General features: G+C 69.8%; 59 protein-coding genes and 1 pseudogene (2 of these 60 only partly in view). 34 read left to right on the plus strand and 26 right to left on the minus strand.

From position 1 onward, the window contains the following. The 4 genes in view from ASC98_RS11940 to ASC98_RS11955 are tightly spaced (at most 24 nt apart) and all read left to right on the plus strand, a layout consistent with a single transcriptional unit that may run on beyond the window. A protein-coding gene (locus ASC98_RS11940) for an FAD-dependent oxidoreductase (protein WP_056804473.1) crosses the window boundary here: on the plus strand, positions 1–640 show its 3' portion. The gene continues 413 nt to the left of window position 1, outside the view; only the last 640 of its 1053 coding nucleotides appear in the window; its start codon lies off the left edge, out of view; it ends in the stop codon at positions 638–640. Beyond that, positions 640–855: a sulfur carrier protein ThiS gene (gene thiS / locus ASC98_RS11945; protein WP_200952992.1), complete on the plus strand. Its 216-nt coding sequence runs from the start codon at positions 640–642 to the stop codon at positions 853–855. The genes ASC98_RS11940 and thiS overlap by 1 nt, the downstream gene beginning before the upstream one ends. A 2-nt stretch (positions 856–857) precedes the next feature. Next, complete coding sequence (locus tag ASC98_RS11950) at positions 858–1643, plus strand: thiazole synthase (protein WP_235581238.1); 786 nt, start codon at positions 858–860, stop codon at positions 1641–1643. A gap of 24 nt (positions 1644–1667) precedes the next feature. Then, complete coding sequence (locus ASC98_RS11955; protein WP_056804480.1) at positions 1668–3107, plus strand: bifunctional hydroxymethylpyrimidine kinase/phosphomethylpyrimidine kinase; 1440 nt, start codon at positions 1668–1670, stop codon at positions 3105–3107. Here ASC98_RS11955 and ASC98_RS11960 read toward each other — a convergent pair. The 5 genes from ASC98_RS11960 to ASC98_RS11980 all read right to left on the minus strand — a co-directional run bounded on the left by ASC98_RS11960 (position 3084) and on the right by ASC98_RS11980 (position 6506). Further along, positions 3084–3911: a hypothetical protein gene (locus tag ASC98_RS11960; protein WP_056804483.1), complete on the minus strand. Its 828-nt coding sequence runs from the start codon at positions 3909–3911 to the stop codon at positions 3084–3086. The genes ASC98_RS11955 and ASC98_RS11960 overlap by 24 nt on opposite strands. Positions 3912–4027: 116 nt before the next feature. After that, a complete protein-coding gene (locus tag ASC98_RS11965) occupies positions 4028–4468 on the minus strand; it encodes a biopolymer transporter ExbD (RefSeq protein WP_056804485.1) in 441 nt (146 codons plus the stop codon). A 10-nt stretch (positions 4469–4478) separates the two neighbouring features. Further along, positions 4479–5153 (minus strand): MotA/TolQ/ExbB proton channel family protein, encoded by a 675-nt coding sequence (locus ASC98_RS11970; protein WP_056804488.1) that lies wholly within the window; start codon positions 5151–5153, stop codon positions 4479–4481. A gap of 19 nt (positions 5154–5172) precedes the next feature. Further along, on the minus strand, positions 5173–5988 hold the full coding sequence (gene dapB, locus ASC98_RS11975; protein WP_082541838.1) for a 4-hydroxy-tetrahydrodipicolinate reductase: 816 nt from the start codon (positions 5986–5988) through the stop codon (positions 5173–5175). Further along, positions 5985–6506 (minus strand): outer membrane protein assembly factor BamE, encoded by a 522-nt coding sequence (locus ASC98_RS11980; protein WP_056804493.1) that lies wholly within the window; start codon positions 6504–6506, stop codon positions 5985–5987. The genes dapB and ASC98_RS11980 overlap by 4 nt, the downstream gene beginning before the upstream one ends. 118 nt (positions 6507–6624) lie before the next feature. On the opposite strand from ASC98_RS11980, the gene fur reads away from it, so the two are divergent. After that, positions 6625–7050, plus strand: a complete 426-nt coding sequence (fur, locus tag ASC98_RS11985; protein ID WP_056804496.1) for a ferric iron uptake transcriptional regulator — start codon at positions 6625–6627, stop codon at positions 7048–7050. 36 nt (positions 7051–7086) lie between these two features. Here fur and hprK read toward each other — a convergent pair whose 3' ends face one another. The 3 genes from hprK to hpf all read right to left on the minus strand — a co-directional run bounded on the left by hprK (position 7087) and on the right by hpf (position 9186). Continuing rightward, entirely contained in the window at positions 7087–8043 is a 957-nt protein-coding gene (hprK, locus tag ASC98_RS11990) for an HPr(Ser) kinase/phosphatase (RefSeq protein ID WP_056804499.1), read from the minus strand. A gap of 31 nt (positions 8044–8074) precedes the next feature. Further along, positions 8075–8545, minus strand: coding sequence for a PTS sugar transporter subunit IIA (locus tag ASC98_RS11995; RefSeq protein WP_047501831.1), 471 nt, complete (start codon positions 8543–8545; stop codon positions 8075–8077). A 302-nt stretch (positions 8546–8847) separates the two neighbouring features. Next, positions 8848–9186 (minus strand): ribosome hibernation-promoting factor, HPF/YfiA family, encoded by a 339-nt coding sequence (hpf, locus tag ASC98_RS12000; protein ID WP_047501829.1) that lies wholly within the window; start codon positions 9184–9186, stop codon positions 8848–8850. Between the two features lie 263 nt (positions 9187–9449). Here hpf and corA point away from each other — a divergent pair, with 263 nt between their 5' ends. Then, positions 9450–10409 (plus strand): magnesium/cobalt transporter CorA, encoded by a 960-nt coding sequence (gene corA / locus ASC98_RS12005; protein ID WP_056804502.1) that lies wholly within the window; start codon positions 9450–9452, stop codon positions 10407–10409. 6 nt (positions 10410–10415) lie between these two features. Here corA and ASC98_RS12010 read toward each other — a convergent pair whose 3' ends face one another. From ASC98_RS12010 to ASC98_RS12025, 4 genes are all read right to left on the minus strand, one after another. Then, on the minus strand, positions 10416–11648 hold the full coding sequence (locus tag ASC98_RS12010) for a cyclopropane-fatty-acyl-phospholipid synthase family protein (protein WP_056804505.1): 1233 nt from the start codon (positions 11646–11648) through the stop codon (positions 10416–10418). Positions 11649–11671: 23 nt separating this feature from the next. Further along, a complete protein-coding gene (locus ASC98_RS12015) occupies positions 11672–12472 on the minus strand; it encodes a DUF1365 domain-containing protein (protein WP_056804510.1) in 801 nt (266 codons plus the stop codon). After that, positions 12469–13770, minus strand: coding sequence for an NAD(P)/FAD-dependent oxidoreductase (locus tag ASC98_RS12020; protein WP_056804513.1), 1302 nt, complete (start codon positions 13768–13770; stop codon positions 12469–12471). Before ASC98_RS12020 ends, ASC98_RS12015 begins: the two co-directional genes overlap by 4 nt. Before the next feature lie 323 nt (positions 13771–14093). Continuing rightward, positions 14094–14675, minus strand: coding sequence for a glutathione peroxidase (locus ASC98_RS12025; RefSeq protein WP_056804516.1), 582 nt, complete (start codon positions 14673–14675; stop codon positions 14094–14096). A 128-nt stretch (positions 14676–14803) separates the two neighbouring features. On the opposite strand from ASC98_RS12025, the gene ASC98_RS12030 reads away from it, so the two are divergent. The 3 genes from ASC98_RS12030 to ASC98_RS12040 all read left to right on the plus strand — a co-directional run bounded on the left by ASC98_RS12030 (position 14804) and on the right by ASC98_RS12040 (position 17162). Beyond that, positions 14804–15742, plus strand: a complete 939-nt coding sequence (locus tag ASC98_RS12030) for a MerR family transcriptional regulator (protein WP_056804519.1) — start codon at positions 14804–14806, stop codon at positions 15740–15742. An 80-nt stretch (positions 15743–15822) separates the two neighbouring features. Beyond that, positions 15823–16692, plus strand: coding sequence for a diiron oxygenase (locus ASC98_RS12035; protein ID WP_056804521.1), 870 nt, complete (start codon positions 15823–15825; stop codon positions 16690–16692). Further along, entirely contained in the window at positions 16692–17162 is a 471-nt protein-coding gene (locus tag ASC98_RS12040; protein ID WP_056804525.1) for an adenylyltransferase/cytidyltransferase family protein, read from the plus strand. Before ASC98_RS12035 ends, ASC98_RS12040 begins: the two co-directional genes overlap by 1 nt. A 4-nt stretch (positions 17163–17166) precedes the next feature. Here ASC98_RS12040 and ASC98_RS12045 read toward each other — a convergent pair whose 3' ends face one another. The 3 genes from ASC98_RS12045 to glnE are packed head-to-tail and all read right to left on the minus strand — an operon-like array spanning position 17167 to position 21460. After that, entirely contained in the window at positions 17167–18069 is a 903-nt protein-coding gene (locus tag ASC98_RS12045; protein ID WP_056804529.1) for a DMT family transporter, read from the minus strand. Then, the gene (gene rrtA, locus ASC98_RS12050; RefSeq protein WP_162249261.1) at positions 18066–18665 is read right to left on the minus strand and encodes a rhombosortase; all 600 of its coding nucleotides are present in this window, start codon (positions 18663–18665) and stop codon (positions 18066–18068) included. Before rrtA ends, ASC98_RS12045 begins: the two co-directional genes overlap by 4 nt. Further along, positions 18662–21460: a bifunctional [glutamate--ammonia ligase]-adenylyl-L-tyrosine phosphorylase/[glutamate--ammonia-ligase] adenylyltransferase gene (glnE, locus tag ASC98_RS12055; RefSeq protein WP_082541840.1), complete on the minus strand. Its 2799-nt coding sequence runs from the start codon at positions 21458–21460 to the stop codon at positions 18662–18664. Before glnE ends, rrtA begins: the two co-directional genes overlap by 4 nt. Positions 21461–21607: 147 nt before the next feature. Here glnE and ASC98_RS12060 point away from each other — a divergent pair, with 147 nt between their 5' ends. After that, positions 21608–22429 (plus strand): carbon-nitrogen hydrolase family protein, encoded by an 822-nt coding sequence (locus ASC98_RS12060; RefSeq protein WP_056804534.1) that lies wholly within the window; start codon positions 21608–21610, stop codon positions 22427–22429. A 216-nt stretch (positions 22430–22645) separates the two neighbouring features. Continuing rightward, a pseudogene (locus ASC98_RS12065) lies at positions 22646–23692 on the plus strand (sterol desaturase family protein); the annotation flags it as partial. A 52-nt stretch (positions 23693–23744) separates the two neighbouring features. On the opposite strand, the gene ASC98_RS12070 reads toward ASC98_RS12065, so the two are convergent. After that, positions 23745–24656, minus strand: a complete 912-nt coding sequence (locus tag ASC98_RS12070) for a LysR family transcriptional regulator (RefSeq protein WP_056804537.1) — start codon at positions 24654–24656, stop codon at positions 23745–23747. A gap of 106 nt (positions 24657–24762) precedes the next feature. Here ASC98_RS12070 and ASC98_RS12075 point away from each other — a divergent pair, with 106 nt between their 5' ends. From ASC98_RS12075 to ASC98_RS12090, 4 genes are all read left to right on the plus strand, one after another. Next, a complete protein-coding gene (locus ASC98_RS12075) occupies positions 24763–25824 on the plus strand; it encodes an NAD(P)-dependent alcohol dehydrogenase (protein ID WP_056804538.1) in 1062 nt (353 codons plus the stop codon). A gap of 87 nt (positions 25825–25911) precedes the next feature. Next, complete coding sequence (locus tag ASC98_RS12080; RefSeq protein ID WP_056819972.1) at positions 25912–26697, plus strand: acetoacetate decarboxylase family protein; 786 nt, start codon at positions 25912–25914, stop codon at positions 26695–26697. A gap of 7 nt (positions 26698–26704) precedes the next feature. Further along, positions 26705–27526 (plus strand): AraC family transcriptional regulator, encoded by an 822-nt coding sequence (locus ASC98_RS12085; RefSeq protein ID WP_162249262.1) that lies wholly within the window; start codon positions 26705–26707, stop codon positions 27524–27526. 66 nt (positions 27527–27592) lie between these two features. Then, positions 27593–27997 carry a hypothetical protein gene (locus ASC98_RS12090; protein WP_157597875.1) on the plus strand — a complete coding sequence of 135 codons (405 nt, stop codon included), beginning with the start codon at positions 27593–27595 and terminating at the stop codon, positions 27995–27997. A gap of 18 nt (positions 27998–28015) precedes the next feature. Here ASC98_RS12090 and ruvB read toward each other — a convergent pair whose 3' ends face one another. Next, positions 28016–29071: a Holliday junction branch migration DNA helicase RuvB gene (gene ruvB, locus ASC98_RS12095; protein ID WP_056804549.1), complete on the minus strand. Its 1056-nt coding sequence runs from the start codon at positions 29069–29071 to the stop codon at positions 28016–28018. A 100-nt stretch (positions 29072–29171) separates the two neighbouring features. Between ruvB and ASC98_RS12100 the strand changes: the two genes are divergently transcribed. The 3 genes from ASC98_RS12100 to ASC98_RS12110 all read left to right on the plus strand — a co-directional run bounded on the left by ASC98_RS12100 (position 29172) and on the right by ASC98_RS12110 (position 32435). Next, positions 29172–29567, plus strand: a complete 396-nt coding sequence (locus ASC98_RS12100; RefSeq protein ID WP_056804552.1) for a DUF2946 family protein — start codon at positions 29172–29174, stop codon at positions 29565–29567. A 91-nt stretch (positions 29568–29658) separates the two neighbouring features. After that, positions 29659–31947, plus strand: a complete 2289-nt coding sequence (locus tag ASC98_RS12105; RefSeq protein ID WP_235581239.1) for a TonB-dependent receptor — start codon at positions 29659–29661, stop codon at positions 31945–31947. A 26-nt stretch (positions 31948–31973) separates the two neighbouring features. Beyond that, positions 31974–32435, plus strand: coding sequence for a copper chaperone PCu(A)C (locus tag ASC98_RS12110; RefSeq protein WP_056804554.1), 462 nt, complete (start codon positions 31974–31976; stop codon positions 32433–32435). 14 nt (positions 32436–32449) lie between these two features. Here ASC98_RS12110 and ruvA read toward each other — a convergent pair whose 3' ends face one another. The 3 genes from ruvA to ASC98_RS12125 all read right to left on the minus strand — a co-directional run bounded on the left by ruvA (position 32450) and on the right by ASC98_RS12125 (position 35655). Continuing rightward, positions 32450–33022, minus strand: coding sequence for a Holliday junction branch migration protein RuvA (gene ruvA, locus ASC98_RS12115; RefSeq protein ID WP_056804557.1), 573 nt, complete (start codon positions 33020–33022; stop codon positions 32450–32452). After that, positions 33019–33672 carry a response regulator transcription factor gene (locus ASC98_RS12120; RefSeq protein ID WP_056804560.1) on the minus strand — a complete coding sequence of 218 codons (654 nt, stop codon included), beginning with the start codon at positions 33670–33672 and terminating at the stop codon, positions 33019–33021. The genes ruvA and ASC98_RS12120 overlap by 4 nt, the downstream gene beginning before the upstream one ends. Positions 33673–33744: 72 nt before the next feature. Beyond that, a complete protein-coding gene (locus tag ASC98_RS12125; protein WP_157597876.1) occupies positions 33745–35655 on the minus strand; it encodes an ATP-binding protein in 1911 nt (636 codons plus the stop codon). 92 nt (positions 35656–35747) lie between these two features. On the opposite strand from ASC98_RS12125, the gene ASC98_RS12130 reads away from it, so the two are divergent. Continuing rightward, positions 35748–36770 carry a PhoH family protein gene (locus tag ASC98_RS12130; RefSeq protein ID WP_056804563.1) on the plus strand — a complete coding sequence of 341 codons (1023 nt, stop codon included), beginning with the start codon at positions 35748–35750 and terminating at the stop codon, positions 36768–36770. 2 nt (positions 36771–36772) lie between these two features. After that, entirely contained in the window at positions 36773–37222 is a 450-nt protein-coding gene (gene ybeY / locus ASC98_RS12135; protein ID WP_056804566.1) for an rRNA maturation RNase YbeY, read from the plus strand. A 12-nt stretch (positions 37223–37234) separates the two neighbouring features. Here the strand turns inward: ybeY and ASC98_RS12140 are convergent, their stop codons facing one another. Both ASC98_RS12140 and hemB read right to left on the minus strand, forming a co-directional pair. After that, positions 37235–38353 (minus strand): magnesium transporter CorA family protein, encoded by a 1119-nt coding sequence (locus tag ASC98_RS12140; protein ID WP_056804569.1) that lies wholly within the window; start codon positions 38351–38353, stop codon positions 37235–37237. Between the two features lie 16 nt (positions 38354–38369). Next, entirely contained in the window at positions 38370–39377 is a 1008-nt protein-coding gene (hemB, locus tag ASC98_RS12145) for a porphobilinogen synthase (RefSeq protein WP_056804572.1), read from the minus strand. A gap of 354 nt (positions 39378–39731) precedes the next feature. Here hemB and ASC98_RS12150 point away from each other — a divergent pair, with 354 nt between their 5' ends. The 9 genes from ASC98_RS12150 to lipA are packed head-to-tail and all read left to right on the plus strand — an operon-like array spanning position 39732 to position 46472. Beyond that, positions 39732–40172 carry a CopD family protein gene (locus ASC98_RS12150; protein ID WP_056804574.1) on the plus strand — a complete coding sequence of 147 codons (441 nt, stop codon included), beginning with the start codon at positions 39732–39734 and terminating at the stop codon, positions 40170–40172. Positions 40173–40179: 7 nt separating this feature from the next. After that, complete coding sequence (locus tag ASC98_RS12155; protein WP_056804577.1) at positions 40180–41325, plus strand: VanZ family protein; 1146 nt, start codon at positions 40180–40182, stop codon at positions 41323–41325. 9 nt (positions 41326–41334) lie between these two features. Next, a complete protein-coding gene (locus ASC98_RS12160) occupies positions 41335–41661 on the plus strand; it encodes a ferredoxin (RefSeq protein ID WP_056804579.1) in 327 nt (108 codons plus the stop codon). A gap of 14 nt (positions 41662–41675) precedes the next feature. After that, positions 41676–42290 carry an alpha/beta hydrolase gene (locus ASC98_RS12165; protein ID WP_056804582.1) on the plus strand — a complete coding sequence of 205 codons (615 nt, stop codon included), beginning with the start codon at positions 41676–41678 and terminating at the stop codon, positions 42288–42290. 40 nt (positions 42291–42330) lie between these two features. Further along, positions 42331–43521: a D-alanyl-D-alanine carboxypeptidase family protein gene (locus tag ASC98_RS12170; protein WP_056804856.1), complete on the plus strand. Its 1191-nt coding sequence runs from the start codon at positions 42331–42333 to the stop codon at positions 43519–43521. A 39-nt stretch (positions 43522–43560) separates the two neighbouring features. Then, positions 43561–44436 (plus strand): D-amino acid aminotransferase, encoded by an 876-nt coding sequence (locus ASC98_RS12175; RefSeq protein WP_056804586.1) that lies wholly within the window; start codon positions 43561–43563, stop codon positions 44434–44436. A gap of 43 nt (positions 44437–44479) precedes the next feature. Beyond that, entirely contained in the window at positions 44480–44755 is a 276-nt protein-coding gene (locus ASC98_RS12180; RefSeq protein ID WP_056804859.1) for a YbeD family protein, read from the plus strand. A gap of 15 nt (positions 44756–44770) precedes the next feature. Continuing rightward, entirely contained in the window at positions 44771–45436 is a 666-nt protein-coding gene (lipB, locus tag ASC98_RS12185; RefSeq protein WP_255358638.1) for a lipoyl(octanoyl) transferase LipB, read from the plus strand. A gap of 43 nt (positions 45437–45479) precedes the next feature. After that, entirely contained in the window at positions 45480–46472 is a 993-nt protein-coding gene (lipA, locus tag ASC98_RS12190) for a lipoyl synthase (RefSeq protein ID WP_056804589.1), read from the plus strand. A gap of 6 nt (positions 46473–46478) precedes the next feature. On the opposite strand, the gene ASC98_RS12195 is transcribed toward lipA, so the two are convergent. Further along, positions 46479–46997 carry a TlpA disulfide reductase family protein gene (locus ASC98_RS12195; protein ID WP_056804592.1) on the minus strand — a complete coding sequence of 173 codons (519 nt, stop codon included), beginning with the start codon at positions 46995–46997 and terminating at the stop codon, positions 46479–46481. Between the two features lie 12 nt (positions 46998–47009). On the opposite strand from ASC98_RS12195, the gene ASC98_RS12200 reads away from it, so the two are divergent. Then, a complete protein-coding gene (locus tag ASC98_RS12200; protein WP_056804594.1) occupies positions 47010–47699 on the plus strand; it encodes a DUF4197 domain-containing protein in 690 nt (229 codons plus the stop codon). Here the strand turns inward: ASC98_RS12200 and ASC98_RS12205 are convergent. Together ASC98_RS12205 and ASC98_RS12210 are read right to left on the minus strand one after the other, a co-directional pair. Then, complete coding sequence (locus tag ASC98_RS12205; protein WP_056804597.1) at positions 47692–48837, minus strand: hypothetical protein; 1146 nt, start codon at positions 48835–48837, stop codon at positions 47692–47694. The two genes, ASC98_RS12200 and ASC98_RS12205, sit on opposite strands and share 8 nt — an antisense overlap. Before the next feature lie 134 nt (positions 48838–48971). Beyond that, on the minus strand, positions 48972–50222 hold the full coding sequence (locus tag ASC98_RS12210; RefSeq protein ID WP_056804865.1) for a CaiB/BaiF CoA-transferase family protein: 1251 nt from the start codon (positions 50220–50222) through the stop codon (positions 48972–48974). A gap of 39 nt (positions 50223–50261) precedes the next feature. Here ASC98_RS12210 and ASC98_RS12215 point away from each other — a divergent pair, with 39 nt between their 5' ends. The 3 genes from ASC98_RS12215 to ASC98_RS12225 all read left to right on the plus strand — a co-directional run bounded on the left by ASC98_RS12215 (position 50262) and on the right by ASC98_RS12225 (position 51635). Next, complete coding sequence (locus ASC98_RS12215) at positions 50262–50780, plus strand: hypothetical protein (RefSeq protein WP_157597877.1); 519 nt, start codon at positions 50262–50264, stop codon at positions 50778–50780. Between the two features lie 167 nt (positions 50781–50947). After that, positions 50948–51397 carry a PTS sugar transporter subunit IIA gene (locus ASC98_RS12220; RefSeq protein ID WP_056804604.1) on the plus strand — a complete coding sequence of 150 codons (450 nt, stop codon included), beginning with the start codon at positions 50948–50950 and terminating at the stop codon, positions 51395–51397. Continuing rightward, the gene (locus ASC98_RS12225; protein WP_056804607.1) at positions 51366–51635 is read left to right on the plus strand and encodes an HPr family phosphocarrier protein; all 270 of its coding nucleotides are present in this window, start codon (positions 51366–51368) and stop codon (positions 51633–51635) included. The genes ASC98_RS12220 and ASC98_RS12225 overlap by 32 nt, the downstream gene beginning before the upstream one ends. 39 nt (positions 51636–51674) lie before the next feature. Here ASC98_RS12225 and ASC98_RS12230 read toward each other — a convergent pair whose 3' ends face one another. Further along, the gene (locus ASC98_RS12230; RefSeq protein WP_056804609.1) at positions 51675–52520 is read right to left on the minus strand and encodes a GNAT family N-acetyltransferase; all 846 of its coding nucleotides are present in this window, start codon (positions 52518–52520) and stop codon (positions 51675–51677) included. A 129-nt stretch (positions 52521–52649) separates the two neighbouring features. Here ASC98_RS12230 and ptsP point away from each other — a divergent pair, with 129 nt between their 5' ends. Beyond that, positions 52650–53816 carry the 5' portion of a phosphoenolpyruvate--protein phosphotransferase gene (gene ptsP, locus ASC98_RS12235; protein WP_056804612.1) on the plus strand. It continues 618 nt past the right edge of the window, so 1167 of the gene's 1785 nt are visible here — the first part of the coding sequence; its start codon is at positions 52650–52652; its stop codon lies off the right edge, out of view.

A 53816-nucleotide genomic window follows, 5' to 3' on the forward strand; every position in this document is an offset into this window, starting at 1 on the left:
CGCGCACGAGCCGGCGCTCGAAGGCCGCTTCGCGCGCGGCCTGCTGCTGGCCGGCGAGGGGCAGATCGCCAATGACGAGCTGCTCGCCGCGTTGGCGCGCGCGCTCGACCGCTTTCGCGTGCACTGGCACCAGGACGAGCCGGTGCAGCAGCTGCACGCCGGCGGGCTGCGCACTGCGCAGGGCGAGTTCCGCGCGCCGCTGGTGATCGACACGCGCGGCCTCGGTGCGCGCAGCGACTGGCCGGGGCTGCGCGGCGTGCGTGGCGAGATCCTCAGTGTCGAATGCGACGGCATCGCGCTGCAGCGGCCGGTGCGGCTGATGCACCCGCGCTATCAGCTGTACGTGGCGCCGCGGCCGAAGCAGCGCTTCATCGTCGGCGCGACCGAGCTCGAATCGGAAGACGCCGGCCCGCCCAGCCTGCGTTCGGTGCTGGAGCTGGGCAGCGCGCTGTACAGCCTGCACCCAGCCTTTGCCGAAGCGCGCGTGCTGCGCATCGACGCGGCACTGCGGCCGGCGCTCGACGACCACCGGCCGCAGCTGCGCCGTCACGACGGCGTCTGGCAACTCAACGGGCTGTACCGCCACGGCTACCTGTGCGCACCGGCACTGGTCGACCAACTGCTCCAGGAGACGACGTGATGACCGCGACGATGACCGAGGTGTCGATGAATGGCCGCCTGCTGCAGACGCCCGCGGCGACGCTCGCCGAGCTGCTGCGGCAGCAGGGCTACGACGCGCAGGCCGCGATGGCGTGCGCGATCAACCGGCAGTTCGTGCCGCGTGCGCAGTGGCCTTCGTGTGCACTGCAACCCGGCGATCGCATCGACGTGATCGCCCCCGTCACCGGAGGATGAGCATGACCCCCTGGACATTGGCAGGCACCCCGCTCGCCAGCCGCCTGCTGCTCGGCACCGCGCACTACCCGTCGCCGCAGGTGCTGGCCGACGCGGTGCAGGCCAGCGGCACGCAGGTGCTGACGGTCGGCCTGCGCCGCCTGCAGCCGGAGCACGGCGGCGGCAACGCGTTCTGGCAGCGGGTGCGCGCGCTCGGCTGCCACGTGCTGCCGAACACCGCCGGCTGCCATGGCGCGCAGGAGGCGATCACGCTGGCGCAGATGGCGCGCGAGCTGTTCGACACGCCGTGGATCAAGCTCGAGGTGATCGGCGACGACTACACGCTGCAGCCCGACCCGTTCGGCACGCTCGAGGCCGCGCGCGTGCTGGTGCGCGAGGGCTTCCAGGTGCTCGCGTACACCACCGACGACCTGGTGCTCGCGCAGCGCCTGCACGAGGCCGGCTGCGCCGCGGTGATGCCGTGGGCTGCGCCGATCGGCACCGGCCGCGGGCCGCAGAACCCGTCGGCGCTGCAGACGCTGCGCTCGCGCTTGCCGGATGCGGTGCTGATCGTCGACGCCGGCCTCGGTCGGCCGTCGCATGCGGCGCAGGTGATGGAGATGGGCTTCGACGCGGTGCTGCTGAACACTGCGGTCGCGCAGGCCGGCGACCCGGTGCGCATGGCGCGCGCGTTCGCGCAGGCGGTCGACGCCGGGCGGCTGGCCTTCAAGGCCACGCCGATGGGCGAGCGGCAGACCGCGCAGGCGTCGACACCGACGCTGGGCATGCCGTTCTGGCACCAGGCCTGAACCGGCGCTGAAGGAGACGATGCGATGCGACCCTTGTTGACGATCGCCGGGCACGACCCGGTGCACGGTGCCGGCATCACCGCCGATCTCGCAACCTGGCAGGCGATGGGGCTGCCCGGCAGCAGCGTCGTGACCGCGCTGACGGTGCAGGGCAGCCACGGGTTGACCGCGCTGCAGCCGGCGCCGGCCGCGCTGGTGCGCGACGCGCTTCAGGCGCTGTTGCGCGACGGCGAGCCGGCCGCCATCAAGCTCGGCATGCTGGGCTCGCTGGAGGTGCTGCGCGAGGTGCAAGAGTTCGTCGCGGCGCGGCGCTGCCCGGTCGTGCTCGATCCGGTGCTCGGCGCGACCAACGGCCACGCCAGCCACGATGCCGACCGCACCGACTGGCTGGCCGCGATGCGGGCGCTGGCGCGCGAGGTCGACGTGGTCACGCCGAACCGGCCCGAGGCGCAGCAGCTGGGTGCGCTCGACGGCCCGGCCGCGGTGGTGCTGAAGGGCGGTCATGCCGATGGCGACCTTGCGATCGACGAGGTGGTCGATGGCGGCCGGCGCGCGTGGCTGTCGACACTGCGCCTGGCCGGGTCGGCGCATGGCAGCGGTTGCGTGTTCTCGGCCGCGCTGGCCGGTGCGCTCGCGCAGGGCTGGGGCGTGTTCGATGCCGCCTGCGTCGCGAAATTGCAGGTGACCGCCGGGCTGGCGCAGGCGCGCAGCGTTGGCGAGGGTCGGCCGAACACGAATGCGGCCGCGGTGGCCGACAGCACGCACCTGCCTGCGTTCCGCTGGGCCGATGGCGCCGCTGCACCGGCCTCGCCCTTCGCGCCCGTTAGCGGCCCGCTCGGCTTCTACGCGGTGCTGCCCGACGCCGACTGGATAACGCGCGCACTCGAGATGGGCGTGCGCACGCTGCAGCTGCGCCTGAAGGCCGGCAGCCTGCCGCCCGCTGAACTGCAGGCGCAGCTGCGCGCGGCGGTGCGGGCGGCAAGCGAGGTGCCGGGCGCGCAGCTCTTCATCAACGACCACTGGCGCGAGGCGCTGGCGCTGGGTGCGTACGGCGTGCACCTCGGCCAGGAGGACATCGCCACGGCCGATCTCGGCGCGATCCAGTCGGCAGGGGTTCGCCTGGGCATCAGTTCGCACACGCCGCTGGAGATGTGCCGCGCGCATGCGCTTCGCCCGTCGTACATCGCCATCGGGCCGGTCTACCCGACAACGCTGAAGGCGATGGCCTACGAGCCGGTCGGGCTGCAGCGGCTGGCGCGGTGGGCTTCGTGGCTGAAGCCGGCGTACCCGGTGGTCGCGATCGGCGGCATCAGCCTGGAACGCGCATCGCAGCTGGCGTCCACCGGCGTCGATTCGATCGCGGTCGTCAGCGCGCTGACGCAGGCCCGGGATCCAGCCGCGGCAGCGCGAGCCTTCCTCCGGCTTGCGGGACAAGGCCTGCTATCGACGGCGAAGGCCGAGTGAATTCAGCGTCTGGTCGCACCACTGAACCAGCGCCTCGTGCAGATCGGCTGCCTCCCGCATGCCACTCAGCTGCTCGCTCCTCCAATCTTCCCAGTGGACGGTGGCGCACATTTCCAGGCGAACCTCATCGCGGGTCATTTCGCCATGGATGGAGGCGTTCGCCAGGGCAGTCACGAGAGACTCCCTTTGAACCTCGACCGTGTCCGCGTGGTTCTGCACCGGGTTCCGCCGTGGTCGCTTGGCCCATGACGGCGGCAACACCGATTCCGGCGCCACCTGACCGGTGCGCCGGGCCTGCACGAGGCGCAGCGTCTGCACCGTGTTGCGCAACGCGCTTTGCAGGTCGTTGCACTGCGTGAGGCTGAGCGTCGGGCCGTGTGCCAGCGTCAACATTTCCGAACTGGGTCGGTCGGGGTACAAGGCCAGCATCGCCGACAGCAAGGCCATTCGGTGCCAGGCCGGGTTCTCGAAGGACGGCCAGTGCACGGGCTGCCTGCAACAGGCGAAGAAGACGTCTTTCACGCGCTCCGGATGGTCCTCGAAAGCCGGTGCGAACAGGTCGAAACACGCCTGAGGCGACACATCCACGCCTTCCGGGAGGCTGCTTTTCAGCTGCCCGACACACTCGAAAATCAACTCGGCGGCTTCGGCCGCCCAATGATGCGACGAGCTGTCGGCCAGCATCTTCTTCAGCTTCTTGGCGGCAGGCACCGGCTCTGCAGCGCTTTCCGGCCCGGCGTGATCGTCGGCGTGCTGGAGCGGTGTCGGGAAAAGGGAACGGGGCGGAAGGTGTCGGAGGCTCATCGGATGGAACTGAACATAGGGGAGCCGTCTGTGGCATTTCCCCTCCCCAGCGTTCCATGCCGGGCCCTGTCAGCTGTACCGTCGTTGCGCGAGCAGGCGGCCGCGCTTTCCGGGGGTCAACGCGGTGCAGCGGGGGCCGGCACCGGAACCGGCTCCGCGACGAACCCGATGCGGTTCAACCCCGCCTTCTGCACGACGCCGATCAGCTCGGCGACGCGGCCATACGGCACCGTGCGGTCGGCGCGCAGCTGCACCTCGGTGGCTGGGTTCTTCTGCGCCGCCTGGGCGACCTGATCGGCGAACGCGGTGGCATCGACCGGTTTGTCGCCGACGAAGAGACGGCCCTGCGCGTCGACCGAGACCGCGATGAAATCCGGCGTCTCGCTCGGCGTCGCGGCTTCGGCATGCGGCAGGTCGAGCTTCAGGCTGGAGCTCATCAGCGGCGCGGTGATCATGAAGATCACCAGCAGCACCAGCATCACGTCGATCAGCGGCGTCATGTTGATGTCGCTCATCGGCGTCGGCCCGGCCGTGCGTTCGAGGCGACCGAAGGCCATGGCTTGCGCTTCAGGCCTGCACGGCGACGGCGGCGTCGCGGCTGTGGTCGATCATCATCTCGCGCAGGTCGTGCGCGAAGCCTTCGAGTTCGGCCTCGCAAGCGCCCACGCGCTTGCCGAACACGTTGTAGGCCAGCACCGCGGGGATCGCGACCGCGAGGCCGGCAGCCGTCATCACCAGCGCTTCGCCGACCGGGCCCGACACCTTCTCGATCGTGATCGAGCCGCCGGCCGAGATGCTCAGCAGCGCGTGGTAGATGCCCCAGACCGTGCCGAACAGGCCGATGAACGGCGCAGTGCTGCCGATCGACGCGAGCAGCACCTGGCCGAACTGCAGCTGCGCAAGCACCGCGTGCAGCGCGTCGCGCAGGCGCCGCGTGAGCTGCGATTCGAGCCGACCGAGGCCTTCGAGCGTGCCGGCCGGCGGTGTCGCGATCGCGGCGTCGAGCAGCGGGCGCAGCACGGCTTCGCGGTCGAACGCGGCCAGTTGTTCGCGGCCGCTGTCGAGCGTCGGCGCGGCCCAGAAGGCCGGCACCGCGCGCGCGATGTCGAGCCGCGCGCGGCGCAGCAGCCAGCCCTTCCAGAAGATCAGCACCCAGGCGCTGACCGACATCAGCAGCAGCAGCGCGGCCACGCTGCGCGTGATCAGGTCGCCCTGCTGCCAGAAGTGCTCGACGCTCGTCATGCGGGCGCGGATGCGGTGCTCACAGGCCCAGCACGTCGTTCATCGAGAACAGCCCGCTCGATCGCGCCGCGAGGAACCGGGCCGCCCGCAGGCTGCCCTGCGCGTAGGTGACGCGGCTCGAGCTCTTGTGGGTGATCTCGATGCGCTCGCCGGTGCCGGCGAACAGCACCGTGTGGTCGCCGACGATGTCGCCGCCGCGCACCGTCGCGAAGCCGATCGTCGACGGGTCGCGTTCGCCGGTGACGCCTTCGCGGCCGTAGACCGCGCAATCCTTCAGGTTGCGGCCCAGCGCCTTCGCGACCACCTCGCCCATCGCCAGCGCGGTGCCGCTCGGCGCATCGACCTTGTGCCGGTGGTGGGCTTCGATGACCTCGATGTCGTAGCCCTCGTTCAGCGCGCGCGCGGCCAGGTCGAGCAGCTTGAACGCGACGTTGACGCCGACGCTCATGTTCGGCGACATCATGATCGCGATGTGCCGGGCATGTTCGGCGATCGCGGCCTTCTGGTCGTCGCTGAAGCCGGTGGTGCCGATCACCGCCTTGATGCCGAGCTCGCGGCACGCCGCCAGGTGCGCGAGCGTGCCTTCGGGGCGGGTGAAGTCGATCAGCACCTGCGCGTTGGCGAGGCCGGCGCGCAGGTCGTCGGTGATGGTCACGCCGCTGCTGCGGCCGAGCCACGCGGTGGCGTCGTGGCCCAGCGCCGGGGTGCCGGGGCGGTCGAGCGCGCCGGCGAGCACGCAGTCATCCGCGGCGGCGACCGCTTCGATCAGCATGCGCCCCATGCGACCGCTGGCGCCTGCAACTGCAATGCGCAACGGGGAAGCGCCGGCGCTCATGAGCGCTCGAGCGGCGGATAGGCGCGGACCGGGCCTTCGGGCGCCGACGCGGCGGGCTCGGGCGGCTTCGGCGGCACCGGCAACGCCTTCAGCTGCTCTTCGGTCAGCGCGAGCGGCGGCGCATTGCGCGAGGTCTTGAAGGTGTCGATCGATTCGACGAATTCGCGCTCGCCGGGCAGCTCGGGGGCGTTGATGCTGACCATCTTGTCGCCGTCGAACAGCACGACGACGCTGCGCTGCTGCGGCTCGGCGCCCTGGCGCTTGATCGTGAAGACGTAATCCCAGCGGTTCGCGTGGAAGGTGTCGGTCAGCAGCGGCGAGCCGAGCACGTCGCGCACCTGGGCACGGGTCAGGCCGGGTTTCACGACGGCCACCTGCTCCTTGGTCAGCACGTTGCCCTGCACGACCTCGACGCGGTAGGGCGTGATCACGCCCAGGAAGTTGTCCGAGGATTGCAGCGAACTGCAGCCGGCGAGGGACGCCGCGGCTGCCAGCGCCAGGAACGGGAAAGAACGCATGGTGATGTGCGTGCGCGCCGGGAGGCGGGCATCAACCTCGATATGATCCGACGATTCTAGCGGGTGGTCCCGGCCGCCCGACCTGCCGTGCCACCGAGAAGCGTCACCGAGATCTGCCATGTCCAATGCCGACGAACTCAAGAGCAGCGGCCTGAAGGCCACGCTGCCCCGCATCAAGATCCTGGACGTGTTCCAGAACACCTCGCAACGGCACATGACCGCCGAGGACGTCTACAAGGCCCTGCTGACCGAAGGGGCCGACATCGGCCTGGCCACCGTGTACCGCGTGCTGATGCAGTTCGAGCAGGCCGGCATCCTGTCGCGCAACCACTTCGAGTCGGGCAAGGCGGTGTTCGAGCTCAACGAGGGCAAGCACCACGACCACCTGGTCTGCCTCGACTGCGGCAAGGTCGAGGAGTTCTACGACGCCGAGATCGAGAAGCGGCAGAAGAACATCGCGCACACGCGCGGCTTCGAGCTGCAGGACCATGCGCTCGCGCTCTACGCCGTCTGCACGAAGAAGAACTGCGAGAACAAGAAGTAGCCGGGGGGCAGCCCGGCACCCGGATGGCGATCCGGGCTACGAGAAATCGGGGTTCTGCATCGCGCGCTGGTGGCGCTCGATGAACTCGCGGTAGGTGTCGATGCCGCGCAGCTGCAGGATGGTGTTGCGCACCGCGGCTTCGACCAGCACCGCCAGGTTGCGCCCGGCGTCGACCGCGATCACCACCTTGCGCACCGGCACGTTCAGGATGTCCTCGTTCAGCGGCTCGTAGGGCAGGCGCTCGAAGTCGCGGTCCAGCGTCTCCTTGCGCACCAGGTGCACGATCAGCTTCAGCCGCATCTTCCGGCGCACCGCGGTCTCGCCGAAGATCGCCTTGATGTCGAGCAGGCCGATGCCGCGCACTTCCAGCAGGTTCAGCAGCAGTTCCGGGCAGCGGCCCTCGAGGGCCGTCTGCGAGATGCGGAACAGGTCGACCGCATCGTCGGCCACCAGCCCGTGGCCGCGCGAGATCAGCTCCAGCCCCAGCTCGCTCTTGCCGAGGCCCGATTCGCCGGTGAGCAGCACGCCGACGCCGAGGATGTCCATGAACACGCCATGGCGCGTCGTGCGCTCGGCAAACAGCTGGCTCAGGTAGCCGCGCACCACGTCGATCACGTGGCCGGCCGATTCGTCGGTGACGAACAGCGGGATGTCGGCGCGGTCGCACAGCGCGACCAGCCGGTTCGGCGGGATCTGCTTGTCGGCGACGATCACCACCGGCGGCTCCAGCGTCACGATGCGCTGGATGCGGCGCTCCTGGTCTTCCGGCGACGCGTCCTGCAGGTAGGCGACCTCGCGGCGGCCGACGATCTGCACGCGGTACGGGTGGATGTAGTTCAGGTAGCCGACCAGGTCGGCGGCCGATTGCGCGTTGCGCACCGCGGCCTCGTCGAAACGGCGTTCCGGGTGGGCGTGTCCGGCGATCCATTCCCAGCGCAGCGCCGGGCGGTGTTCCTCGAACAGCGCTTCCGCGCTGATGACCGACGGTTTCACGCGAAGGCCCCGGCGAGCCGGCCGTGCGAGGTCATGCGACCGACTTCAGCGGTTCCCAATTGGAGATCAGCTCGTGGACGCGCGCCGCCGGGGCCTCGCTCTTCAGGCGCTCGCGCAGCTCGCGCTCGCTGAGCATCTCGGCGATCTCGGACAGGATCTCGAGGTGGCGCTGCGTGGCGGCTTCGGGCACCAGCAGGAAGATCAGCAGGCTGACCGGCTCGTCATCGGGGGCGTCGAACGGAATGGGCTGCTGCACGCGCACGACGGCGGCCAGCGGGTTCTTCAGCCCCTTGATGCGGCCGTGCGGGATCGCGACGCCATGGCCCAGGCCGGTGGAACCGAGGCGTTCGCGGGCAAAGAGGTTGTCGGTGACGGTGGCACGCGCGATGGCGTGCTGGTTCTCGAACAACAGCCCCGCATGCTCGAACGCACGCTTCTTGCTGGTGGCCTCCACGTCGATCAGGACGTTGGTCACGGGGAGAATGGCGGCGAGTCGGTTCATCGGCGGGTCACTTCTGGCCTCGGATGGAGGCATTCATTCGGCGATGTGCCGCGGCGGTGTGCCGCGACAGTCTTAACGGGAAATTATAGAAACCGGGTTGACAGCACGGGGCCGGACTGCGTCGCCAGGAGCCAAATTCTGCACGCGGCGCTGCATTGCAGCAACGCGCCGATGCCGTTTGTGCCGGATGTCGCACCAGGCGAGGGCGAAACCTTGCAGATTCCCTACCGGAAAACCAGGCGCTGCCCGAACGAAAAAGCGGCCCGCAGGCCGCTCGACGGTCGTTTCCGCGGGTGGCGGATTCACAAGGTCGCATCGATCCGCTTGGCAGCCACATGGTGGTGGTCCTGCAGCTTGTCCTTGTGGCGGCAGACCTGCCGGTCCAGCTTGTCCATCAGCTGGTCGATGGCCGCGTAGAGGTCTTCGTGGCAGTTCTCGACGAAGATGTCCTTGCCCTTCACATGCAGCGTGACTTCAGCCTTTTGCCTGCGTTCCTTCTCCTTCAGCTTCTCGACGGATAGCAGCACGTTGATGTCCACCACCTGGTCAAAATGGCGCGTGATCCGGTCCAGCTTGGTAAGCACGTACTCTCTCAGGGCCGGTGTCACCTCAAGGTGATGTCCGCTGATCGTCAAGTTCATGAGATCTCCTTTCGCAGGGGTGGGGGGAAGCCGGGGGGAGGGGGGTCGCCGTGAACGGCCGGGGCGATGCGTGAGGAGGTGGTGGACCGGGAGGTCGTTGAAACCAGTGTGCACCCGGACGTAGGGTGTGACAAGCAAAAGACACCCGCATGACTGCGGTATCGGGCCCTCGCACTGGACGGCACGGCGAAGGCGTGAGAAGGTCCACGTTTTCAGCGATGTGATAATCCCGCGTTGACCTGAACGTCTGCCGGAGCCCTTGCATGCTGAATGTGTTCACGCTGGTCAACGGCCGGCTGTTTCAGGAAGAAATCGCGAGCGCCGACACGCTGGCCCACGTGACGCCGGTGTGGGTCGACCTCGAAGCGCCGACCCCCGAGGAGAAGAGCTGGATCGCCGAGCATTTCGGCGTGACCATCCCCGAGGACGTGGTCGACGACGACCTGGAAGAATCGGCCCGCTTCTACGAAGAAGACAACGGCGAGCTGCACATCCGCTCCGACTTCCTGATCGATGACGACGAAACCCCGCGCAACGTGCGGGTCGCCTTCATCCTGCACAACAAGGTGCTGTTCTCGATCCACGGCGAAGACCTGCCGGTGTTCCGGTTGCTGCGCCTGCGGGCGCGCCGCATCCCGGCGCTGATCGAGGACGCGAAGGACGTGCTGCTGAAGCTCTACGACGCCGATGCCGAGTACAGCGCGGATGCGCTCGAGGGCATCTACGACAGCCTGGAGGCGGTCGGCGCGCGCGTGCTGAAGAAGGAGATCACCGACAGCGACGCCGCACTGGTGCTGGCCGCGATCGCGCGCGAGGAAGACCTGAACGGCCGCATCCGCCGCAACGTGATGGACACCCGCCGCGCAGTCAGCTTCATGATGCGCAGCCGCATGCTGAACGCCGAGCAGTTCGAGGAATCGCGCCAGATCCTGCGCGACATCGACTCGCTGGACAGCCACACCGCGTTCCTGTTCGACAAGATCAACTTCCTGATGGACGCGACGGTCGGCTTCATCAACATCAACCAGAACAAGATCATCAAGCTGTTCTCGGTCGCGAGCGTCGCGCTGCTGCCGCCGACGCTGATCGCCAGCATCTACGGCATGAACTTCAAGATGATGCCGGAGCTGGACTGGTCGCTCGGCTACCCGTATGCGCTGGTGCTGATGGTGCTCAGCGTGATCGCGCCGTTCTGGTACTTCCGCCGCAAGGGCTGGCTCTGATCCCGCTCAGGGCGCGCGCTCGAGCGTGAACTGCATCACCCCGGTGCTGCCGGTCTCGAAGGCCGCCTCGCAGTACGCGAGGTAGAACTCCCAGGTGCGCATGAAGCGGGTGTCGAAGCCGAGGCGGCGCACGCGCGCGTCTTCGGCCACGAAGCGCTCGCGCCAGCGGCGCAGCGTCTCGGCATAGTCCTCGCCGAACGACAGCTCGTTGACCACCCGCAGCCCGGCACGTGCTGCCGCGGCACGGAAGGCCTGCGGGCTCGGCAGCAGGCCGCCCGGGAAGATGTACTGCTGGATGAAATCGGTCGATCGCACATAGCGCTCGAACAGGTCGTCGCGGATCGTGATGCTCTGGATGCAGGCCCGGCCACCCGGCTTCAGCTGGCGGCGCAGCATCTCGAACCAGCCCGGCCAGTAGTCGCGGCCGACCGCCTCGAACATCTCGATCGACACGACGGCATCGAACGGGCCATCGTCGATGTCGCGGTAATCCTGGTAGCGCAGTTCGCCCGGCAGGCCGGCATCCTGCAGCCGGCGCCGGCCCCAGGCGAGCTGCTCGGCCGACAGCGTCACGCCGGTGACCTGCGCGCCGAATTCGCGCGCCGCGCATTCGGCGAGTGCGCCCCAGCCGCAGCCGACCTCCAGCACCCGGTCGCCGGGCCGCACGCCGCATTCGACGAGCGTGCGTCGCATCTTGGCGGCCTGCGCCGCGGGCATGTCCTGCGTGCGGTCGCCGTCGAACCAGGCGCTGGAATAGTTCATCGTCGGGTCCAGCCACAGCCGGTAGAACTCGTTGCCGAGGTCGTAGTGCGCATGGACGTTCTTCTTGCTGCCGCTTCGCGAGTTGCGGTTGAACAGGTGGCGCGCCCGGTACAGCAGCGCACCCCACCAGCGGCCGTAGACCACCGCCTCCATCTCGTCGCGGTTCGCGATGAACAGCTTCAGCAGCGTTGCGAGGTCCGGCGTGCTCCAGTCGCCGGCGATGAAGGTCTCGGCAAAGCCGATGTCGCCGGATCTCAGCGCCGCCGTCGCGGCATTCCAGTTGCGCAGCCGCAGCGCAGCGCGCCATTCACCGTCGTGGCCGCCGTGGCCGACGTGCAGTTGTTCGCCGCTTGGCAGCTGGATGTCGAGCGTGCCGTGGCGCAGGCGTTCGAGCAGGTGCAGCACCGGGCGGGCCGCCATCGGGACGGTGTCGGGCAGGGTGCGGGGCGCGAAGCTGGTGGAGGATCGAAAGGGCATGGGGTGCTCGGACAGCAGTGGAATCAGCGGGTGATGAACCGCGCCGGCGGCGCCGGCTTGCGCACGAAGGGCACGCGCTTGCAGAGCAGCTTCAGCGCCTGCCAGTGGATCCGCGCGACGACGGCCAGCGTCATCAGCGGCATGCCGAAGAAGGCGGCGCGCGCGCTGCGAGCCGTCAGCGGCGCGAGCGTGCCCGAGACGCTGGTGCGGATCAGCGGGCCGTCGCTGTCGTCATGGTCGATGCGTGCGATGGTTCTCATCGGAGCGTTCATACGCGAATCGGTGGCCGGCGGATGCACGCCGCTCAGCATGAAGCGAAAGCGGTAGCGGCCGCGCGGCTCGCAGAACGGCGAGACATGGAACACCTTGTCGGCCGCCAGTTCGCGGCCCCACGCGAGCGCCGGGCCCTGCAGCAGGTAGGCGTGCCGCTCGCCGAAGGTGTTGTTGACCTCGACGACGATGGCGCCGAGCGTCCCGTCGGCGCGGTGGCAGTACCAGAAACTGACCGGCTTGAAGGTGTGGCCGAGCACCCGCGGCAGGCAGTGCAGCCAGACCTCGCCGCGCGTCTCGTCGTGCAGGCCCTCGGCAGCCAGCAGCTCGTCGAGCCAAGCCAGGCAGTCGTCGCGGCCGTCGCCATGGTCGCGGTCGCTGAAGCTGACGAGCCCGAAGCGATTGCGGTGCAATGCCGGCGACGGCTGCGCGCGCAGGCTGCGCAGCGGCAGCATCAGGAAGTAGCTCGGATAGGCGAAGCGGTTGACGACCGGTCGCAGGCGCGTGTGCCGCACCTGACCGATACCGATCAGCGGCTGCGCGGCCCCCGTCACGCGGCGGCTCCCTGCTCCGCAGCGCTCCACCGTTCGCGCAGGCCGTCGACGACCGCGAGGCCCGACATCAACCCGTCTTCATGGAAGCCGTAGCGCGTCCACGCGCCGCAGAACCAGGTGTGGGCCTGGCCCTGCAGCGCCGGCAGGCGTCGCTGCGCGTCGATCGCCGCCAGGTCGAACACCGGATGGGCGTAGTCGAACTCGCCGTGCACCCGGTCGGCCGCCGGCTCGCGCACCGGGTTCAGCGAGACGATGACCGGCTCGCGGAACGGCAGCGGCTGCAGCCGGTTGATCAGGTAGTGCAGGCAGACCGACGCCTGCTCGCGCGGCAGCTCGGCCGCGCGCTCGTAGTTCCAGGCCGCCCACGCGCGGCGCAGCTGCGGCAGCTGCCGCGTGTCGGTGTGCAGCACCGCGCGGTTGCGCTGGTAGCGGATCGCGCCGAGCAGCGCGCGTTCGGCCGGCGTCGCGTCGTCGAGCAGCGCGAGCGACTGGTCGCTGTGGCAGGCCAGCACCAGCTCGTCGAAGCGCTCGCTGCCGGCATCGGTGCGCACCATCACGCCGGCGCTGCCCTGCCTCGGCGGCAGGCGCCGCACGCCGCGCACCGGCGCATGGAGCCGCGCATCGGCGAGGCGCGGCAGCATCTTCTCGACATAGCGGCGCGCCCCGCCGACCACGGTGAACCAGCGCGGCCGGTTCGCCACCTGCAGCAGCCCGTGGTTGTGGCAGAAGCGGATCATCGTGGCGATCGGAAAGCGCAGCATCTGCTCGGTCGGGCACGACCAGATGCTGCCGATCATCGGCAGGAAGTAGCCGTCGCGGAACAGGGCCGAGAAGCGCTGCGCGTCGAGGAAGTCGCCGATCGACTGCTGCATCTGCGCGTCATCGCCCCGTTCGGCGATGCGGGTGGCCACGCGGTTGAAGCGCAGCACCTCGGCCAGCATGCCGAGAAAGCGCGGGCGCAGCAGGTTGCGGCGCTGCGCGAACACGCTGTTCAGGTCGCTGCCGCTCCATTCGAGGCCGGTCGCCGGCGCCTGCACCGAGAACGACATCTCGGTCGCGGCGGTCGCGACGCCGAGTTCGGCGAACAGCGCGATCAGCCGCGGGTAGGTGCGTTCGTTGAAGACGAGGAAGCCGGTGTCGACGCCGTGCGTGACGCCACCCAATGTCAGATCGACGGTGTGCGTGTGCCCGCCGAAATACGGGCCGGCTTCGAACAGCGTGACCTGGGCTTCATCGGCCAGCCGCCAGGCCACCGAGAGGCCGGCGATGCCCGAGCCGACGACGGCGACGCGTCGCATGGCGGCTCAGGCCCGGTAGGCCAAGGCGCAGGGGCCCGGGCCGGGAATAAAAACCGCTGCACAGCGCCCCGCGGCGAAGGAGGGAGGGAGGAGGGAGGAGGAGAACCGCCCCGGGATTTCAGCCTGCTGGGCAGGCCGGCTGTGCAACGCAAGAACAGGATCCAAACACGTGCCGCTGGCCTGGGCCCCGGCACGTCTCAGGTGGGGTGAGACGCCCAGTGTCCATTCGAGTTCCGTTGTCTTCTGAAAAAAAACATGTCCCGATGTGACCCGCCGCCGGGCGTGGGCGCGACCGGCGACATCGACGCGCAAGGTCGGCCGCATCACCGCGCGCCCAGCTGGCGTTCGATCTCGCGCACGAAGGCCGGGTCGTCCGGCTCGATGGTGCTGGCGAAGCTCTGCACCGCGCTGCCGTCGCGCGAGACCACGTACTTGTGGAAATTCCACTTCGGCGCGGCGCCGGTGCGCCTGCGCAGTTCCACGTACAGCGGATCGACCTGGGCGCCCGCAGACTCGGCCACGCGGGTCTTCGTGAACATCGGAAATTTCACGCCGAAGGTGTTTTCGCAGAAGTCGGCAATGTCCTTGCTTGAGCCCGGCTCCTGCGCGCCGAAATCATTGGATGGAAAGCCGAGCACGACCAGCCCGCGGTCGCGGTAGCGCTGGTACAGCGTTTCCAGGCCTTTGTATTGGGGCGTGAAGCCGCAGAAACTCGCGGTGTTGACGATCACGACGACCTGGCCGGCGTACTGGCACAGGTTCTGCGGCTTCTCGTCTTGCAGGCGCAGCGCTTGCCGGTTCAGCAGGGCCGGGCAGGCCGGGGCGGCCGATGCCGCGGTGGGGGCCAGCACGGTGCCGGCCAGCAGGGCCCAAGCCAGCGCGAGGAGGGGTCGGAAGTGTGTCATGCGGTCAATTTGTCCAGGTCAGGATGGGTGTCGATGCTCACGAATCGCTCAATGTTGTCGATATTGTCCATGTTTGTCCTGGACAATGTGAATCCGCTCGGCAAGCTTGTCAACCCGATCACGACGCGATGAAACCCCCGACCTTGTCGATTGCCGCCGTCGAGCGCGACACCGGGCTCAGCAAGGACACCTTGCGCGTCTGGGAGCGCCGCTACGGCTTCCCGCTGCCGCAGCGCGATGCCCAGGGCGAGCGTTCGTACCCGCTCGACCAGGTCGAGAAACTGCGGATCGTGCGCCGGCTGATGGACGGCGGGCACCGGCCCGGCCGCGTCGTCGGCATGGCGATCGACGAGTTGCGCCGGCTCAGCGAGAGCAGCCCCGAACCGCTGCGCACCGTCGGCGCCGCGCAGCCGCCCGCCGGGGCGGTGGCGCCTGCGTTGGTGCAGTACCTCGAACTCGTTCGTGCCCATGACCTGACGGCGCTGCGACGCCTGCTGACGCAGGCCCAGCTGAGCCTGGGCCTGAGCCGCTTCGTCGTCGAAGTGGTGGTTCCCCTCAATACGCTGGTCGGCGACGCCTGGATGCGCGGCCAGCTGGAAATCTTCGAGGAACACGCCTGCTCCGAGGTGCTGCACGGCGTGATGCGCCAGGCGCTGTACCTGCTGCCGCAGCCGCCGGCCGACGCCCGACCGAACGTGCTGCTGACCACCTTCCCCGGCGAACCGCACGGGCTCGGCCTGCTGCTGGCCGAGGTGCTGCTGGCAGTGGACGGTGCGCGCTGCACCTCGCTCGGCCTGCAGACGCCGCTGTGGGACACGGTGCTGGCGGCGCAGGCCTTCGAGGCCGACGTCGTCGTGCTCGCCTTCAGCGGCGCCACCAATCCGCAGCAGGTCACCGACAGCCTGGTCGAGCTGCGCGCGAAGCTGCCGGCACCGGTCGAGGTGTGGGTGGGCGGCGCGGCACCGGTGCTGCACCGGCGCACGCCGGCCGGCATCACCGCGCTGGCCACGCTGGGCGATCTGCAGGGGGCGTTGCAACGCTGGCGCGCAGCGCAAGCACGGCGATAACCCTTCCAGGCCACTCCTGTGTGACGCGAGTGTCACGATGGCGCGTCTAAAATGCCGCCGGACTTCCACAGGCCCTATCCATGCTTTACCCCGAACTGTTCAAGCAACTCGAGGCTGTCCGATGGAACATGGACACCGACATCCCCTGGGATGAGTTCGATGGCAGCCAGCTCAGCGAAGAGCAAGCCCAGACCATCAAGATGAATGCGATCACCGAGTGGGCGGCGCTGCCGGCCACCGAGATGTTCCTGCGAGACAACCGCGATGACAGCGATTTCTCCGCATTCATGAGCGTGTGGTTCTTCGAAGAGCAGAAGCACTCGCTGGTGCTGATGGAGTACCTGCGCCGCTTCCGGCCCGACCTGGTGCCGAGCGAAGAGGAACTGCATGCGGTGCGCTTCGAGTTCGATCCGGCACCGGCGCTCGAGACGCTGATGCTGCACTTCTGCGGCGAGATCCGCCTGAACCACTGGTACCGCCGCGCCGCCGAATGGCACAGCGAGCCGGTGATCAAGGCCATCTACGAGACGCTCGCGCGCGACGAGGCCCGCCACGGCGGTGCCTACCTGCGCTACATGAAGCGGGCGATGCAGAAGTTCGGCGACGAGGCGCGCGCCGCGTTCGCGAAGGTCGGCGTGCTGATGGCCAGCGCCCGCCGCACCGCGCAGGCGCTGCACCCGACCAACCTGCATGTGAACGTCAAGCTGTTCCCGCGCGACACCATCCAGAGCCGCCTGCCCAACCCCGAGTGGCTGGAGCAGTGGCTGGACCGCCAGATCCAGTTCGATGCGGTCTGGGAGAACAAGGTCGTCGAGCGCATCCTGCACAACATGAGCCTGCTGATGGAACGCAGCTTCGCGAGCGTGCAGGAGCTGAACCGCTTCCGCAAGGAGATGGCCGCCGCGCTGGCCTCCGCCACGAAGGGCAGTTCCGGCGCGCAGCCGGCCTGATGTCGTTCCTCGACAAGCTCTGCCCGCGCGAGCAGCTCGCCGCGCGGCTGGCCTTGCTGCCGCGTCCGCTGGTGTTCACCAACGGCGTGTTCGACATCCTGCACCGCGGCCACGTCAGCTACCTCGCGCAGGCGCGCGCGCTGGGCGGCAGCCTGGTGATCGGGCTGAACAGCGATGCGTCGGCGCGCCTGCTCGGCAAGGGGCCCGACCGGCCGCTGAACGCCGAGACCGACCGCGCCTGCGTGCTGGCCGCGCTCGAGAGCGTCAGCCTGGTGACGCTGTTCGACGAGAAGACGCCGGTCGCGCTGCTCGGCGAGGTGCGTGCCGACCTCTACGTGAAGGGCGGCGACTACGACATGGAGACGCTGGCCGAGACGCGGCTCGTGCGCAGCTGGGGCGGCCAGGCGCTGGCGATCCCGTTCGTCGACGGCTACTCGACGACGGCGCTGGTGAAGCGCATCCGCGCCTGAAGCCTCAGCCCTTCGCGGGCCGGTTCACCACGGCGATCCCGATCGCGACCCCCGCCAGCGCCACCACCAGCCGCGCCGTGATCGGCTCGCCGAGCAGCCACAGCCCGAGCAGCAGCCCGAACACCGGCGTCAGCAGCGTGAACGCCGCGAGCCGCGTCGCCGGGTAGTGGCGCACCAGCCAGAACCACATCAGGTAGCTGGCCGACGTGACCACCACCACCTGGAACGCGAGCGAGCTCCAGGCCAGCGGCGACAGCGCGTGCGGCAGCGGCTGGCCGCTGGCGAAGGCCGCCAGCGCGAGCAGCACGCCCGACACGCCGAGCTGGTACAGCAGCGTCTTCTCGGCCGACGCGCCCGACAGCTTCGTGCCGCGGATCGCCAGCGTGGTCGCGCCCCACAGCACGCCGGCGGTCACGCCGAGTGCGTCGCCGATCCACTGGTGCGCGCCGACCGCCGGCTGCGAGAAGCCCTCGGCGAAAGCCCACGCCACCCCGGCGAACGCGGCGACCAGCCCGCCGATCTGCACGCCCGACAGCCGCTCCGACTGCGCGATGAACGGCATCCCGAGTGCAACGACGAACGGCGACAGGTAGATGAACACCACCATGCGCGACGCGCTGGTGTACTGCAGCCCGAGGAAGATGCAGACGAACTCGGCCGCGAACAGCGCGCCGGCCAGCAACCCGCCGCGGAGCGTGCCGTCGCGCTCGAACAGCCGGATGCCGCGCCAGCGCGACCACGCGAACACCAGCAGCGCCCCGCCCAGCGAGCGCAGTGCCGCCTGCTGCAGCGGCGGCACCTCGGGCAGCGCCGCCTTCGCGGCGACCTGGTTCAGCCCCCACAGGAAGCACAGCCCGATCAACGAGGTGACGGCGAGCGAATCGAGCGCGCTTTTTCGTTCAGTCATGGCGCCCTTGTTGCCGAGCGAAGGTGCCGAGCCGCCACCGCGACCAGCGCGCAGCCGATGCCGACGACGAGACCGCAGGCATGCGCGATCGGCGCGACGCCGATGTCCCAGCCGGCCGTGTGCTGCACCGGCCCGAGCCACGGCGATTCGCTGAACACCTTGATTCCGAGGCCCGCGAGGACCGCGCCGCCGATCAGCCGCCCGGAGCGTTGCGTCAGCAGTTGCACCGCGACGATGGCCACGGCCGCATGCAGCACGCCCGACAAGCCGCCGTAGTGGCGCAACGCCGGCTGCAGCAGCAGCGCCAGGTGCGTCAGCGGCCACGCCGCGAACCATGCCGCGCTCATCGGCCACGGCACGCGCGCCGACAGGCCGAACGCCGCGACCAGCAGCAGCCCCAGCAGGTTGGCACCGAGGTGCAGCAGGCTGAAGTGCACGAACAGCGCCGTCCACCAGCGCCACGGTTCGGCGGCGGCCAGGCCGGGCTGCCAGTCGAGCACGGCCTTCGGCACCGCCTGCGCTGCGAGCGTCGCGAGGAAGATCGAGGCGGACAGCAGGAGCCACGCCCGCCCGGGCTGGCGCAATGCGCGGGTCACGCGCCGGCCGACGCGGGGAACACGACCGCCCACAGCGCGAGCACCGCATCGCGGTGCGCGGCCAGCGGCGCCGGGTCGAACTGGGTCGGCTGTTCGTCGAGCCGTGCCCGGTGCTGCGCACGGCGCAGCTCGCGGTAGGCATCGGCGGCGGCGCTGCCGGCACCGGCCGGCAGCAGCCCGCACACCTCGGCGCGCTGCAGCAGCGCGATGTTGCCGACGTTGTCGAGCAGCTCGGGGTGCTGCGCGCCGTGGACCAGCACCAGCGCCTGCACCGCGAATTCGGCGTCCATCATGCCGCCGGCGCTGTGCTTCACGTCGAACAGCCCGGCCCGCACCGGATGGGCGCCGCGCACCTTCTCGCGCATCGCCTGCACCTCGGTGCGCAGCGCCACCGGATCGCGTTCGGCACACAGCACCGCGCGGCGCACCGCCTCGAAACGCGGCGCCAGCTCGGCGTCGCCGGCGCAGAAGCGCGCCCGCGTCACGGCCTGGTGTTCCCAGGTCCACGCGGTGTTGCTGCCGCGCCCGCGCTGGTAGTTCTCGAACGACGCGAGCGACGTGACGAGCAGGCCCGCGCTGCCGTTCGGCCGCAACGCGGTGTCGATGTCGAACAGCTCGCCGGCCGCGGTGCGCAGCGTGAGCCAGGTGATCAGCTTGCGCACGAAGGCGGCGTAGACCTCGGCGGCGCGGTCGGTGTCGGCCTCGTCGCCGTCGTCATAGACGAACACCACGTCGAGGTCGCTGCCATAGCCGAGCTCCTTGCCGCCGAGCTTGCCGTAGGCGATCACCGCAAAGCGCGGCGTTGGCCGGTGGCGCTGCTTCAGGTGGCCCCAGGCCCAGTTCAGCGCGCACTGCAGCGTCGCATCGGCCAGTGCCGACAGGTCGTCGGCCACCTGCTCGACGGTGATGTGGCCCTCGACGTCGCGCACCAGCGTGCGGAACACCTCGGCATGGTGGGCGCGGCGCAGCGTGTCCAGCAGCGATTCTTCGTCGGCCTGGCCGGAGCGCTCCCAGGCTTCGTGGCGCGCCTCCAGGTCGGCGATGAACTCGGCGGCGTCGAAGCGGCTGTGCAGCAGGCGTTCGTCGGCGAGTTCGTCGATCACGCCCGGGTGCTGCATCAGGTAGCGCATCGGCCAGCGCGCGAGGCCGAGCAGGCGCAGCAGCCGGTTGTGCACCTCGGGGCGCTCGACCAGCAGCGCGAGGTAACTCTCGCGGCGCAGCAGCGGCTCGACCCAGTCGACGAAGCGCGCCGCGGCGTCGAGCGTGCAGCGCCGGTCGCCGACCGCTTCGACGGTGCGCGTGATCAGCCGCGCGAGGCGCACCTTGCTGTCGTCGCGCAGCGCGCGGATCTTCGGCTGGCCGCACCAGCTGCGCACCCGCGATGCGATCTCGGGCGGCAGCTTCTCGATGAACGCCTCGCTGTCCACCGGCTGCGGCGGCGGCCCGCAGGTCTTGCAGCTGCCCGGCTTCTTGCCGGGCGGGCAGGCGGCCGGCGACTGGCCTTCGTGCAGCAGCGCGTCGAATTCGAGCGCGACCATCTCGCGCGCCGCGCCCAGCAGCTCGAGCAGCTCGCACGAGACCTTGCCGCAGTGCAGGCCCATGCTGCGCGCGATCCAGTTCAGGTCCTCGTCGGCGGTCGGCAGCAGGTGGGTCTGCTGGTCGTCGAGGAACTGGATGCGGTGCTCGATGCGGCGCAGGAAGGTGTAGGCCTCGGCCAGCCGCTCGGCACTGGCCGGCTTCATCAGCCCGCCGGCGGTCAGCTTGGCGAGGGCCTTCAGCGTCGAGCGGGTGCGGATCTCGGGGAACTGCCCGCCGCGCACCACCAGCAGCAGCTGCACGATGAACTCGATCTCGCGGATGCCGCCGCGCGACAGCTTGACGTCGTTCGCGCGTTCCGGGCGGCCGGCGGCGCGGCGCTGGGCCTCGTCGCGCACCTTGCGGTGCAGCTGGCGCAGGCCTTCGAACACGCCGTAGTCGAGGTACTTGCGGTAGACGAAGCTGGTCACGGTGGAGCGCAGCGCCAGCGCGCGGCCGTTGCGCACGCTCTCGCGCGGTGCGACGACGCGGCTCTTCAGCCACGCGAAGCGCTCCCACTCGCGGCCCTGCACCAGGAAATACTCCTCCAGCATCGCGAGGCTGACCACCGGCGGACCGGAGTTGCCGTTCGGCCGCAGCGCGAGGTCGACGCGGAACACGAAGCCGTCGTCGGTGGTGTCGCCGATCAGCGCGTACAGGCTGCGCGCGAGCTGCGAGAAGTATTCGTGCGCGGTGATCGGCTGCGGCCCGGTCGTCTCGCCGTCTTCTTCGTAGACGTAGACCAGGTCGATGTCGGACGAGACGTTCAGCTCGCGCGCGCCGAGCTTGCCCATGCCGACGACCCAGAAGTCGATGCGCCGGCCGTCGGCGTTCAGCGGCGCGCCGAAGCGCAGGTCCTGCTCGCGCTGCGCCTGCGCGATCGCGCGGTCCAGCGTGGTCTCGGCGAGCTCGGTCATCGAGCGGGTGATGTCCTCCATCGGCGCGGCCTGCTCGATGTCGAGCACCGCCAGGCGTTCGAGCACCAGGTGGCGGGCCACGCGCAGTGCGCTCGGCAGCGTGCGTTCGGTGGCCAGCAGCGCGTCGATCAGCGCCTCGATCGGTTCGCGGGTCGGCAGCCCCGGCGGCAGCAGCGACAGCTCGGCGCCAAAGCGGCGGCGAATCCGCTGCACGAAGCGGCTGTGCTCGGCGAGTGCCGGGCCGGGCGTCGGCGACAGGGCGGTTGCGGCCGGCGCGCCGAGGGTGGAGGACTCGAGATCCATGAGACGTTGATGCCCGTGTCAAGGAAGGCGGTCGGATTCTGCCCCAGGCGCAATTCCTGTGACGGGCGAAGGCCCGGAGTCCGACGTAAGCTCTGCGGCACAGGCCCTCACCGTGTGAGGAAGGCCACACTCTGCAGGGAAATCCCGATGCTGATCGCCGCGCTTCAAACGGTCTCGACGCCCCGCGTCGACGAGAACCTGGACCATGCTCGCCGGCTGATCGCGCAGGCCGCGGAGGCCGGCGCCAGGCTGGTCGGGCTGCCGGAGTACTTCTGCCTGATGGGCCTCGCCGACCGCGACAAGCTCGCGGCGGCCGAGCGGCCGGGCGACGGGCCGATCCAGGCGATGCTGGCCGACGCGGCGCGCCACCATGGCGTGTGGATCATCGGCGGGACCTTGCCGATGCGGATCGGCACGGGCTTGGGCCTCCCCGACCGCGTGCTGAACGCCAGCTGCGTGTTCGCCCCCGACGGCGCGCTGGCGGCGCGCTACGACAAGATGCACCTGTTCCGCTATGACAACGGCCGCGAGAACTTCGACGAAGGCCGCGTGCTGCAGGCCGGCAGCGAGCCGGTGACCTTCGACGCCGACGGGCTGCGCGTCGGCCTGAGCATCTGCTACGACCTGCGGTTTCCGGAGCTGTACCGCGCGATGATGTCGCCGCCCTGCGACCTGCTGGCGGTGCCGGCCGCCTTCACGCACACCACCGGCCGCGCGCACTGGGAACTGCTGCTGCGGGCGCGCGCGGTCGAGAACCAGTGCTACGTGATCGCACCGGCGCAGGGCGGGCTGCACGAGAACGGCCGGCGCACCTTCGGCCACAGCCTGGTCGTCGACCCCTGGGGCGAGGTGCTCGCGATGCGCGAGGAAGGCGAAGGCATCGTGCTGGCGACGCTGGACCCGGCGCGCATCGCGCAGGTGCGCATGCAGTTGCCGGCGTTGACGCACCGGCAGCCGCGCTGGATGTGACCGGGTCGATGATCCCGGGATTGGCATCCGCGCCACGACGCATGCGATTGGCGTGAAGCGGGCCGAGCGCCGGGCCGCCCCAAGCCGGCCCGCATCCCCTCGGGGGGATCGACCGGTGTACCCACCGGGCGAGGGGTCGTCATGTAGCCTGGAACAAGCGCGACGCAATCCGGGGCCGTCCGGGTGTTCAGCCGGCCCCGGCAGCGCCACCATCGCGTGATGACGGACTCCCAGATCATCGTCCTCGCGACCCCGCTCTTCCTGCTGCTGATCGCGGTCGAGTTCGCGGTCGGCCTGGCGCGGCGCCGCAACACCTACGTGGCCGCCGACGCGCTGAACAGCATCGGCCTGGGCATCATGAGCCAGGTGCTGAACGTGTTCAGCAAGCTGCTGATGGTCGGCATCTACGCGCTCGCGTTCGAGACGCTCAGCGTGCACCCGCTGCCGCAGGACGCCGCCTGGGTCTGGGTCGTCGGCCTGCTGGTGTACGACTTCTGCTACTACTGGCACCACCGGCTCGGCCACACGGTGGCGGTGCTGTGGGCCGCGCATGCGGTGCACCACCAGAGCGAGGAATACAACCTGTCGACCGCGCTGCGCCAGACCAGCACCGGCTGGCTGTTCGGCTGGATCTTCTACCTGCCGATGGCGGTGGCCGGTTTTCCACCGCTGGTGTTCGGCGTCGTCGCGCTGGTCGACCTGCTCTACCAGTACTGGGTGCACACGCAGCAGATCGGCCGGCTCGGCTGGTTCGACCGCTGGTTCTGCGCACCCAGCAACCACCGGGTGCACCACGCCGTCAACGACAAGTACCTCGACAAGAACTACGGCGGCATCCTGATCGTCTGGGACCGGCTGTTCGGCAGCTTCATCGAGGAAGACGACGCCGAGCCCTGCGTGTATGGCACGCGCACGCCGCTGGCGAGCTGGAACCCGCTGTGGGCCAACCTGCACGTCTACCGCGACATCGCCGAGGACGCCTGGCATGCGCGGCGCTGGCGCGACAAGCTGCGGGTGTGGGTCAAGCCGCCGGGCTGGCGGCCGGCCGACGTGGCCGAGCGCTTCCCGAAGCCGGCCTTCGACCTGGCCGCGCGCCGCAAGTACGACCCGCACCGCTCGACGGCCGCGGCTGTGGTGGCCGGGCTGTTGTTCCTGCTGCTGCTGGCGGCCACCAGTGCCTTCCTGTGGAATGCGCACCGCCTGTCCGGCGGCACGCAGCTGGCCGCGGCCGCGGGCATCCTGGCGGGCCTGTGGCTCATCGGCGTGATCTCGGAGCGCGGCGTGCGCTGGCCGCGCCGCGCCGCGTCCGCCCGCCTCACTGCCGACCCAGGCGTTCGACCAGGCAATCGATGAAGACGCGCATCTTCGGCGGCATGTGCCGGCCGGGTGCCCACACGGCGTAGACACTCGAGCCGAAGGGCGCGCGCGGCGTCCAGCCGCGCAGCACCGGCTTCAGCCGGCCCGCGGCGAGGTCCGCGTCGACCACGAAGCGCGGCAGCAGCGCGACGCCCAGGCCGTCGATCGCGGCCTGGCGCAGCACGTCGCTGTTGTTGGCCTGCAGCCGGCCGCTGACGCGCACGCCGGCCGTGCCGGCCGGGCCGTCCAGGCGCCACAGCGAGTTGGCCTCGCCGTCGCCGTAGCGCAGGCACTCGACGCCCGCCAGGTCGGCTGGCAGCCGCGGCGACGCACCGCGCTTGAACATCCCCGGCGCCGCGCACAGCACGTGCGCCAGCGGTGCCAGCGGGCGCGCGACCACGTCCGGCGGCAGCGTGCGGCTGAAGCGCACGCCGATGTCGAAACCTTCCTGCACCAGGTCGACCTCGCGATCGAGCAGCACCAGCTGCAACTGCACGCCCGGGTACTCGGCCAGGAAGCGCGGCAGCAGCGGGGCGATCTGCAGCCGGCCGAAGGTGACGGGCGCCGTCACGCGCAGCAGCCCGCCCGGACGCTCGGCCAGCTCGGCGATCGCGCCGCTCGCATCGCGGCACAGCGCGACCGCGGCGGCGGCACGCTCGTACAGCGCGCGGCCGCTGTCGGTGACGCTGACGCTGCGGGTCGTGCGGCGCAGCAGCTGCGCGCCCAGCGTGGCCTCCAGGCGCGCGACGCGCTTGCTGACCGCCGACTTGGTGACGCCCAGGCTGCGCGCTGCCGCCGAGAACCCGCGCAGTTCGACGACGCGCGCGAACACCGCCATGCCGGCCAGGTGCTCCAGGAGGGGATCGGGCATGGATTGTTTCCTTGAAGAAACGACATGTTGACGAGATGGCGGATTGTGTAGCTGCGGGGCCGCTGGGAGCATTCGTCCTGCGCCGCTTTGGCGCGCAGGGAGAGTCATGAAAGTCGTCCAGTTGCGAAGCTTTTCGGCGCCGCGCCTGCAGGTCGTCGATGCACCGGTGCCGATGCCGGTGCCGGGGCGCGGCGAGTTGCTGCTGCGCGTGCGCGCCGCGTCGTTGAACCACCGCGATCTCGAGATCGCCGAGGGTCGCTATGCGATGCCGGTGACATTGCCGGTCGTGCCGCTGTCCGATGCGGTCGGCGAGGTGGTCGAGGTCGGTGCCGATGGGGCCGGTTTCGCCGTCGGCGAGCGTGTCAACCCGGTTTTCTTCCCGGACTGGCAGTCCGGGCCGTTCCGCGGCGAGTATTTCTCGCGCCAGCTCGGCAGCAGCGTCCCCGGGGTGCTGCGCGAGTACATGACGGTGCCCGCCGCCGCGGTCGTGCGTGCTCCGGCCCACCTGGCCGACGAGGCCGCCGCGCTGCCGATCGCCGCGCTGACCGCGTGGGCCGCCTTCACCGAGGCGGCGTTGCGTCCGGGCCAGACAGTGCTGCTGATCGGCACGGGCGGCGTGTCGTTGTTCGGCCTGCAGTTCGCGGCGATGTTCGGTGCGCGCGCCATCGTGGCCGGCTCGGACGAGGCGCGGCTGGCGCGGGCGCGCGCGCTCGGCGCGAGCGAGGTGATCGACCGCCGGCAGACGCCGGATTGGGGCGCGCGTGCATTCGAACTGGCCGCAGGGCAGGGGGTCGACCTGGTGCTGGAGGTGGGCGGGGCGCAGAGTTGGGCGCAGTCGACCGCGGCGCTGCGGGTGGGCGGGCGCATCGCCGTCGTCGGCTACGCCGGCGGTCCGCGGCTCGACTTCGACCTGCGCGGCCTGTTCATCGGCAAGCGTGCGCAGTTGCAGGGCCATACCGTCGGTTCGCGGCAGCAGTTCGACGCGATGAACCGCGCGATCGAGCAGCACCGCCTGGTGCCGGTGATCGACAGCCGCTTCGGGATGGACGACGTGGACGAAGCCTTCGCCCGGCTGGCGTCCGGCCGGGCGTTCGGCAAGGTCCTGGTGCAGCTCCAGCCGAGTTGCTGCAGCGCCGCGACGCCGCCGATCACGCTCCCAGTGCCGTGAGCGCCCGGTGCCGGCGACGATTCGCAGCCGCAGGCCTGATCACTGGCGTTCAAGACGGCGTGCCGCAGGCGACGCAGAATCGTCGCCATGCCGCACAGCTTCACCCCACCCCACACGGTCCACGGTCGCAGCGCCCTCGTCGTCGCCCCGCCGTGGCACTACGCCGGCTGGCTGCTGAACGTCGCGTTCGACTTCGATGCCGCGCGCGGTGCCGACCTGCTGCCGCCGGCGATCGGCCGCACGATCGGCCGCACGACGGGCCGGGGCTGCGTGCACTTCGCCGACTGGCAGGCCACCACCGACGGCAGCGAGCTGCTCGACCCGGTGCAGGCGCAGTACCGCGAGACCATCGTCGTGCTGGAGGTCGAGCGCCCCGACGGCAGCCGCTGCGGGTTCTGCCCGGCGATCTGGGTCGACCAGGACGTCTCGATGCTGCGCGGCCTGCTGCAGGGCTGGCCGAAGAAGATGGGCAGCACCTGGCTCACGCGCAGCCTGCCGCTCGACCACCCGGCGGCCGCGCCGCTGCGCGCCGGCACGCGGCTGGGTGCGAGCCTGGCGGTGAAGGACCGCCGCGTGATCGAGGCCGAGGCGCGCCTGAGCGGCGAGCCGGGCCGGCCGCTCGGCTTCCTCGCGGCGCCGACGCTCGGCGTCGTCGGCTTCCCCGACCTGCGCGAGCCGGCCCGTGCACCCGCGCTGCGGCTGCTGCGCGCCGACGTCGCGCAGCCCACCGCGAGCGGATGGCATGCGGCCACTGCGTCGCTGCGCGTGTTCGAGCACCCGCGCGAGGAGCTTTCGCTGCTCGGCGAGCTGCAGGCCGGCGACGCGAGCGCCGGCTGGTTCGGCCTGACCGTCGTCGGGGCTCGCGATGCCTGAGCCGGGCGTGTCCCGCCATTCGCGCGTGCGGCGCTGGCATGTCGACGGCCAGCCGGCGCTCGAGCAGGTGATGCACCACCGGCCGGGGCAGGAATGGGCGCCGCATTGGCACGACGAATGGTCGATCGGGGCGGTGCTCGCCGGCCGCTGCCGCTTCAGCCTCGGCGGCCGCCGGCACACCGCGTCGGCCGGCGACCTGCTGGCGATCGCGCCGGGCGCCGTCCACACGTGCGGGCTGGATGCGGACGAGGACGGCGAGACGCAGGTCGTGATGGTCTATGCCGCGGTGCCATGGCTGGCCGTGCTCGGGGTGCCGATGCCGCGGCGCAGTGCGCGCGCCGCGCAGCCGGCCCTCGCGGCCGACGCGCGAGACCTGCGCGACAGCGCCGACGCCGCGGCATGGCTGCGCCGCGCGGCCGCGCGGCTCGCCGACGCTGACTCGCTGCTGCCGGTCGATGCCGAACCTGCCGGGCGCGCCGCCCGGCAGGTGCTGGCGGCGCTGCAGCGCGCCGCCGTCGGCGACGGCACGGTGGCGATCGACGCGCTGGCCCGCGACTGCGCGCTCAGCCGCGAACACTTCCACCGCATCGCGACGCGCTGGCTGGGCCTGAGCCCGGGCGACTACGTCCGCGCCGCGCGCATGGCGCGCGCCCGCAGGCTGCTGCTCGATGGCTGGCCGATCGCGCAGGCAGCCGAGGCCTGCGGCTTTGCCGACCAGGCCCATCTGACGCGCTGGTTCAGCCGCCATTTCGGCTACACGCCGGGCGCGCTCGCGCAGGCAGCCCACGCCGACCCCGATTCGAGGGTGCCCCAGGCGACTGCGCATTGACGCCCGATGGGCAAGGTCTAGACTTCCTGCAGGTCTTTCATCGCGATCCTGTCAGGAGGTGATGCCATGTCAGTCAGGCGAATGACCAAGGGGGCCCGGCCGCACTCGCTGGGCGCTTTCAAACCCGTCGGCCACGTGGTCGTCGCGCTGCCGAGCGACGAGCTTGCGCAGCAGGCGATGCAGGCCCTGTTCGACGCCGGCTTCGACGACGATGACGTGATGTTCATCACCGCCGAAGAAGAAGGCGCGCAGATGCAGCACATGCTCGGCCATGCCAGCCAGCTGGCCGGCTTCGGCTACGAGGTGACGCTGATGCGCCGCTACCAGCAGCTCGCCGGCGAAGGCTGCGGCTGGCTGCTGGTGTACGCGCCCGACGCCCAGCATGCCGAGCGCGTCGCCGAGGTTGCCAAGCGCTTCGATGCCCGGCTCGCCGAGCGTTACCACTGGCTGGTGGTCGAAGACCTGATCTGAGCGCGGCGGCGCCGGCCGTCAGCTGTCGAACAGGTCGGTGGCGGCGCGCGTCGGCGTGACGCCCAGGTGCCGGAAGGCCGCCAGCGTCGCGACGCGGCCGCGCGGCGTGCGCTGCAGGTAGCCCTGCTGGATCAGGTAGGGCTCGATCACGTCCTCGATGGTCTCGCGCTCCTCGCCGATCGCGGCGGCGATGTTGTCCAGGCCGACCGGGCCGCCGTCGAAGCGGTGGATCACCGCCTCGAGCAGCTTGCGGTCCATCACGTCGAAGCCCTGCGGATCGACGTCGAGCATCGCGAGCGCCTTGTCGGCGAGCGCCTTCGAGATGCGGCCGTCGCCCTTCACGTCGGCATAGTCGCGCACGCGGCGCAGCAGCCGGTTCGAGATGCGCGGCGTGCCGCGCGAGCGGCGCGCGATCTCGAACGCGCCGTCGGCATCGGTCGGCACGTTCAGCAGACCGGCCGAGCGGTGCACGATGCGCGCCAGTTCTTCGGGGGTGTAGAACTCGAGCCGAGAGACGATGCCGAAGCGGTCGCGCAGCGGATTGGTCAGCATGCCGGCGCGCGTGGTGGCGCCGACCAGCGTGAACGGCTGCAGGTCGAGCTTGATCGAGCGTGCGGCCGGGCCCTCGCCGATCATGATGTCGATCTGGTAGTCCTCCAGCGCCGGGTACAGGATCTCCTCGACGACCGGGCTGAGCCGGTGGATCTCGTCGATGAAGAGCACGTCGTTCTTCTCGAGGTTGGTCAGAATCGCCGCCAGGTCCTTCGGCTTCTCGAGCACCGGGCCGGAGGTCTGGCGCAGGTTCACGCCCAGTTCGTTGGCGATGATGTGGCTCAGCGTGGTCTTGCCGAGGCCGGGCGGGCCGAACAGCAGCACGTGGTCCATCGCCTCGCCGCGCATGCGGGCCGCGCCGATGAAGATCTCCAGCTGCTCGCGGATCTTGGCCTGGCCGACGTACTCGGCCAGTCCCTTCGGGCGCAGTGCGCGTTCGATCGCTTCTTCGTTGGGCGAGCTGGGCGCGGCGCTGACCACACGCGGTGGCAGGCTGCCGAAATCGTCGGTCTGGATGGCCATCGGCCGATTATCGGCGGGGGCGGGCGATCGTTTGCGTTTGCTCACGCGGTGTGCAGGAATTGTGCAGGGCCCGTCCATCCGGCTGCGGCACAATCGGACGATGATCTCCCGCCACCCTGCATCGCGATGGGCCGTCTGGGCCTTTGCGCTGGCGCTGCTGCTGAAGGCCGCGGTGCCGATGCTGGCGAGCGTGTCGGCGCAATTGCAGGGCAAGACGCTGGTCGAGGTCTGCACGGTCTACGGCGTCGCCACCGTCGCGCTCGACGACGCTGGCGAACCGAAGCCGATGCCCGCCGACCGCGCCGGCGCGCATGGCAGCGAGCACTGCGCGCTGTCGGCGGTGCTGGCGCTCGCCGCGCCGGAACCGGGTCCGGCCCTCGCCGTCGTCGCCACCGAGCGGGCGCATGAGCCGCCGGTCCGCATCGAGGGACCGGCCCCCGATGCCGAGGCCGACTGGATCGCGCGGCTGAAGCACGGCCCACCCTCTCTCACCTGAACCACCGCCCTGGCCGCCGGTGCGCTTGCGCATCGGCAGCCCCGTGTGATTGACCGCGGCCTGCGTGCCCGGTCGTGTTCAGGAGCATTCCGTGACGTACCGATTCACGCCAGCCGCCCATGCGGCGCTGGCGCTGCTGGCCTGCCTGCCGATCGCGGCGCGGGCCGAAGAAGACACTGCGGCTGAAAAATCGGCCAAGCCGATCCGCGCCGCCAGCGACGATGCCAACCCCCCCGTCAAGCACCTCGGTGTCGTCACCGTGACCGGCGGCCGCCGCGGCTCGCTGCCGTCGCAGATCCCGACGACGATCGAAGGCATCACCGGCGCGCAGGTGCAGGCGAGCATCAATGCCACCGACAGCGAGGACGCGCTGAAGTACCTGCCGAGCCTGCTGGTGCGCAAGCGCTATGCCGGCGACTACAACCACGCGGTGCTGTCGACGCGCGCGTCGGGCACCGGCAACAGCGCGCGTTCGCTGGTCTATGCCGACGGCATCCTGCTGTCGAACCTGCTCGGCAATGGCGCGAGCTTCGCGCCACGCTGGGGCTTGGTGACGCCGGAGGAGATCGAGCGTGTCGACGTGCTGTACGGCCCGTTCTCGGCCGCCTACCCCGGCAACTCGGCCGGCGCGGTGGTCGACTACCTGACCCGCATGCCGTCGAAGTTCGAGGCCCATGCGGTGGTCGGCGCGTTCTCGCAGCCGTTCCAGCTCTACGGCACCGACACCACCTACAACGGCTGGCAGGCCAGTACGTCGCTCGGCGACCGCAGCGGCGGCTGGTCGTGGTGGGTCAACCTGAACCGGCTCGACAGCGAAGGGCAGCCGCTGGTGTTCGACACCACGGCCACGCCGACCGCCGGCGCGGTGCCGGACACCGACAAGACCGGCAAGCCCTGGTACGTGCGCGGCACCGGCACGCAGTACCGCACGGTGCAGGACCACCTGAAGCTGAAGCTGGCGTACGACCTGGCGCCCGACCTGCGCGCGAGCTACACCGCGGGCTGGTGGCACAACGATGCGGTCGGTCGCTCCGAGCAGTACGTGGCGCCGGTGCTGAGCGGCGTGACCAGCCGCGACGGCCTCGCACACCTGATGCAGGCACTGTCGCTGAAGCAAAACTCGGGCGGCGCCTTCGACTGGGAGCTGGCCGCGAGCGTCTACGACTACCGCCGCGACCTGAGCCGCAGGCCGACGGCCGCCGCAACGCCGCAACCCGCGCTGTCGCCGCTGATGCTCGATGGCGGCAACGGCAGCGCGACCGACCTGCACGGCACCGGCTGGAACACGCTGTCGGCGCGTGGCACCTGGCGACCCGGTGGCGAGGGCAGCGCGCATGCGGTCGATGCCGGCGTGCAGCAGGACAGCTTCCGGCTGCGCACCACCGTCTACACGCTGACGGACTGGGTCGACCAGGACAGCGGCGCGGTCGGCTCGCGCTTCGACGGCAACACGCGTCTGCGCTCGGTATTCGGCCAGGACGCCTGGCGCTTCGCCGACGGCTGGATGGCGGTGCTCGGGCTGCGCGGCGAGCGCTGGCAGGCCTACGACGGCCTGACGCAGACCGCCGCGTTCACGCCGTACGCGCATCCCCGACGCAGCGAGACCGCGTGGTCGCCGAAAGCCGCGTTGTCGCACGAGCTGCGCGAGGGCTGGGTGCTGAAGGCGTCGGCCGGGCGGGCGCTGCGTTTCCCGACGGTGTCCGAGCTGTTCCAGGGCGCGGCCACCCAGACCGGCATCGACCAGCGGGCGAACCCGGACCTGCGGCCCGAGCGCTCGTGGACCTCGGAGCTCAGTTCCGAATGGACTGCGGCCGATGCGGCGACGCTGCGGCTGACGCTGTTCCACGAAGACACCCGCGATGCGCTGTACAGCCAGACGCTCGTGAGCGGAACGACGGTGACGAGCAACGTGCAGAACGTCGACCATGTGCGCACCACCGGACTGGAGGCTGCGGCGCAGCGCGAGAACGTGTGGCGCGGGCTCGACCTGCAGGGCAGCGTGACCTATGCCGATTCGAAGATCGTCGCCAACAGTGGCTACGTGAGCACGCCGGGCGACACCGTCGGCAAGTGGCAGCCGCGCGTGCCGCGCTGGCGGGCGAGCGCACTGGCCGCGTGGCGCGTCGACGAGCGCTGGACGGTGAGCTACGGCGCCCGCTACAGCGGCCGGCAGTACGGCAGCCTGGACAACAGCGACACCAATGGCTTCACGTACATGGGCACGTCGAAGTACTTCACGACCGATGTGCGCGTGCGTGTCGCGATCGACAAGCAGTGGCACGCCGCGTTCGGCATCGACAACCTGAACAACTACCAGTACTGGAATTTCCACCCGTACCCGCAACGCACCTACAGTGCGGAGCTGAGGTACGACCTGTGAACGCCTCCCTGAAACGGACCCTCGCCATGAACCTCATCACCCGATTCACCACCGCCGCCCTGGTCTCGCTCGCCGCCCTGGCAGCCCAGGCCCATGAATTCACGGTCGGCGAGATCGCCATCGGCCACCCGTATGCGCGCGCGACCGCGCCGGGGCAGCCGACCGGCGGCGGCTTCCTGCGGCTGGAGAACCGCGGCAAGGTGGACGACCGGCTGCTGTCGGCCAGCGCCGACGTCGGCCGCGCCACCGAGCTGCACACGATGAAGATGGAAGGCGACGTGATGCGCATGCGCGAGGTCGGGGCGATCGACCTGCCAGCTGGCAAGTACGTCGAGCTGAAGCCCGGTGCGCTGCACCTGATGTTCATCGGCCTGAAGGGGCCGCTGAAGGAGGGCGACAAGTTCCCGCTGCGGCTGAAGTTCGAGAAGGCGGGCGAGGTGACGGTGACGGTGAACGTCGAGGCGGCGGGCGCCGACCACAGCCACTGACGGCGCGAGCGCCGTCAGCGCGCCAGAGCCTTCAGCGCCAGCTTGATGCCGTCGCTCACGCCGACATCGGCCGGCAGGCTCTTCAGCGCGGCGGCCGCCTCGCGGTCGCTGTAGCCCAGCGCCACCAGCGCCTGCAGGATGTCAGCCTGCGCATCGCTTGCGACGCTGGCCGGCAGTGCCAGGTCGGCGCCGAGCTTGCCCTTCAGCTCCAGCAGCAGCCGCTCGGCGGTCTTCTTGCCGATGCCCGGCACCTTGATCAGCCGGCCGCTTTCCTGCAGCGACACCGCCTGCGCCAGCTCGCCGACGCTCAGGCCCGACAGGATCGACAACGCCGTGCGCGGCCCGACGCCGGAGATCTTGACCAGCTGCCGGAAGGTCGCGCGCTCTTCGGCGCTGAGGAAGCCGAACAGCACCTGGGCGTCCTCGCGCACGACGAAGTGGGTCAGCAGCGTGACCCGTTCGCCGAGCGCCGGCAGGTTGTAGAAGGTGCTCATCGGCACGTCGACCTCGTAGCCGACGCCGCCGACGTCCAGCAGCAGCTGGGGCGGGTTCTTTTCTGCCAGCAGGCCGCTCAGCCGGCCGATCATCGGCGGAACAGGCCCAGGCGCTGCGCCTCGAGCGCGGCTTCGGCGCGCGAGCTGACATTGAGCTTGCGGTAGATCTGCTTCACGTAGTCGGCGATGGTGTGGCGCGACAGGTTCAGCTGCGTGCCGATCTCCGGCAGCGTGAAACCCTTGGCCACCCACAGCAGCACCTCGTTCTCGCGGTCGGTCAGCGACACGTGGGGCAGGTTCTGCGGGCGCTCCTGCGGCTTGTTCTGGGCCGCGAAGTACGCGATCACGCGGCGCGCGATGGACGGCGTCAACGGCGGCTCGCCCTGGCTGATGCGCCGCAGCTGCTCGACGAAGTGCTCGCGCGGCTGCTCTTTCAGCAGGTAGCCGAAAGCCCCCGCCTGCAGCGCAGGAAAGAGGTGGTCGTCGTCGTCGTGGATGGTCACCACCACCGACTGGGCTTCGGGCTGGGTGTCGCGCAGCGCGGCAACCACGTCGACGCCCGAACCGTCGGGCAGGCCCAGGTCGACCAGCGCCACGTCGAAACGCTCGGCGCTGATCAGCGCCAGCGCGTCGTGCACCCGGGCGCTTTCGGAGATCTGCGCCTGCGGAAACACCTGCGTGACCAGGGCCTTCACCCAGGCACGGATCTCGGGCAGGTCTTCGAGCAGCAGGATCTTGTTCATGGTCGGTGTCCTCGAGGGATCATGGAATCGTAGCAGCCGTGGAAGGGCCCGATTGTGCGCTTTCAGTGCATTTCAGAGCGGCAGCGTGAGCCTGATCACCGTGCCGTAGCCCGGCCCGGATTCGACCAGGCACTGCCCCTGCATCTGCTTGGCGCGGTGCTTCATGCTGGCCATGCCGTGGCCGCGGTCGAGCTTGCCGTCGAGCTCCATCGGGATGCCCTTGCCGTTGTCCTGCACGACCAGCACGAAATCGTGCTCGCCGATGCTGCAGCGCACCTTGCAGTGCGACGCGCCGCTGTGCTTGATGATGTTGCTGACCGCCTCGCGCAGGATGCGGGTGGTCTGCACGAAGGCGCGCGCCGACAGCTGCTGGTTCACGTCTTCGGTCGGGCTGCGCCAGTCGGCCTCGATGTTGGCCTGGCTCAGCCGCGACACCGTCTCGGCCCGCCAGTCGGCCAGCGCATCGGCCACCTGCATCGGCTTGCCGGTCAGCCCGCGCACCGACAGCCGCATTTCTTCGAGCGCCTCGCGCGCCAGCGTCGAGATGCGCTCGCTCTCGCTGGTGTGCACGATGGTCAGCAGCTTCGCACCGAGGTCGTCGTGCAGGTCGGCGGCGATGCGCTTGCGCTCCTTCTCGGTCACTTGCTCGACGCGCAGCTCGGCCATCTGCGAGAAGTTGCGCTCGATCTCGGCGGTGACCTCGTTGATGCGGCTTTCCAGCGAGTTGCGGCTCGCCTCGGCCACCTGCAGCGCGCGCCCGAAGACCTGGATCTGGCGCACGCCGACCGCGATGAACATCAGCGGCATGCTGAAGTGCAGCACGTGCACCGGCAGCAGCGTGACCAGCCCGTGCTGCGTCGCCAGGTCGACCAGCACCAGCGCGCCGACGCCCATCAGCATGAAGGCCATCGGCCAGAAGTCGGCGCGGCCGTCGATGCCCTTGCGCCAGGTCACGCGCAGGTACAGCGTGACCGCGGCCATCACCTCGGCCGACAGCAGCAGGTACCAGCCGCTGGTCGCGGTGTAGAGGCGTTCCGGCCCGGCCAGCGCGAGGCTCGCCGGCACCAGCACGCACTGCGCCAGCAGCCCGATCTCGAGCTTGGTCGAGCGCAGCGCGGCATAGCGCACCAGGAACTGGATCGCCAGCGCCACCAGCACGCCGAAGCCGACGCAGACGAGGAACTCGCTGGTGGGGTTGTCCCATGGCGGATCGCGCCACCACAGGCGGGCCGACAGCGCGGCCCAGCCGATCGCCAGCAGGCCGAAGTGGATCAGCCAGGGGCTGCGGCGGTCCTGCCAGCCCATGCCCAGCATCACGATGCCCAGCGGCACCAGCATCGCCGAGATCACCTGCACCAGCGAGACGTTCCAGAAGGTGCGTCGGGCCTGCAGGTCGGCCAGCAGCGCGTGCGGCCCGACCTGCACCGCCGACAGGCCGCCGGCGCGCTGGCGCGACGCGACGTGCTGCAGCGCATGGCCCTGCACCTTGATGTCGAGCAGGTTGCCCTGCGGGTTCAGCAGCGCAGGCGGCAGCACGACGAGCTGCGGGTAGAAGCAGCTGCGCGTCACCGGCTCGGTCATGTGGCCGCCGCTGAAGACCAGGTTGCCGTTCAGCCAGACCTGCGCGGTGCTGCAGGCGCGCTCGATGTAGGCGGCCATCAGCGGGGACGGCGTGACATGGCTGGCCGGCAGCGTGAATTCGAGGCGGTACCAGACCGGCCCGTCGGCCTGCGGCAGCGTCTCGGCCCACTCATCGGGCAGGCGCACCGTGCGCGGCTTCAGGTCCTGCGGAAAGACCGGTGCCGTGCTGGCCACCGCGCTTGCGGTGCGGATCTCGACGAGGCCGGGGTCGTCGGCGGCCGCGGCCGGGACGGCGGTCAGCGCCAGCGCCGACATCATCGCCGCGGCCAGCGGGGCCCCCATGCGCCGGGCCGCGGCACGCAGCCGGTGGGCGAGGGTGGTCGGCGGCACGAAGCAGGGCATGGACTCGGATTGTGCAGGATGCCTGCGGCCCCGGGGCCTTCCGGCGACAATCCGCCCTCGCCCTTCTTCCCCCTGCCGGAGTCCCCCGCCCCGTGATCCTTCGCCACGCCTTCATCCCGCTCGACAACGCCCGCCTGTCGCACCTGTGCGGCAGCGTCGACGAACACCTGCGCAGCATCGAGTCGGCCTTCGGCGTCAGCATCTCGCGGCGCAACGAATCGTTCCGCATCGATGGCCCGAAGGCGAGCGCCGAGCGCGCGGTGGCCCTGCTGCAGACGCTGTACGGCCGCTCGCGCCGCCCGATCGCCGCCGAGACGCTGCAGCTGGCGATCACCGAGGCGCTGGCCGACGATTCGCAGGCGCGGCCGCGCACGCCCCGCGTCGGGCGCCCGGCGCTGCGCGAGGCGGTCCAGGGCGACGTGCAGGGCGAAGGGGCCGGTGACGATGAGGAGGTCCTGCTGCGCACCCGCCGCCCCGACCTGACCGGCCGCACGCCGAACCAGCAGCTGTACCTGCGCAACATCCTGGCGCACGACATCACCTTCGGCATCGGACCGGCCGGCACCGGCAAGACCTTCCTCGCGGTGGCCTGCGCGGTCGATGCGCTGGAGCGCAGCAGCGTGCAGCGCATCATCCTCACGCGGCCGGCGGTCGAGGCCGGCGAACGGCTCGGCTTCCTGCCCGGCGACCTGGCGCAGAAGGTCGACCCCTACCTGCGCCCGCTGTACGACGCGCTGTACGACCTGATGGGCATGGACAAGGTCGCCCGCGCGTTCGAGAAGGGCAACATCGAGATCGCGCCGCTCGCCTTCATGCGCGGGCGCACGCTGAACCATGCGTTCGTGATCCTCGACGAGGCGCAGAACACCACGCGCGAGCAGATGAAGATGTTCCTGACGCGCATCGGCTTCGGCAGCAAGTGCGTCGTCACCGGCGACGTCAGCCAGATCGACCTGCCGCGCGGCACCGACAGCGGGCTGATCGACGCCGAGCGGGTGCTGCGCCGCGTCGCCGGCATCGCGATGACGCGCTTCACCGCCGCCGACGTCGTGCGCCACCCGCTGGTCGCGCGCATCGTCGAGGCCTACGACGCGACCCCGGCGGAGCGCCTCTGACCATGGCCGTCGCACGGGATGACCTGAGCCTGTCGCTGCAGTTCGCCGACGCATCGCACCGCGCCGAGCTGCCCCGCCACAAGGTGGCACGCTGGATCCGCGCGGCGCTGGCCGCGCCGGGCGAGATCACGGTGCGCATCGTCGATGCCGACGAAGGCCGCGCGCTGAACCGCGACTACCGCGGCAAGGACTACGCGACCAACGTGCTGACCTTCGACTACAGCCACACGCCGGTGGTGGTGGCCGACCTGATCCTGTGCGCGCCGGTCGTCGAGGCCGAGGCCCGCGCGCAGGGCATCGCGCTGCAGGCGCACTATGCGCACCTGCTGGTGCACGGCACGCTGCATGCGCAAGGGCACGACCACGAGCAGGAAGACGAAGCGGTCGAGATGGAGGCCGAGGAGACGCGCATCCTGGCCGGGTTGGGCGTCGCCGATCCGTACGCCCGCTGAGCCGCGCGTCGGCTAGCGAGGGCGCCTGGAGGTGCTCAGGTAGCGCTTGCGCCAGAAGAACCAGCCGAGCGTGCCGGCGATCACCAGCATGAAGCCGCTGGCCATCCAGACGCCGTCGCCGCTGTGGATCAGCGGCAGCCCCTCGAAATTCATCCCGAAGAAGCCGGTGACCAGGTTCAGCGGCAGGAAGATCGCGGTCAGCACCGTCAGCGTGCGCATGATGTCGTTGGTGCGGTTGCTCTGCGCCGAGAAATGCATCTGCACCGCGGTCTCGGCAGACGATTCGAGCCGCCGCACGTGGCTCAGCACGCGCTCGATGTGCTCCAGCACGTCGCGCGAGCGCACCCGCAGCAGCTCGCGGTCGCGCGCCGCCTTGGGGTCCGGCTCGTCCGGCCATTCGTCGAGCGAGTCGATCCATTCGACGATCGCGCTGCGCTGGTCTTCGCAGGTGTCTTCCAGCAGGTGGAGCGAGTTGCGCGACTCGAGCAGCACCTGCCAGCTGTCGAACTGGCTGCGCGGGTTGAACAGCTCCTGCTGCAGGTAGCCGAGCTGCCGCGTCAGCAGCCGGCGCAGCTCGAGGTAGCTGTCGACCATGTGGTTCAGCATGCGCAGCATCAGGTCGGCCGGGCTGGCCGGCAGGCGCATCGCGCCGCGCGGCTCGTAGCGCTGGTCGGCGCCTTCGACCATCTGCTGCAGCTTGCTCGCGAAGAAGTCGCGCACCTGGCAGTCGGTCGGGTGCACCGTCATCAGCACGCGGTCGAACACCGCGAAGCCGACCGGGCTGGTGTCGATCGCCTCGAGCGCACGCCGGGCGGTGCTGGCGGTGCCGCTCTGGTCGTCGAGGAACAGCCCGGCGCTGCCGCTGCCGGCGGCGAGCCGGCGGAACACCATCAGGTCGTACCACGAGGTGTAGTCGAAGTGCGACGGCAGCTGGTTGTTCAGCAGGTCGGAGATGTGCAGGTCGACCAGCTGGCCGCCGGTCCAGCGCTGCAGCCCGGCCTGCACCTCGGCGACGTTGACCTCGAACTCGCGCCGCGCGGTGCCGATCCACAGGTAGCCGGTGGGCGGCAGCTTGTCGGGCAGCGATTCGATCTCGGTGAACTGCTCGGCCGTGATGTGGAAGATGCGCATGCCCGGAGCTGCAGTGTCAGCCCTGCTGCCGCAGCAGGCGGGCGGCGTCGAGCGCGAAGTAGGTCAGCACGCCGTCGGCACCGGCACGCTTGAACGCGAGCAGGCTTTCGAGCATCACCGCGTCGTGGTCGAGCCAGCCCTGCGCCGCGGCGGCCTTGACCATCGCGTACTCGCCGCTCACCTGGTAGGCGAAGGTCGGCACGCGGAATTCGTCCTTCACGCGGCGCACGATGTCGAGGTAGGGCAGGCCGGGCTTGACCATGACCATGTCGGCGCCTTCGGCCAGGTCGAGCGCGACCTCGCGCAACGCCTCGTCGCTGTTGCCCGGGTCCATCTGGTAGACCTTCTTGTTCGCCTTGCCGAGGCTTTTCGCCGAGCCGACCGCATCGCGGAACGGGCCGTAGAAGGCGCTCGCGTACTTGGCGCTGTACGCCATGATCCGCGTGTGGATCAGGCCGCGCGCTTCGAGCGCGTTGCGGATCGCGCCGATGCGGCCGTCCATCATGTCGCTCGGCGCGACGATGTCGACGCCGGCCTCGGCCTGCACCAGCGCCTGGCCGGTCAGCACCTTCACGGTGTCGTCGTTGCGGATGTAGCCGGTCTCGTCGGGCAGGCCGTCCTGGCCATGGGTCGTGAACGGGTCGAGCGCGACATCGGTCAGCAGGCCGAGCTGCGGGAACTGCTTCTTCAGTTCGCGCACCACGGTGGGCACCAGGCCCTTCGGGTTCAGCGCCTCGCTGCCGTCCTCGGTCTTCAGCGACGGCTCGATGACCGGAAACAAGGCCATCACCGGGACGCCGAGCTTCACGCATTCTTCGGCCAGCGGCATCAGCCGGTCGAGGCTGACGCGCTGCACGCCGGGCATCGATGCGACGTCGTGCACCTGGCCGTGGCCGTCCTGCACGAACACCGGGTAGATCAGGTCGCTGGGGTGCAGGCGGTTTTCGCGCACGAGGGCGCGGGTGGATTCGTCGCGGCGCAGGCGGCGCGGGCGGCTGGCGGGAAAGGGTGCGGGCGGCAGCATGGCTTCTTCTGAGGGCGGTTGCGACGCGGGGGCCGGCCGCCGAAACCGATGTGACGATGAGACATCGGGACTTTTTACGTGTAAATCCCGGGCGGCGGCCCTTCAACAGCCCGGCACTCATCTGCTAAAGTCGCCACTGAATGATAGCCGCAAGGTCGTCATTCCCTGCTTTTCCTCCCTGAGCAGGAGCCTTACCGTGATGACAGCGATGAGGCTTTTCAACCCCGGCCTTGACGGTCGGGGTTTTCTTTTTGTGGAATGACAACCCCTCGTCGACGAGTACCTCGCCGATCCCCCGAGGGGCTGCCGGTCGGCTTGCGGCCCGGCGCTCGACCGGCCTCCATAATCCCGCGGATGAGCAGCCTCTATCCCTGGGTCAAGGCCCTTCACCTGATCTTCGTCGCGAGCTGGTTCGCCGGTCTCTTTTACCTGCCGCGCCTGTTCGTCAACCTCGCGTCGGTGCCGGCCGACAGCCACGCCGAACGTGAGCGCCTGCTGCTGATGGCACGCAAGCTCTATCGCTTCACCAGTTTCCTGATGGTGCCGGCCCTGCTGTTCGGCCTGTGGCTGTGGCTCGGCTTCGGCGTCGGGCGCGGACCCGGCAACGGCTGGCTGCACGCCAAGCTCGCGCTGGTGGTGCTGGCGATCGGCTACCACCACGGCTGCCGCGCGTTGCTGCGCAGGTTCGAGCAGTTCGAGAACCGCCGCAGCGAGCGCTGGTTCCGCTTCTTCAACGAGACCGCGATCCTGCTGTTCGCCGCGATCGTCGTGCTGGTGGTCGTCAAGCCCTTCTGATCCGGACATGGCTCGGCATCGCAGCTCGGCCGGACCGTTGGCGTGGCTGTATGCCGCGCTGATCGTCTATGCGAGCCTGTCGCCGTTCACCGGCTGGAAGCAACCGATGGCGCTTCCGCTGGCCGGGCTCGGCCACCTGCCGTGGCAGCGCTACTGGACCGCGTTCGACGTGGTCTCCAACCTGCTCGGCTACATGCCGCTGGGCGCGCTCACGGTGGGGGCGCTGGTGCGCTCCGGGCGGCGCGTGTCGCTCGCCTTCATCGCGGCGCTGCTGGCCGGCGCATTGCTGTCGTTCCTGATGGAGAGCCTGCAGAACTGGCTGCCGCAGCGCGTGCCCTCCATGCTCGACTGGCTGCTGAACGCCGCCGGCACGCTGGCTGGTGCGCTGGTCGCGGTCGCGGTGCAGGCCCTCGGCGGCATCGAGCGCTGGCAGACGCTGCGCGACCGCTGGTTCGTTGCCCGCAGTGCCGGCGGCCTGCTGCTGTTGCTGCTGTGGCCGGTCGGCCTGCTGTTCCCGACACCGGTGCCGCTCGGCCTCGGCCAGGTGCTGGTGCGGCTGCAGGAACTGGCCGCCGAGGCATTGGGCGGCACGCCGTGGTCGGTCTGGACCGAAGACTGGGCCGATGCGAGCGCCGCGATGACGCCCTTGTCGCGCGTCAGCGAGCTGCTGACGATCCTGCTCGGCCTGCTGGCGCCCTGCCTGGTCGCCTACACCATCGTGCGACCGGGCTGGCGCCGTGCGGTGACGGTGCCCGGCGCGGCCCTGCTCGGTTTCGCGACCACCACGCTGTCGACCGCACTGAACTTCGGCCCGCAACACGCGCTGGCCTGGCTGACGCCGCCTGCACTGCCCGGGCTGCTGGCCGGTGCGATCGCCGGGCTGCTGCTGTTGCGCATTCCGCGCCGCGGCGCGGCCGGGCTCGGCCTGGTGGTCGTGACGGCGCTGGTCGCGCTGGTGGCGCAGGCACCGACCGATCCGTACTACGCCGAAAGCCTGCAGGGCTGGGAGCAGGGACGCTTCATCCGCTTCCACGGCCTCGCGCAATGGATCGGCTGGCTGTGGCCGTATGCGGCGCTGGTCTACCTGCTCGCCCGCGTGACGGCCAGGGACAACGCCGAGCGCGGCACCGGGGATGCGCAGGCAGGTCCGTAAAATGCGCCGATGACCTATTTCAAGCGCCACATCTTCTTCTGCCTGAACCAGCGTGACAAAGGCGAAGACAGCTGTGCCAACCACCATGCGCAGGCCGGCTTCGAACGCTGCAAGTCCCGCACGAAGGCCGAGAAGCTGGCCGGCCCCGGCGGCGTGCGGGTCAACAAGGCCGGTTGCCTCGACCGCTGCGCCGGCGGGCCGGTGGCGGTCGTCTACCCGGAAGCGGTCTGGTACACCTACATCGACGATGCCGACATCGACGAGATCGTCGAATCGCACCTGAAGAACGGCGTGGTGGTCGAGCGGCTGCTGCTGCCGGACTCGGTCGGCCGCTGACCGGTGCAGCGCCGATGAATTCGAAGACCGTCAAGGTGTCGACGCCCGGCCCGGCAGGTGCGCTCGAATGCGCGCTCGACCGCCCCGAAGGCGAGTCGCGCGGCGTGGCCGTGATCTGCCACCCGCACCCGCAGCAGGGCGGCACGATGGACAACAAGGTGGTGCAGACGCTGGCGCGCGCCTTCCTGCAGCTGGGCTACCGCACGGTGCGTTTCAACTTCCGCGGCGTGGCGGCTTCCGAGGGCGCGTGGGACGAGGGCCAGGGCGAGATCGACGACGCGCTGGCGGTGATCGCCGCGCACCGCGATCCGGCCCTGCCGCTCGCGCTCGCGGGGTTCTCGTTCGGTGGCTACGTCGCGTCGCAGGCCGCCGCGCGCCTGCCCGAAGGTGCGAAGGTCGAGCGGCTGGTGCTGGTCGGGCCGTCGACGCAAAAACAGAAGGTCGCGCCGGTGCCGGAGGAAACTTTGGTGATCCACGGCGAGTCGGACGACATCGTGCCGCTGTCGGCCACCCTCGACTGGGCACGACCGCAATCCCTGCCGGTGGTGGTCATCCCCGGCGTGGGCCATTTCTTTCACGGGCAGCTGGCGCTGCTGAAGAACCTGGTGGTGCGGTCCTGGCATCGTTGATGCCGGGGCTTTGCGTACCGCCCAACCTGATCCGATGTTCATGAAAAGACTGATTGCCCTCGTGCTGGCGCTTGGCGCCGCCACCGTCTCGTCCGTGTCGTACGCGCAGGCGCCTCAGCCGCCCGAGATCGCGGCCAAGAGCTACCTGCTGCTCGACATCACCACCGGCCAGACCCTCGCCGAGCGCGAGGCCGATGCGCCGGCCGATCCGGCCTCGCTGACCAAGCTGATGACCGCCTACCTGGTGTTCGGAGCACTGCGCGACCACAAGCTGACGATGGAGCAGACGCTGCCGGTGTCGCTGCGTGCCTGGCAGGAGCGCAAGGGCGGCGGCTCGCTGATGTTCATCGAGCCGCGCAGCACGCCGAAGGTCGAGGACCTGCTGCGTGGGCTGATCGTCAACTCGGGCAACGACGCCGCGGTGGTGCTGGCCGAAGGCGTCGCCGGCACGCTCGACCAGTTCATCGAGCTGATGAACCGCCAGTCGCAGGCCTTCGGCCTGAAGAACACCCAGTTCAAGAACGCCACCGGGCTGACCGAGCCGGGCCACAAGAGCACCGCCCGCGACATGGCGGTGATCGCGAGCCGCATCATTCGCGACTTCCCCGAGTACTACCCGATCTACTCGATCAAGAAGTACCACTACGACGGCGCGCCGATCAGCAACGAGAACAACCGCAACGTGCTGCTGACGCGCGATCCCACCGTCGACGGCATGAAGACCGGCTACACCGAGGCGGCCGGCTACTGCATGGTGGTGTCGGCGCAGCGCGATTTCCCGAACCTGGCGGTCAACGGCGCCGGCGGCGGCAAGCGCCGCCTGCTCAGCGTGGTGCTGAACGCGGCTTCGATGGATGCCCGCGCGAACGAGAGCCAGAAGCTGCTGAACTGGGGCTTCCAGGCCTTCGACACGGTGCGCCTGTTCGAGGGCTCGAAGGCGGTGGCCACGGTGCCGGTCTGGAAGGGCGCGACGCGCGAGGCCCAGCTGGGCGCGGCGAACGGCGTCTTCGTCAGCGTGCCCAAGGGCGAGGGCGCGAAGCTGCAGACGAAGATCGAGCGCACCGATCCGCTGGTCGCGCCGCTGACGCAGGGTCAGCGCGTCGGCACGCTGAAAGTCACGACCTCGGCCGGCGCGCCGGTGGCCGAGCTGCCGCTGGTGGTGCTGACCGCCGTCGAGCAGGCCGGCATCTTCGGTCGCGCCTGGGACGCCCTGCGGCTGTGGATCAAGTAAGCTCGTCCGTTCCCATCGCATCTGTTCCCGGGAGCCTGCATGCAAGCGATTCCTGACACCCTGTGCTACCTCAACGGCGAGTACGGCCCGCTGCGCGACGCCAAGGTGTCGGTGCTGGACCGCGGATTCGTCTTCGGCGACGGCATCTACGAGGTGGTGCCGGTCTACGGCCGGCGCCTGTTCCGCTTCGATGAGCACCTCGCGCGGCTGAACCGCAGCCTCGGCAAGGTGCGCATCGCGAGCCCGTTCGACCGGGCGCAGTGGCTGGAACGCTGCCGCCGGCTGATCGACGCGCAGGCGGCCGACGACCAGCTGTTGTACATCCAGGTCACGCGCGGCGTCGCGGTGCGCGACCATGTGATGCCGCCCGATCTGACGCCGACGGTGTTCATGATGGCCAACCCGATGAAGCCGGCCAGCGCCGAGCAGCGCCACCAGGGCGTGACCTGCGTCACCGCGCGCGACTTCCGCTGGGAGCGCGGCGACATCAAGTCGGTGTCGCTGCTCGGCAACGTGCTGGCCCGCCAGATCTCGGCCGACCACGGCGCGGTGGAGACGATCATGTTCCGCGATGGCTTCCTGACCGAAGCGTCGTCCAGCAACGTCTGGGTGGTGCACGAAGGCGCGGTGCTCGGTGCGCCGAAGAGCGAGCACGTGCTCGAAGGCATCCGCTACGAACTGATCCGCGAGCTGTGCGAGGAAGCCGGCATCGGCTACAACCTGCGCCCGATCTCCGAGGCCGAGGTGCTGGGCGCCGACGAGCTGATGCTGAGCTCGGCCACCAAGGAGGTGCTGGCGGTCACGCAGGTCGACGGCGAAGCCGTGGGCCATGGGGCGTTGCGCGGCAAGCCCGGCCCCGTTTACGCGAAGCTGTACGAGGCGTACCAGCGCGCCAAGACATTGCAGTCGATTTGAATTTTCCGCAGGTCCCCCCATCTGCGAGGGCATGAACGCCACGATGCAAGACATTCCGCCCGACCAGTCGCTGATCGACTACCCGTCCCGTTTCCCGATCAAGGTGATGGGCGCCAATGTCGACGGCTTCGTGCATGCGATCACGACGATCGCGAAGCAGTTCGACCCCGATTTCGACGCGTCCACCGTCGAGATCCGCCCCAGCAGCGGCAACAAGTACCTGGGCGTGACCGTCACCGTCACCGCCACCAGCCGCGAGCAGCTCGACGAGCTGTACCGCACGCTGTCGACCCACCCGCTGGTCAAGGTGGTGCTGTGACCGTGGTGCGGTGACGTGGCCGCGTTGCTGAAGCTGCTCGGCCCGACCGACTACGCGGCGGCCGCGCAGGCGATGCGCGAGTTCACCGAACAGCGCACGGCCGACACGCCGGACGAGATCTGGCTCTGCGAGCACCCGCCGGTCTACACGCAGGGCCTGGCCGGCAAGGCCGAGCACGTGCTGGACCCGCACGGCATCCCGGTGGTGCAGACGAACCGCGGCGGCCAGGTCACGTACCACGGCCCCGGGCAGGTGGTGGCCTACCCGCTGATCGACCTGCGCCGGCTCGGCATCTACGTGAAGGAATACGTCTATCGGCTGGAACACTGCGTCATCAAGACGCTGGAAGGCTTCGGCATCACCGGCCACCGGGTCGCAGCCGCGCCGGGCATCTACGTGAACCTGTCGGACCCGACCGGGCATGCCGCGCTGAGCGGGCCGCGCCTGGATGAATTCGAAGGCCTGGGCAAGGTCGCCGCGCTGGGCATCAAGGTCAGCCGGCACTGCACCTACCACGGCGTCGCGCTGAACGTGGCGATGGACCTGAGCCCCTTCAGCGGCATCAACCCCTGCGGCTACGCCGGGTTGCAAACGGTCGACTTGGCTACACTGGGCGTCCGCACCGACTGGACCACCGCGGCGCAGCGGCTGGGCGACCGGCTCGCGTCGCACCTGAGCTGACACCCTGAGCTGACCCGTCGGCCGCCCCAAGAAAGTACCCCCGATGTCGACCGAGAACGTCATCCACCAGGCCCAGGACGCGGCCCACTACGATGCGAGCGCCAAGCAGAAGGCGCAGGCCAAGACGGCCCGCATCCCGATCAAGATCGTCGCAGCCGAGACGCTGAAGAAGCCGGACTGGATCCGCGTGAAGGCCGGCTCGCCGACCACCCGCTTCTACGAGATCAAGCAGATCCTGCGCGAGCACAAGCTGCACACGGTCTGCGAAGAAGCCTCGTGCCCGAACATCGGCGAATGCTTCGGCAAGGGCACGGCCACCTTCATGATCATGGGCGACAAGTGCACCCGGCGCTGCCCGTTCTGCGACGTCGGACACGGCCGGCCGGATCCGCTGGACGCGGACGAGCCGCTGAACCTCGCGAAGACGATCGCGGCGCTGCGCCTGAAGTACGTCGTGATCACCAGCGTCGACCGCGACGACCTGCGCGACGGCGGCGCGGCGCATTTCGTCGAATGCATCCAGCGCACCCGCGAGCTGTCGCCCGACACCCGCATCGAGATCCTGACGCCCGACTTCCGCGGCCGCATGGACCGCGCGCTGGAGATCCTGAAGGCGGCACCGCCGGACGTGATGAACCACAACCTCGAGACCGCGCCGCGCCTGTACAAGGAAGCGCGCCCGGGCTCGGACTATGCGTATTCGCTGAACCTGCTGAAGCGCTTCAAGGAATTCGCGCCGCATGTGCCGACCAAGAGCGGGCTGATGGTCGGCCTGGGCGAGACCGACGAAGAGATCCTGCAGGTGATGCGCGACATGCGCGAGCACGGCATCGACATGCTGACGATCGGCCAGTACCTCGCGCCGAGCGGCCACCACCTGCCGGTGCGGCGCTACGTGCACCCGGACACCTTCAAGATGTTCGAGGACGAGGCGCTGAAGATGGGCTTCACGCACGCAGCGGTCGGCGCGATGGTGCGTTCGAGCTACCACGCCGACCAGCAAGCCCACGAAGCGGGCGTTTCGAACGCGATCTGATCGGCCTCACGCCTCGGCGAGCAGCTTTTCGACCAGCGCCTGCAACGCCTCGAAGTCCGGCTGGCCGACATAGCGCTTGACGATCTCGCCGCGCTTGTTGATCAGCACCGTGGTCGGCGTGCCGTGGATCGGGCCGAAGCGGTCGGCCACCGCGCCGGTGTTGTCGATCACGACGGTGAACGGCAGGCGCCGCGATTCGGCGAAGTGAATCACCGACGCCGGCGCGTCGTAGCTCATCGCCACGGCCAGCGTCTCGAAGCCGCGCGCCTTGAACCGGTTGTGGGTGTCGATCACCTGCGGCATCTCGTGCACGCAGGTCGAGCAGGTGGTGGCCCAGAAGTTGACCAGCACGACCTGCCCCTTCAACTGCGCGACACTGCTGTGGCTGCCGTCGAGGCGGGTGAACGCGGCGTCGGGCGCCATCTGCGGCCGGTCGTCGCCCGACAGCACGGCATAAGCCCCACAGGCCGCTGCTGCGATTGCCAGAACAGTCGACGCAACGGCAAGATGGAGGGCCAATTTCATGGGGTGCGATCGATGCAACGCAGAAAGTTTACGTCAGGGGTGCTCGCGGGCCTGGGCGTGTGGACTTGGAACGGCTCGGCCTGGGCCTTCAGCCTGAGCGAAGGCGATGCCGCTTCGGGCATCCGGGCGGCGCTGGAGCGCGGCGCGGTGTCGGCGGTCAGCCTGCTCGGCCGGCCCGACGGTTTTCTCGCGAACCCGAAGGTGCACATCCCGTTGCCCGGCTTCCTGAACGATGCCGCGCGCTTCCTGAAGGCGACCGGCCAGCAACGCCGCGTCGACGAGCTCGAGACCTCGTTGAACCGCGCCGCCGAGGCCGCGGTTCCGGAGGCGAAGACGCTGCTGGTCGGCGCCGTCAAGAGCATGAGCGTCGACGACGCCAAGGGCATCCTGACCGGTGGCGACGGCTCGGTGACGCAGTTCTTCTCGGCCAAGACCCGCGAGCCGCTGGGCGTGCGCTTCCTGCCGATCGTCAAGCGCGCCACCGAGAAGGTGTCGCTGGTCGACAAGTACAACGCGGTGGCCGGCAAGGCGGCGAGCTTCGGGCTGCTGAAGCCGCAGGACGCCAACATCCACAGCTACGTGACGGAGAAGGCGCTCGACGGGCTGTTCGTGATGATCGGCGAAGAAGAGCACAAGATCCGCGAGAACCCGGTCGCGACCGGGAGCGCGATCCTGAAGAAGGTGTTCGGCAGCCTCAAGTAGTCTTCGACAGCTCGAACATCAGCGCCGACGGCAGCGAGGTCAGGATCGCGTCGCGCCCGACGCGCGCCATGTTCAGCCCGCCGAAGCCCGAGATCTCGAACGCGTTGCCTTCTTCGATGATCTCGATGAACACCACCTCGGAGCCGGCCGAGTCGACCTCGCTGCGCAGCTCGTTGAAGCGGTCGCCGCGCAGCACCGCCTCGACGACGATCGCATGCGGCAGGCCGCTGCGGCAGAAGTCGCGGGCTTCCTCGATCGAGGTCACGAAGTCGACCAGCAGGCCCATGTTGCGCACCGCGTCGCGCACCTGCACGCGCACGTCGCGTCGCGACGCGACCACCAGCACGTGGCTGCCGGCCAGCGGCTTGGTGCGGGACGACGGTGCGAAGCCGCGGTCGAGTTCGAGGATGCTGAGGCCTTCGAGCTGCTCGCTGACGGTGCGCGGGAACTCGATCGACAGCGTCACGTGGCTGCCTTCGATCTTGCGTTCGATCGGCAGGCCCATCGTCCACGCGGTCTGCTCGAGCAGGCGCCAGTCGATCGAATCCAGCGGCGAGCCGTCTTCCACCGTGGCCGGCGGCAGGTCGGCCTGGTCTTCGGGCTGGTAGGCGAACTTGCTGACCAGGCGCGCATGCGTCGGCCAGGTCTTGATGTCGATGCGGTACTCGATGGTCGATTGCGCATGGCGCAGCGACCAGTCGAGCAGCGCGTTGAACAGGCTGAACAGCAGCGAGGCATCGACGATCACGTCGGCCGGCTTCAGGATCTGCTTGATGTGGATGCCGCGCGCCTGGGTTTCGGCCGCGCGCTGCGTCAGCACGTCCTTCAGCGTCTGCGTCAGCGGCAGGCGTTCGTGTGTCTGGCGCAGCCGGCCGGAGGCCAGGCGGCCGAGCTGCTGGCCGGCGATGCTGATCGCGCGGGCCCGCTGCAGCTCGTCGGCCAGGCAGCGCAGGCTGACGCGGTCGATGCGGCCGGTGCCGGCGAGGGTCATGACGCGCTCCAGCGCGCTGGTCAGCGGTGTCGCCATTTCGGCGCTGAGTTCGCTGACGACGTCCCGCCAGTGGTCCCGCTCTTCCGGCTCGTGGCCAGCGTCGTGGTGAGCGGGTGCGACTGCGCGGTCGAGTTCGGTCATGTCCATGTTGGCGTCCCTGTCCGTGAAAGAACGGCTTGTGCGGGTTTGTCACCCTTGGTTGCAAGTGTCGTTCAGGCAGACAGGCGTGGTCACCCCCCGATCGCGCAAATCCCCCGAGGTCGGGGGTGTCGCGCTGTCAGTTACAGGACCTTCTGACGATGCAGCTCGGCGCGCTCGGCGTCGGTCCAGCCGAACTCGGCCAGCACCTCGTCGGTGTGCTCGCCCAGCAGCGGCGGCGCGCGACGGTATTGCACCGGCGTTTCGGACAGCTTGATCGGGCTCGCGACCACGCGCAGCGTGTCGGCCAGCGGATGCGGCATCGGCACGGTCATGCCGCGGGATTGCACCTGCGGGTCGGCGAACACCTCGGCGAGGTCGTTGATCGCGCCGCACGGGACCTTCGCGGCCTCGAGGGCCGACAGCCAGTGCTGCTTCGGACGGGCCGCGATCAGTTCCGCCAGCAGCGGCACCAGCACGGCGCGGTGGCGCACGCGGTCGGCATTGCGGGCGAAGCGCGGATCGGCGGCCAGTTCCGGGCGGCCGGCCACCTCGCAGAACTTGGCGAACTGGCCGTCGTTGCCGACCGCGAGGATCATGTGGCCGTCCGCGGTCTCGAACACCTGGTACGGGACGATGTTCTGGTGCGCATTGCCGGCGCGGGCCGGGGCGGTACCTGTGGCGAGGAAGTTGGCACCGAGGTTGGCCAGCATCGCGACCTGCGTGTCGAGCAGCGCCATGTCGACCGCCTGGCCCTGGCCGGTGGCGTCGCGGTGGCGCAGGGCGGCCAGGATCGCGACGCTGGCGTACATGCCGGTGAACAGGTCCGCCACCGCGACGCCGACCTTCTGCGGGCCGCCGCCGGGCAGGTCGTCGCGTTCGCCGGTCACGCTCATCAGGCCGCCGATGCCCTGGATCGCGTAGTCGTAGCCGGCGCGTTCGGCATACGGGCCGGTCTGGCCGAAGCCGGTGACCGAGCAGTAGACGAGCCGCGGGTACAGCGCTCGCAGCGTGGCGGCGTCCAGTCCGTAACGGGCCATGTCGCCGACCTTGAAGTTCTCGATGAACACATCGCACTGCGCCGCCAGCCGGCGGATCAGCGCCTGGCCTTCCGGTTGCGCGATGTCGACCGTGATCGAGCGCTTGTTGCGGTTGGCGCCGAGGTAGTAGGCGGCCTCGGCGGTGTCCTCGCCGTCACGTCCCTTCAGGAACGGCGGGCCCCAGCCGCGGGTGTCGTCGCCGCCGCTGCCGTTGCGCAGCGGGCGCTCGACCTTGATCACGTCGGCGCCCAGGTCGGCCAGCGTCTGGGTGCACCAGGGGCCGGCCAGCACCCGCGACAGGTCGAGGACGCGGATGCCGGACAGCGGCAGGGGCGTGGAAGAGGAGGTGCTCATGCGGGCCATTGTGGCGCTGCGGCCCGGGATAATCGGCCGATGCCATCCCCTCGCCTCTGCGCCGCCGCCTGCCTGGCCCTGGCGGCCTGCACGCCGTCGCTCGACTGGCGTGAAATCCGCCCCGCCGGGGGTGGGGTGCTCGCGCTGTTCCCATGCCGGCCGTCGCACGACGAGCGGACCGTGCCGCTGGCCGGTGCGCCGGCGAAGATGGCGCTGCAGTCGTGCCAGGCCGCCGGAGCGACCTTCGCGCTCAGCTTCACCGACGTGCAAGACCCTGCGCGTGTCGCCGCGACGATCGACGCGTTGCGCACGGCGGCCGGCAGCAACGTGGGCGGCGCGCCGGTCATGGGCGCCGCGGCCGCGGTGGCCGGCATGACGCCGAACCCGCTGGCGCAGCGCGTGCGTGTCGACGGGCGCTTCCCGGACGGCACGGCCGTGCGCGAGGAACTGCTGTTCTTCGTCAAGGGCACCGTGGTCTACCAGGCGACCGTGCTCGGTGCGCGCGTGGACCCATCGGCGGTCGACACCTTTTTCGACGGTTTGAAGCTCGGCGGGTGACCTCGTCCGGGGGCCGCATGACGCCGGCGTGTCAGCGCGTGGCGGCCCACCAGCGTTGTGGATCCATGCCGGTTTGGTGCACATCTGTGGTTTTTGTGGCGAGTCGATGCCACAGCGTTGGCCCCGGCCACCAAGTCGGCGGCTCGAACTGCCGATAATCGAAAACCATGCCCGGTCTTCTCATCATTGCCCACGCACCACTGGCGTCATCGCTGAAAGCGGTGGCCCAGCACACCTTCCCGGACTGTGCCCGGTCGGTCGAGGCGCTCGACGTGCTGCCCGGCACGCCGGTCGAGGAGGTCGAGCGCCAGGCGCGCGAGATGCTGGGTCGCGTGAGCAACCCCGATGCGCTGATTTTTGCCGACGTGTTCGGCGCCACCCCCTGCAACGTGGCGCAACGCCTCGCCGACGGCCTGCACGTGAAGGTCATCGCCGGCGTCAACGTGCCGATGCTGTGGCGCTCTCTTTGCTATGCCGACGAATCCCTCGACGCGATGGCAGCCCGTGCGATGGCTGGCGCCACGCAGGGCGTGATGCAAGTGGCCTCCGCGCGCCCGCAGAACCAGGCCTTCAAACCAGGCGGAAATGACCAAAACCAGCATCACCATCAGCAATAAGCTCGGCCTGCACGCCCGTGCCTCGGCCAAGCTCAGCAAGCTTGCAGGCAGTTTCCAGTGTGAGATCCTGATGAGCCGCAACGGCCGCCAGGTCAATGCCAAGAGCATCATGGGCGTCATGATGCTGGCCGCCGGGATCGGAACCGAGGTCGAACTCGAGACCGCCGGCGTCGACGAAGAGGCTGCGATGCAGGCCCTCGTCGCGCTGATCAACGACAAGTTCGGCGAAGGCGAATGACGCGGTAGCGCGCCACGGGGCCGTGGCCCCGGGCGCCGCTCACTGCCCCAGGAAGTGCTTGCGGTAGCGCAGCGGCAGGTCGGCGATGCGCATCAGCATCGGCAGGTCGGCGGTGTTGAAGTCGGGATCCCAGGCCGGCGGGCCCAGCACCTTGGCGCCGCAGCGCAGGTAGCCCTTGATCAGCGCGGGCGCCTCGACGACGAGGTCGTGCTGCAGTTCGTCGACCGGCAGCGCGAGCCGCGGCTGCACCTGCAGCTCGATCGGCGCCAGGTGCGTGTGGCGCAACTGCTCCCACAGGCTGGCGGCGAAGTGGCCGCCGTCGCGCATGCTGACGCTTGCGCAGCCGACCATCGTGTCCAGCTTGTTGCGCACCATGAATTCAGCCAGCGCGCCCCACAGCGCCAGGATTGCGCCGCCAGAGCGCCAGGCCGGGTGCACGCACGAGCGGCCCAGTTCCACCATCGTCGAGCGCAGCGGGCGCAGCCGCGTCAGATCGAACTCGGTCTCGCTGTACAGGCCGCCGATGCGGCGTGCCGAATCCGGCGTCAGCACGCGGTAGGTGCCGATCACCGGGCCGGGTTCGCCGCGCTCGCCCGGCGCGCGCACCAGCAGGTGCTCGCAGAACGGGTCGAACATGTCGATGTCGTGGCCGGCCGGCGAGCCGTGCGGCACGCTCAGGCGCGCGCCCATTTCTTCGGCGAAAACCAGGTGCCTCAGGCGCTGCGCCTGGCGAACTTCGTCTTCATCGCGTGCCCAAACAATTTCCAGCTGAGCAGCATCGATCCGGCGCGCTTGTGGAGTGGGTGAGCTTTCGTGAAGTGACCTCCGGGACGTGTCACCACGCAAATCGGACAGAGGCATCGTCGGCAGGGGCAGGTCCCTCATGGCGTTCTCCTGTGAACTGCCGAGATGGTGGGTCCGCATGGTGACGCGTCCATGAACCCGGGATGACGCGCCGATGACATTGCGCGTTTCCCCACGTGCAACAGCAGCGCCCGCTGCTACGATCGTCCGATGAGCTTCCAGGTCTTCGGATTGCCGGTGTCACGGGGTGTCGCGATCGGCCGCGCGGTGATGGTCGCGTCGAGCCGGGTCGACGTCGCGCACTATTTCATCGAGGCGTCGCAGGTCGCCTCGGAAATCGAGCGGCTGCGCACCGCGCGCGATGCGGTCGCCGAAGAATTGACGACGCTGCAGCGCGACTTGCCCGCCGATGCGCCGGGCGAGCTGTCGGCGCTGCTCGACGTGCACCTGATGCTGCTGCATGACGACTCGCTGACCGGCGCCACCAAGACCTGGATCCAGGAGCGCCACTACAACGGCGAATGGGCGCTCTCGGCGCAGCTGGAGGTGCTGGCGCGCCAGTTCGACGAGATGGAAGACGACTACCTGCGGGAACGCAAGGCTGACCTGGAGCAGGTGGTCGAGCGCCTGCTGCGGGCGATGGCGCGGGGGCCGCTGTCGGATTCGGCGCCGGCGCCGGGCGTCAGTCCGCGGGATTTTGGCGGCGAGGACCCGCTGGTGCTGGTGGCGAACGACATTGCGCCGGCCGACATGCTGCAGTTCAAGCGCAGCATCTTCACCGGCTTCATCACCGACGTCGGCGGCAAGACCTCGCACACCGCGATCGTCGCGCGCAGCATGGACATCCCGGCGGTGGTCGGTGCGCGCGAGGCCAGCCACATCATCCGCCAGGACGACTGGGTGGTGATCGACGGCGACTGCGGGGCGGTGATCGTCAACCCGTCGCCGATCGTGCTCGAGGAATACCGCTTCCGGCAGCGCCAGAGCGGGCTGGAGCGCGACCGCCTGGCGCGGCTGCGGCACACGCCGGCCGTGACGATGGATGGCGAGCGGGTGGAGCTGCAGGCGAACATCGAGCTGCCGGTGGACGCCATCGGCGCACTGGAGGCGGGCGCGGTCGGCGTGGGGCTGTTCCGCAGCGAATTCCTGTTCATGAACCGCGGCAGCGAACTGCCGGGTGAGGACGAGCAGTACGAGGCGTACCGGGCGGCCGTCGAGGCGATGCGGGGCTTGCCGGTGACGATCCGCACGGTCGACATCGGCGCCGACAAGCAGCTCGATCGCATGTCGGTCAACGAACTCCGGCACGAGCACGCGCTGAATCCGGCGCTCGGCCTGCGGGCGATTCGCTGGAGCCTGTCGGAGCCGGGGATGTTC

The organism is Rhizobacter sp. Root1238 (assembly GCF_001425825.1).
Lineage (GTDB): Bacteria > Pseudomonadota > Gammaproteobacteria > Burkholderiales > Burkholderiaceae_C > Rhizobacter.

Coding starts and splice junctions, on each gene's coding strand:
- ASC98_RS12165 (WP_056804582.1), top strand. CDS start 41,676: ATGAATTCGAAGACCGTCAAGGTGTCGACGCCCGGCCCGGCAGGTGCG.
- ASC98_RS12025 (WP_056804516.1), bottom strand. CDS start 14,675: ATGACACACTTCCGACCCCTCCTCGCGCTGGCTTGGGCCCTGCTGGCC.
- ASC98_RS11970 (WP_056804488.1), bottom strand. CDS start 5,153: ATGACGAGCGTCGAGCACTTCTGGCAGCAGGGCGACCTGATCACGCGC.
- ASC98_RS12125 (WP_157597876.1), bottom strand. CDS start 35,655: ATGCCCTGCTTCGTGCCGCCGACCACCCTCGCCCACCGGCTGCGTGCC.
- lipA (WP_056804589.1), top strand. CDS start 45,480: ATGTCGACCGAGAACGTCATCCACCAGGCCCAGGACGCGGCCCACTAC.
- ASC98_RS11955 (WP_056804480.1), top strand. CDS start 1,668: ATGCGACCCTTGTTGACGATCGCCGGGCACGACCCGGTGCACGGTGCC.
- ASC98_RS12110 (WP_056804554.1), top strand. CDS start 31,974: ATGAACCTCATCACCCGATTCACCACCGCCGCCCTGGTCTCGCTCGCC.
- ASC98_RS11960 (WP_056804483.1), bottom strand. CDS start 3,911: ATGAGCCTCCGACACCTTCCGCCCCGTTCCCTTTTCCCGACACCGCTC.
- ASC98_RS12150 (WP_056804574.1), top strand. CDS start 39,732: ATGAGCAGCCTCTATCCCTGGGTCAAGGCCCTTCACCTGATCTTCGTC.
- ASC98_RS12045 (WP_056804529.1), bottom strand. CDS start 18,069: ATGACTGAACGAAAAAGCGCGCTCGATTCGCTCGCCGTCACCTCGTTG.
- ASC98_RS11965 (WP_056804485.1), bottom strand. CDS start 4,468: ATGGCCTTCGGTCGCCTCGAACGCACGGCCGGGCCGACGCCGATGAGC.
- ASC98_RS12090 (WP_157597875.1), top strand. CDS start 27,593: ATGTCAGTCAGGCGAATGACCAAGGGGGCCCGGCCGCACTCGCTGGGC.
- ASC98_RS12180 (WP_056804859.1), top strand. CDS start 44,480: ATGCAAGACATTCCGCCCGACCAGTCGCTGATCGACTACCCGTCCCGT.
- dapB (WP_082541838.1), bottom strand. CDS start 5,988: ATGAGCGCCGGCGCTTCCCCGTTGCGCATTGCAGTTGCAGGCGCCAGC.
- ASC98_RS12200 (WP_056804594.1), top strand. CDS start 47,010: ATGCAACGCAGAAAGTTTACGTCAGGGGTGCTCGCGGGCCTGGGCGTG.
- ASC98_RS12060 (WP_056804534.1), top strand. CDS start 21,608: ATGCTGATCGCCGCGCTTCAAACGGTCTCGACGCCCCGCGTCGACGAG.
- ASC98_RS12075 (WP_056804538.1), top strand. CDS start 24,763: ATGAAAGTCGTCCAGTTGCGAAGCTTTTCGGCGCCGCGCCTGCAGGTC.
- ASC98_RS12035 (WP_056804521.1), top strand. CDS start 15,823: ATGCTTTACCCCGAACTGTTCAAGCAACTCGAGGCTGTCCGATGGAAC.
- ASC98_RS12140 (WP_056804569.1), bottom strand. CDS start 38,353: ATGCGCATCTTCCACATCACGGCCGAGCAGTTCACCGAGATCGAATCG.
- ASC98_RS12020 (WP_056804513.1), bottom strand. CDS start 13,770: ATGCGACGCGTCGCCGTCGTCGGCTCGGGCATCGCCGGCCTCTCGGTG.
- ASC98_RS12210 (WP_056804865.1), bottom strand. CDS start 50,222: ATGAGCACCTCCTCTTCCACGCCCCTGCCGCTGTCCGGCATCCGCGTC.
- ASC98_RS12030 (WP_056804519.1), top strand. CDS start 14,804: ATGAAACCCCCGACCTTGTCGATTGCCGCCGTCGAGCGCGACACCGGG.
- hpf (WP_047501829.1), bottom strand. CDS start 9,186: ATGAACTTGACGATCAGCGGACATCACCTTGAGGTGACACCGGCCCTG.
- ASC98_RS12120 (WP_056804560.1), bottom strand. CDS start 33,672: ATGAACAAGATCCTGCTGCTCGAAGACCTGCCCGAGATCCGTGCCTGG.
- ruvA (WP_056804557.1), bottom strand. CDS start 33,022: ATGATCGGCCGGCTGAGCGGCCTGCTGGCAGAAAAGAACCCGCCCCAG.
- ASC98_RS12040 (WP_056804525.1), top strand. CDS start 16,692: ATGTCGTTCCTCGACAAGCTCTGCCCGCGCGAGCAGCTCGCCGCGCGG.
- ASC98_RS11995 (WP_047501831.1), bottom strand. CDS start 8,545: ATGAACCGACTCGCCGCCATTCTCCCCGTGACCAACGTCCTGATCGAC.
- ASC98_RS12225 (WP_056804607.1), top strand. CDS start 51,366: ATGACCAAAACCAGCATCACCATCAGCAATAAGCTCGGCCTGCACGCC.
- ruvB (WP_056804549.1), bottom strand. CDS start 29,071: ATGGCCATCCAGACCGACGATTTCGGCAGCCTGCCACCGCGTGTGGTC.
- ASC98_RS12010 (WP_056804505.1), bottom strand. CDS start 11,648: ATGCCCTTTCGATCCTCCACCAGCTTCGCGCCCCGCACCCTGCCCGAC.
- ASC98_RS12195 (WP_056804592.1), bottom strand. CDS start 46,997: ATGAAATTGGCCCTCCATCTTGCCGTTGCGTCGACTGTTCTGGCAATC.
- ASC98_RS11950 (WP_235581238.1), top strand. CDS start 858: ATGACCCCCTGGACATTGGCAGGCACCCCGCTCGCCAGCCGCCTGCTG.
- ASC98_RS12070 (WP_056804537.1), bottom strand. CDS start 24,656: ATGCCCGATCCCCTCCTGGAGCACCTGGCCGGCATGGCGGTGTTCGCG.
- ASC98_RS12215 (WP_157597877.1), top strand. CDS start 50,262: ATGCCATCCCCTCGCCTCTGCGCCGCCGCCTGCCTGGCCCTGGCGGCC.
- ASC98_RS12170 (WP_056804856.1), top strand. CDS start 42,331: ATGAAAAGACTGATTGCCCTCGTGCTGGCGCTTGGCGCCGCCACCGTC.
- ASC98_RS12230 (WP_056804609.1), bottom strand. CDS start 52,520: ATGAGGGACCTGCCCCTGCCGACGATGCCTCTGTCCGATTTGCGTGGT.
- ASC98_RS12155 (WP_056804577.1), top strand. CDS start 40,180: ATGGCTCGGCATCGCAGCTCGGCCGGACCGTTGGCGTGGCTGTATGCC.
- ASC98_RS12100 (WP_056804552.1), top strand. CDS start 29,172: ATGATCTCCCGCCACCCTGCATCGCGATGGGCCGTCTGGGCCTTTGCG.
- ASC98_RS12220 (WP_056804604.1), top strand. CDS start 50,948: ATGCCCGGTCTTCTCATCATTGCCCACGCACCACTGGCGTCATCGCTG.
- glnE (WP_082541840.1), bottom strand. CDS start 21,460: ATGGATCTCGAGTCCTCCACCCTCGGCGCGCCGGCCGCAACCGCCCTG.
- hemB (WP_056804572.1), bottom strand. CDS start 39,377: ATGCTGCCGCCCGCACCCTTTCCCGCCAGCCGCCCGCGCCGCCTGCGC.
- ASC98_RS12175 (WP_056804586.1), top strand. CDS start 43,561: ATGCAAGCGATTCCTGACACCCTGTGCTACCTCAACGGCGAGTACGGC.
- ASC98_RS12205 (WP_056804597.1), bottom strand. CDS start 48,837: ATGGACATGACCGAACTCGACCGCGCAGTCGCACCCGCTCACCACGAC.
- thiS (WP_200952992.1), top strand. CDS start 640: ATGACCGCGACGATGACCGAGGTGTCGATGAATGGCCGCCTGCTGCAG.
- ybeY (WP_056804566.1), top strand. CDS start 36,773: ATGGCCGTCGCACGGGATGACCTGAGCCTGTCGCTGCAGTTCGCCGAC.
- ASC98_RS12160 (WP_056804579.1), top strand. CDS start 41,335: ATGACCTATTTCAAGCGCCACATCTTCTTCTGCCTGAACCAGCGTGAC.
- ASC98_RS11980 (WP_056804493.1), bottom strand. CDS start 6,506: ATGCGTTCTTTCCCGTTCCTGGCGCTGGCAGCCGCGGCGTCCCTCGCC.
- corA (WP_056804502.1), top strand. CDS start 9,450: ATGCTGAATGTGTTCACGCTGGTCAACGGCCGGCTGTTTCAGGAAGAA.
- fur (WP_056804496.1), top strand. CDS start 6,625: ATGTCCAATGCCGACGAACTCAAGAGCAGCGGCCTGAAGGCCACGCTG.
- ASC98_RS12080 (WP_056819972.1), top strand. CDS start 25,912: ATGCCGCACAGCTTCACCCCACCCCACACGGTCCACGGTCGCAGCGCC.